Raw genomic sequence first — 56,901 nt, 5'->3', positions numbered from 1 at the left:
AAAGCGGGCAATCACATTACGTGGACGCTCTTTGCCTTCCAATTGAACGTAACGTGCAGCACGCGCGATAAATGCGCCGCCGTGTTTGGCGATCGCAGGTCCGGCCAATTCAGCGTATTTCGCGTATGCGTCGGCATCTGTCACCGTAACATGTGCAATCCAGAGTGCTGCCATTTTATCCTCCCAATACCTGTTCAGCGGCCTTGATCGCCGCATCCGCGTTCGAGGCGTCCTTGCCGCCACCTTGCGCCATATCCGGGCGTCCGCCGCCGCCCTTGCCGCCAAGTTCGGCGACGGCTGCGCGAACCAGATCAACCGCAGAAACCTTATCCGTCAGGTCGGCCGTCACACCAGCCGCGACCGCCGCCTTGCCGCCCGCATCCGCGATCAGTAGAACAGCGCCCGAACCCAACCGGCTTTTGTGCTCATCAATCAGCGCCGGCAGGTCCTTGCCCGAAACACCATTGAGCGCTTGTGCCAGGAAAGAGACTCCGTTTACATCCCGCGCTTCGCCACCACCCTGCCCGGCGCCTCCGGCCATCGCCAGATCACGGCGCAGTTGTGCAACTTCGTTTTGCAGCGATTTACGTTCGTCCAACAGCGCCTTCACACGGCTGACCACATCATCCGGCTGCGCCTTCAGTTCCGACGCGATTTGACCCAGTCGTTGATCCTGCTCGGACAGATGGCGCAGGGCTTCGTCACCCGTCAGGGCTTCGATCCGGCGCACACCAGCACTGCTGGCGCTGTCGCCCAGAACCACAAAGGTGCCGATGTCGCCTGTTTGCCGAACATGCGTGCCGCCGCACAGCTCGATGGACCAGGTTTCACCATCCTGCCCTTTTCCTGTAGGCGCTTTCCCCATGGACACGACGCGAACTTCGTCGCCGTACTTCTCGCCGAACAATGCCTGTGCGCCCAGCTCTCGCGCATCATCAGGGGTCATGATCCGCGTCTCAACGGTCGAGTTCTGGCGGATGAATTCGTTTACATCGCGTTCGACCTTCTGGATCTCATCACGGTTCAGCGCCTTGGAGTGGCTAAAGTCGAACCGCAACCGATCAGCGGCATTCAGCGATCCACGCTGCGCGACATGATCGCCCAGAGTTTCGCGCAGCGCCTCATGCAGCAGGTGCGTGGCCGAGTGGTTGGCGCGAATACCGGTGCGTCGGGCATGATCAACCTCCAGCTCTACCGCGTCACCCTTTGACAGAGCGCCATGATCGACGGTGACCTTATGGGCATAGACCTTGCCATCCGCGAACTTCTTGGTGTCCTCGACGCGCGCCACATCATCACGTTCTTCCAGACGTCGGATTTCGCCGGTGTCGCCGACCTGACCACCCGCCTCGCCATAGAATGGGGTCTGGTTCACAACGACCCAGCCGGAACCGCCTTTTTCGATCTTGTCGACCAATGCGCCATCGACGACCAGAGCCGCGATCTGCCCTTCCGCCATTTCCGTGTCATAGCCAAGAAAATCTGTGGCACCGGCGCTATCCAGGACATCAAACCAAACGGCCTGATCCGCAGCCTCGCCCGATCCGGCCCAAGCTGCACGTGCTTTGGCTTTTTGCTCGGCCATAGCCGCGTCAAACCCATCGGTGTCTACGGTGCGGCCCCTTTCGCGCAGGGCGTCCTGCGTCAGGTCCAGCGGGAAACCATAAGTGTCATATAGTTTGAACGCAGCATCGCCGGGCAGCGCAGCACCCTCGGCCAAACCAGCGACTTCATCATCCAGCAGCTTCAGACCACGGTCCAAAGTCTGCTTGAACCGCGTCTCTTCCAGCAGCAGCGTCTCTTCAATCAACGGCTGGGCCTGCCCCAGTTCGGTGTATTGCGCACCCATCAGTTGCACCAGGCTGGGCACCAGGCGGTGCATCACCGGATCTTTCGCACCCAAAAGATGCGCGTGGCGCATGGCGCGGCGCATGATCCGACGCAACACATAACCGCGCCCATCATTCGACGGCATCACACCGTCAGCAATCAGGAATGAAGTCGAGCGCAGGTGATCCGCGATCACCCGGTGGTGCACGTTCTGATCACCGTAAGGATCGACTCCTGTTGCATCCGCCGATGCCTCGATCAGGGTTTTGAACAGATCGGTGTCATAGTTGTCATGGCTGCCCTGCAGCAGAGCGCCAATGCGTTCCAGCCCCATACCGGTATCGATCGACTGCATGTCCAGCTCGACCATCGAGCCATCTTCGAACTGCTCGTTCTGCATGAAAACGATGTTCCATATCTCGATGAACCGGTCACCATCTTCCTCGGCCGAACCCGGAGGGCCGCCCCAGATGTGATCGCCGTGGTCATAGAAAATCTCGGTGCAAGGACCGCACGGACCGGTCGGGCCCATCTGCCAGAAGTTGTCGCTGGTGGCGATGCGGATGATCCGGTCTTCGGGCACACCGACCTTTTTCCAGATTTCAAACGCCTCGTCATCGGTGTGATACACCGTGGTCAGAAGACGGTTCTTGTCGATACCGAACTCTTTGGTGATCAATTCCCAGGCAAACGGAATCGCCTCGTGCTTGAAGTAGTCACCGAACGAAAAGTTACCCAGCATTTCAAAGAACGTATGGTGGCGCGCGGTGTAGCCCACGTTGTCCAGATCATTGTGCTTACCACCTGCCCTTACACATTTCTGCGATGTCGTCGCCCGCTGATAGTCGCGGGTTTCAACGCCGGTAAACAGGTTCTTGAACTGAACCATACCCGAGTTGACGAACATCAGGGTCGGGTCATTGCGCGGGACCAGCGGGCTGGACGCGACCACTTCATGCCCCTGTTTGGCAAAATAATTCAGAAAAGTTGAGCGGATATCATTCAGCGTGGGCATAAGGCTCTCTCGGCGCGCAATCATTTTGTTCCGAATTGGGTTTATCCCCGTGCCTCGGTGGTGTCCACAGCGTTGGCGAGCCGAGATGAAACAAGGCGGCCCTGATGGACCGCCTTGTTTTGACTAGTTTCGCTTCTCAGGGCGTACTCAGCCCCCTCGGCGTCAATTATGCTTCAAGGATGTCATCTTCCTCAGCCGCGCCGGGCGGCATGTCAAATTCCAGACCGTGGGCGGCGCGAATCTTGTCTTCGATCTCCAGCGCGGCGCGGCTGTTGTCGCGCAGGTATTGCTTGGCATTCTCACGCCCCTGCCCGATCCGCTCGTCGCCATAGCTGAACCAAGAACCCGACTTCTCGACCACACCAGCCTTGACGCCGAGGTCCAGAAGCTCGCCCATTTTCGAGATACCTTCGCCATACATGATGTCGAATTCCACCTGCTTGAAGGGCGGCGCCACCTTGTTCTTGACCACTTTGACACGGGTTTGGTTGCCCACGACCTCATCCCGGTCCTTGATCGCACCAATCCGGCGGATATCCAGACGGACAGAACTGTAGAACTTCAGAGCGTTACCACCGGTCGTGGTTTCCGGGCTGCCAAACATGACGCCGATCTTCATCCGAATCTGGTTGATGAAGATCACCATGCAGTTCGAGCGGCTGATCGAGCCGGTCAGCTTGCGCATCGCCTGGCTCATCAGGCGGGCTTGGACGCCAACATTGCTGTCACCCATGTCGCCTTCGAGTTCCGATTTCGGCGTCAGCGCCGCCACCGAGTCCACGACAACCATGTTGACCGCGCCCGACCGCACCAGCGTATCGGTAATCTCAAGCGCCTGCTCACCGGTATCCGGCTGCGAGATCAGCAACTCGTCCAGATCAACACCCAGTTTGCGAGCGTATTGCGGGTCCAGTGCGTGTTCCGCGTCCACAAAGGCACAGACACCGCCGCGTTTCTGCTGTTCTGCAATACAGTGCAGCGTCAGCGTCGTCTTACCCGAGCTTTCCGGGCCATAAATCTCAACGATCCGGCCCATTGGCAGGCCACCAATTCCCAGCGCGATATCCAAGCCCAAAGACCCGGTCGAGCTTGCATCGATATCCTGCTTGGCATCTTCACCCAGCTTCATGATCGAGCCCTTGCCGAACTGCCGTTCGATCTGTGCCAGCGCGCTGTCGAGCGCCTTTTGCTTGTCTGCGTTTTTCTTGTCGCTCATTGTCAGAAGATCCGCCATTGTCCTGTCGCCTTCTCTTTTGTCACACCCTTGATCGGGCGGCAATCGCTGCTTTGTTCGCCTCTTGTTCCTTATGGGACCAAAAAGAGAACATTTCAACTAAAACTTACAATACTTACTGTTGGGCAATTGTGTTAAAGAGTCGTTTACGCCAATCTGCGCTTGTAAGATTCCTTGGCAAAGGGCGATTAAATGCTTGTTTTTTATAAGGAACGCCTTGCGTTTCTGGCTGTTCCCAAAACAGGCAGCACAGCTTACCACTCCGCCCTGAGCGATCGCGCGGACTTTGTCGTCACCGGTCCGCCTGAGCTGAAACATGCCCCGGTGCGCCGTTATGACAGGTTTTTCCAGAACATTTTTCAAAAAATGTACGACACCGAAATGGAAATCATGGCCGTAGTGCGCGAACCAATCGACTGGCTAGGCAGTTGGTATAAATATCGCAGCCGCGACGACCGCATCGATCATCCGCACTCAACCCGCGATCTTAGCTTTGACGACTTCGTGCAGGCCTATATGCGAAATCCCCGACCTGAATTTGCGGATGTCGGTAGTCAGAGCCAGTTTTTTCGCACACGAAACAACGGATTCGGCGCGACACATGTCTTCAAATACGAAAACCAGGACAAGATTCTGAGCTTCCTGCAGGATCGGTTGAACATGGAAATAAAGCTTGAACGAGAAAATGTTTCGCCCGTTCGCGAGCTTTCTTTGCAGCCGGAAACGGAAAGGAAGTTCCGCAAACACCACGCGGCCGAGTTCTCCTGCCACGACGCGGCGCTTTAACACGTTAGTTCAATTGCTGGAAAACCGCTTCGGTCAGCTGTGTCAGCGAAAACGGTTTGGGCAAGAAGGTCGAATTCGCAATCTCAGGGCCAGAATCTCCGAATGCGCCCTCTGTATAGCCCGACATGAAGATCACGCGAACATCCGGACGTGTCTCCATCGCTTTGCGCACCCAGGTCGGTCCGTCCATTCCCGGCATGACAACGTCCGTGACGAAGGCGTCCACGTTCAGGGAGCCGTCTTCCAGCAGATGCAGCGCCTCTTCAGCTGAGCCTGCTTCCAGTACGGTGTATCCCTTCAAACGCAATGCCCGCGTGGCGAACGCGCGGACCGGTGCTTCGTCTTCGACCAGCAAGACCACACCCTCTCCCTGCCGCGCGCTCGGGTTTTCCGGAACACTTGAGTGGTCCTGATCCTCCTTTTGCGGTGCCGCCGAAACCGGCAGATACACCGTAAATTCAGTTCCCCGCCCCTGAACGCTGTCGACGAAGATAAACCCTCCGGTCTGCTTCACGATTCCATAGACTGTCGACAGACCAAGACCTGTGCCTTCGCCGGTTCGTTTGGTCGTATAGAATGGTTCGAACACCTTTTGCAGCTTATCCACCGGGATACCCGTGCCACTGTCGATCACTTTCACGGTGACGTATTCGCCGGGCTGAACTGTTGCGCGATCGCGCCTGAGCGGTTCGGTCAGCGACACAACCTCGGTCTCGATACGCACTTCGCCACCTTCGGGCATCGCATCCCGAGCGTTCACGACCAGGTTCATAAAGACCTGCTCAAGCTGCCTTTTGTCGGCCCGCACGGGTTTGAGTACCGGATCATGGCTCAAGGTCAGGCGGACTTTCTCGCCTACCAGACGGTTCAACAGATGTATCAGGTCCGAGATCGTGTCGCGCAGATCCAAAACTTCGGGCTGCAAAGTCTGCTTGCGCGAGAAGGCCAGCAACTGACTGACCAGCGCTGCGGCCCGGTTGGCGTTTTGATTGATCTGAACCAGATCACCGTAGTTTGGATCGTTTTGATCATGCCGCAACAGCAACAGGTCGCAATGTCCTGAAATTGCCGTCAGAAGATTGTTGAAGTCATGCGCCACGCCGCCCGCCAGTTGCCCGACAGCCTGCATCTTTTGCCCCTGCACAAACTGGGCCTCAAGCGTCTTGAGTTCGGTCGCGTCATTCAGCACGGCCATCAGACAGACCCGCCCGTTGTTCGTCACCCGGTTCAGCGTGACCTGGACAAAAACCTCTTTATCCTGCCGCGTCAGCCGCAGAAATTCTGAGCGTGGGACTGCCCCTTCCTCGGCAGCCGTACTCTCCAACCAATCCAAAATAGAATAACCAAGCCCGTGCATGATTTGCACCACGTTCGATTTGCCCGGCTGAATCTCTCCAATCAGCTTGGTTGCCATACGATTGGCTTCAAGAATCTCTCCGTTGGGCGACAGGCACACTACCGGCACGGGCAATTCGGCGACGGGTGCATCCCCTTGGTGCGATCCCGCGGAATTCAGCGGAAGGATAAGCAGATCGCGCACGGTTCCGGAATTCGACAGTTCTGAAACGGTCACAGGAACCTGCCCGTCAGAAGTTTCGGCCAGCACAATCTCTCCGGCCATGGGCGCGTCACCGGGAAACACCTGAGTCACATTGTCCGGCCTGAACCCCAACAGGTGCTCAGCCACGCCATTCACGCGCAAAACAGTACCGTTTCGACCGTGTGTCAGAACGGGAATTGCGACGTCATCCCATTGCCCTTCCTCGTCGAGATGAAACCGCCAACAGAACAGTTCATTTCCGACGCTGAACACTGATATCGGAACTGTCGAACCGACGGTTACGATGTCCTCGCGGGCTCTTTCATGAATCTCGGCGGTGGATTGCAGACGCAACAAAATTGCAGCGGGATTCGCGAACATCGATTTCAGGCATTGCTCCAGACGCACGCCGGGAGACGCGTGAAACTGTGCCCTTGCCCGAGAGTTTGCGGTCAGAATGTCCCCGTTTGCAGTTGCGATCACGGTGGGAGACAAATCCTGTTCGGCAAAAACCGCCATCACCCTGGCAGATCTGCGTGCCGACCAATCCGAGATCTGGCCCCGAAGTACAACCAGTAAACCGGCGCACAACAAAGATACCCCAGCGACAACAAATCCTGTGGTCCAGACTGACGGCAACATCCCTGTCAGCGGCGTCAAGCTCAGCAGCGCACCCAGGACAACCAATGGTAAAAGTCGGCCGAGCGCCGGTGTCTTGCGGAATGTCGGTTCGGGAAAAATCTCTGCGGTCTCAGACATTAACAACTCGGTGCGGAAGGCTTTGTCACACTCAGCCCAAATATGGTTAACGCCCCCTTAAAGTCAGTGACGCTTTCTACCTAAAGTTGTTATCGGTTGACGCGTTATCGCGTCAAGTGTGCCGAGAAAAAGCCGTCTGCGCCGTGTGTCACAAGCCACGATTTCCGAAATGCCCCAGTCCATTCCGGATTTTTCTTAAGAAAATCATCCACGATTTCGCCGTTTTCCCCATCCAGCATTGAACAGGTGGCATAGGCTAGCACTCCATCCGGGGTTATCAGCCTGGACGCGGATTTCAGAATGTCTGACTGAACGGTATTCAGCGCGCCCAGCTTTTCTTCGGTCAGCGCCCACTTTCCCGCCGGAGCACGCCGCCATGATCCGCTGCCGGAACAGGGCGCGTCGACCAGAACCACGTCAAAGGGTGCTTGTTTCGCGACCTCCTCAGGCTGCAGGCATCGGATTGCAACACCGGCGCGCTTGGCCCTGGCAGGGAGATCGCGCATGCGCCCCGTATTCACATCATGAGCATAGACCTCAATGCCTGGATGGGCCGCAAGCGCCAGGGACTTTCCGCCGCCGCCTGCGCAATAGTCCAGCACACGCAGGCCCGGCCTTAAATCTAACGCCTCGACGACAGCCTGACTTGCCGCGTCCTGCAGTTCGACCAAACCCGCATTGTACGCGCGTCCCTGAGAGATTTTTCGAGCGCCTTCAGTGACTTCCAACGCAGTTTCACAAACCGGATGCGCCCGGGCACTTATTCCTTCCTCGGCCAACGCGGCAATCGCGCCAGCACGGTCGGTTTTAACGAGGTTGGCTCGCAAATGTACGGGTGCCCGACCTTGCAGAGCCTTGGCCGCCGCAACCGCCTGATCACCAAGCGCGGCCTGAAAGCGCGGCCAGAGCCAGTCAGGGATATCGTACCGCTCGGCCTCGGACGTGAAATCGCGCCCAGTTTCCAGGTCGCTGACTGGGGCCGGTGCGTGTCGATCTCCGGAAAACAAAACGTCAGGGTCGCCGCCGCTTGCGCGGATTGAGCCAATCATGATCCCGCGCCCGGTCGAAGACCCGCCCAATGCTGCAAAGGATCGCTTGCAACGCAGCGCTTCGAACACATGATCGCGAACGGCCGCGCGATCCTTGGACCCCGCAAATCGGCTTCGACGCGCCCATCCGGTCAGGGCTTTCTCAACCGGTGCGCCAGCGAGAATATCGTCGATGATTTCAATCGAAGCCTGAACACGCGCTGCTGGGGTCATGGAGTTTTCCGATTTCACTGGATGGCCCGCGAGGGCTTAAACGCAAAACGGCGCCCGGGCTGGGGCGCCGCGCCGCAAACTTAGTTGCGTCACATCACCCGGTAGTTCGGGCTTTCGCGGGTGATCTGAACGTCATGAACGTGGCTTTCTTTCAGCCCTGCGCCGGTGATTTTCACGAAATTGCAGTTCTTCCGCATCTCTTCGACCGTGGCGCAGCCGGTATAGCCCATCGCCGCGCGCAGACCGCCAACCAACTGGTGAACCACTGCGCTGGCCGAGCCTTTATAAGGCACCTGCCCCTCGATCCCTTCAGGCACCAGCTTGTCGTTTGCTGCGTCCTTTTGGAAATAGCGATCCGCCGAACCGCGCGCCATGGCACCGAGGCTGCCCATTCCGCGATAGGATTTGAACGACCGGCCCTGGTACAGGATTACCTCACCCGGGCTTTCATCGGTGCCAGCGATCATTGAACCGACCATCGCGCAGGACGCACCCGCCGCAATGGCTTTGGCGAAATCGCCCGAGAATTTGATGCCACCATCCGCGATGACCGGAACATCTCCGGCGGCCGACGCGCAGTCCATGATCGCTGTTAGCTGAGGCACACCGACGCCGGCAACCATCCGCGTGGTACAGATCGAGCCAGGCCCGATACCGACCTTGATTGCATCCGCGCCAGCATCGATCAGAGCCTTGGTCGCTTCACCGGTTGCTACGTTGCCCGCGATGATCTGAACCTCGTTCGATAGTGTCTTGACCCGCTTCACTGCGTCCAGAACGCCTTGCGAATGGCCATGAGCGGTGTCCACCACGATGATATCCGCACCGGAATCCACCAACTGCTCGGACCGCTCGAACCCTGCATCGCCAACGGACGTTGCCGCAGCCACACGCAGGCGACCCAATCGGTCTTTGCAAGCGGTTGGGTTCAGCACAGCTTGCTCGGTGTCTTTCAAGGTCAGAAGGCCGGTTAGCTTACCGTTTCCATCAACGACCAACAGCTTCTCGATCCGGCGGGCACGCATAAGGCTCTTGGCCTCTTCCAGATCCGCAGGCTCTTGCAGCATGGCCAGATTGTCTGCCGTCATCATCGCCTTGATCGGGGTATCGTCCGAAGTGGCAAAGCGCATATCGCGGTTCGTCACGATGCCAACCACGCGGCCTTCATCATCGACAACAGGGAAGCCGGTAAAGTTATACCGCTGAACCAGCGCCTGAGCATCCGCCAGCGTCTGATCCGCGCGCAGGGTCACGGGGTTGTAAACAATCCCGGATTCGAACCGTTTGACCCGACGCACTTCGCGGGCTTGCTCTTCGACTGTCAGGTTCTTGTGGATGACCCCGATACCACCCGCCTGTGCCATCGCAATGGCCATACGCGCTTCGGTCACCGTGTCCATGGCCGAGCTGAGTAGTGGGATGTTCATGGTGATCTCACGCGTCACGCGCGTCGTCGTATCTGCCGTCGCAGGCAGCACCGTCGATGCCCCCGGAACCAAGAGTACGTCGTCAAAGGTAAGTGCCTCACGAATCTGCATCTACTAACCCCATGCAAAAGCCCGTTTGGCGGTGACCCTATTACATGGATTTGAGCCAAGGAAAAGCCCCTGACCTAAACTAGTTTGCCTCTGCGGGCCTATACCTCGATAAAAAACGACGCAAGACGAGCAAAACGTGCCGCTGAATGGCCTTTCCCTTTGCGCGTAAACCCATATCTTGCCCGGCATACGCGCGAATACAAAAGGCAGGCCAAAAATGACCACCGACCCCCTTGTCGTCTTTACCCCGTCGGGCAAACGCGGGCACTTCCCCGTGGGTACTCCGGTTTTGACCGCTGCACGGCAGCTGGGCGTCGATCTGGATTCCGTCTGTGGCGGCCGCGGGATCTGCTCGAAATGCCAGATCACGCCCAGCTATGGCGAGTTCCCCAAGCACGGCGTGACTGTTTCCGAGGATGCGCTGAGCGAATGGAACGCGGTCGAGCAGCGTTACGACGACAAGCGCGGTCTGAAGCCTGGCCGTCGCCTGGGCTGTCAGGCCACCGTTCAGGGTGACATCGTGATTGACGTGCCGCCCGAAAGCCAGGTGCACCGCCAAGTCGTCCGCAAGGCCGCCGCTGCGCGCGCTATCACCATGGATCCGGCGACTCGCCTGTATTTTGTGGTGGTCGAAGAACCCGACATGCACTCGCCCACCGGTGATCTGGAGCGGCTGGAGCGCGCTCTGCGCGAGCAGTGGAAGATCGAGGCCGTGACCGCCGATCTGTCGCTGATGTCAAAACTGCAGCCTGTTCTGCGCAAAGGGAAATGGGAGGTCACAGTCGCAGTTCACAAAGGCCACAAAGACACGGTTGCACGGATTGTCGAAATCTGGCCCGGCCTGCATGAGCATGGACTTTATGGTCTAGCCATCGACCTCGGATCGACCACGATCGCGGCCCACCTGACCGATCTGGAGACTGGTGAGGTCAAAGCCTCATCCGGTCTGATGAACCCGCAGATCCGCTTTGGCGAAGACCTCATGAGTCGCGTATCCTATTCTATGATGAACCCCGGTGGCGATCAGGAAATGACCAAGGCCGTCCGTGAGGCGATCAACGACCTGACGACCTCGATCGCTGATGAGGCCGGGATCGACGTGGAACTGATCGTGGAAACAGTATTCGTCTGTAACCCGGTCATGCACCACCTGCTGCTGGGTCTTGATCCGGTCGAACTGGGCCAGGCACCCTTTGCCTTGGCAACATCAGAAAGCATGTCCCTGCCCGCGCGTGAAATGAACCTGACCAAAATGAACGCCCGCGCGCAGGTTTACATCCTGCCCTGTATCGCAGGCCATGTGGGCGCGGACTGCGCAGCGGTGGCTTTGTCCGAAGAACCGGGCAAATCCGAGGACCTCGTGCTGATTGTGGATGTTGGAACGAACGCAGAAATCCTGCTGGGCGACACCAGCCGGGTGTTGGCTTGTTCTTCGCCCACCGGTCCGGCCTTTGAAGGCGCGCAGATCAGTTCAGGGCAGCGCGCCGCGCCCGGAGCCATTGAACGGATCGAAATCGATCCTGTCACCAAGGAGCCCAGGTTCCGCATCATCGGCTCGGACAAATGGTCCGACGAAGAAGGCTTCGATCAGGACGTCGCCACCACCGGCATCACAGGCATTTGCGGCTCGGGCATTATCGAAGCGGTGGCCGAAATGCGGATCGCGGGCTTGTTGGACGAAGGCGGCCTGATCGGGTCGGCCGAACAAACCGGCACGATCCGCTGTGTACCCGAGGGGCGCACGCACGCCTATCTGATCCACGATGCCAGCGCCGAGGGTGGCCCGCGCATCACAGTTACTCAAGGCGATATCCGCGCGATCCAGTTGGCCAAATCGGCGCTCTATGCCGGTGCGCGCTTGCTGATGGACGAAATGAAAGTCGACACAGTGGACCGCGTTGTTCTGGCCGGGGCCTTTGGTGCGCATATCTCAACCAAACACGCGATGGTTTTGGGCATGATCCCAGACGCGCCCTTGGACAAGGTCTCAAGCGCTGGCAACGCCGCCGGCACCGGCGCTCGGATCGCGCTGTGCAATATCGGTGCACGGTCCGAAATAGAACGCGTTGTGCGTGAAATCACCAAGATCGAAACGGCAATCGAGCCAAAGTTCCAGGACCATTTCGTCGCAGCGAACGCCATACCCCACAAAACGGACCCCTTCCCGGAGCTGGCTCAGGTGGTCACCCTTCCCTCCCCATCCTTCAACTCTGGTGGCGGCGAAGAAAAATCTGGCCGTCGGCGACGCAGGAGGTCATAGTCGCCCCTGAAAACAGGGGGCGACATGCAGACTGCAAACGAAGAACAGGCCGAATACTGGGGCAAATCTCCGTCCGGGGCCAAGTGGCTGACCTATGAAGATCAGCTGGACGAATTGATGGCCCCGGTTCTGGATCTCGTGCTGGAACGCGCACAAATTCAGCCGGGAATGCGCGTATTGGACATCGGTTGTGGTACTGGCGCTAGTTCAATCGCAGCGTCCCGGGCTGTCGGTGCGGAAGGGCACATTCTGGCCGCAGATTTGTCTCAGCAGTTTCTGGACCGCGCGGCACTCCGTGCATCCGATGCCTGTGCAGAGAACATTGCTTTTCAGTACGCCGACGCCCAAACGCATACCTTCGCCGAAGGCGAACGGGATGCCATGATCTCGCGGTTCGGCGTCATGTTTTTTGAAGACACCGTATCGGCCTTCGCAAACATGGCCCGTGCTTTGAAACCCGGTGGCCAGATGACCTTTGCCGCCTGGGGTCCTTTGCAGGGGAACCCGTGGTTCAAACTGCCTCACGTTGCGGCCACCGAACGCCTTGGCACTCCACCAAAGGTGGACCGCAATGTCCCTGGCCCTCTGGCGTTTCATGATCGGGAACGCGTCTGCGGGTTGCTGGCGCAGGCAGGGCTGACGGACATTCACGTCGACGCTGCGCCGCTTTCACTCCACTTTCAAGGAACACTGCAGGGTTGTGCAGAGCTGTGCACCAGCGTTGGTCCTGCAGCCCGCGTCATCGCCCATTTCGACGGCCAGCCTGAGGATGTAGCCGCGATTCAGCATTCTGTTGCCAACGCGTTCCGCCCGTATGCCACCGAGAAAGCCGTGCATATCCCAGCCGAAATCAATCTGTTTCAGGCCCGTCGATCCGAGTGATTGGAGCGGGTAGCGGGAATCGAACCCGCGCGTTCAGCTTGGGAAGCTGACAGGCTACCATTACATCATACCCGCCGCGCCGGGGACGAATAACATCCCACGGTTGCTGACTTCAAGCGTCGATCCAAGGAAAAGCGCCCTGAACTATCGGGTTATTCGGTCCGTGCACGCAGGCTATCGATCAGGTCCTGGTCAACTTCCAGCACCTGGCGCGCGGCCTCCAACGTTCGATTGTCCAAATGCTGAGGGTTCAGATCAATGTCCTTTGAGAATGCATCGACAATTGCCCGCATTGCTTTGATTCGAGCGTATTTCTTGTTGTTAGCTGGAACCACGTGCCAGGGCGCAATTTCCGTCGATGTGCGCGCCAGCATTTCATCGACGGCCACCTCTGTCTCATCCCATTTTTTGCGGTTCCGAAAATCTTCGTAGGTCAGTTTCCACCGTTTCAGTGGGTTGTGCAGGCGCTCGGTGAACCGAGCCATTTGCTCGTCTGGTGAGATGTGAAAGAACAGCTTAACGATACGGGTTCCGTCATCCACCACCATGCGCTCGAAATCATTGATTTCCTGATAGGCGGCACGCCAGCGTTTTTCCGGGATCAGATTCTCGAGGCGCTCAACAAGGACCCGCCCATACCAACTGCGGTCAAACGCCGATATCGCGCCATCCGGCGGCAGTCGTTCCCAAAAGCGCAGCAGGTAGTGGCGGTTCAGATAGTAATTGCGCGGCGCACCAATCGGCCAAACCTTAAAGCTGCGGGGGTCCAGAGCCTGACTGATCCTGCGGATCGTCCCGCCTTTTCCAGCCGCGTCCCAGCCTTCGAACACGATGACACCTTTTACACCATGGAACAGGAACGCCTGCTGGATCAGCGCAAGTTGGGCCTGCAATTCGACCAGATTCTCGAAATACTCGTTTTTACCTAAACGTTTATCCAGATCAGCATCTGCCAGCTTTGGTGGATGATGTTTGCTCATCTTCGCTCCTGACCGTTATTGCGACATGCAATCAGGGTCGCAAACATATCAGGCTCTGGCGTTGATCAGCATCAATATGAAAAAGGCCGGGCAAAATGCCCGACCTTTGTCGTTAGGATCAGCTAATGGATCAGGCGCGACGGCGACGGCCACCTCCGCGACGACCACCGGCAGCACCTGCAGCACCCGCTTCGTCTGGGGCTTTGTTGAACTTGATCCACTCACCGCCATGCGGGTCGTTGTTGGTCAGCAGGTTGGCGGCGCGGATGGCTTCCATTTCCTTACCAGCGCGCGGCTTGGTCGAGCCCAGACCGAACATCTGCACGAACGCTTCGTCATCCATGCCTTCGGGCAGGATGATGCCGGCGGCTGCAACGGCCTCTTTCTTCTCGGCAATCTTCTTCTGCGTGATCGGCAGAGCCACCGGGTTCATGATCGCTGAGGTCATACCAGCGCCCATTGCCATCGGCAGGAAGGCATTGTTGATGCCGTGGCGGTTCGGCAGGCCAAAGGACACATTCGAAGCGCCACAGGTGGTGTTCACGCCCAGTTCCTCGCGCAGACGACGGACCAGCGCAAACACTTGCTGGCCAGCGGTCGCCATCGCACCGATCGGCATAACCAACGGGTCAACCACGATGTCATGCGCGGGGATGCCGAAATCGGCGGCACGCTCAACGATTTTCTTGGCCACATCGAAACGGACATCGGGGTCTTCCGAAATACCGGTATCGTCGTTCGAGATCGCCACAACCGGTACGTTGTATTTCTTGACCAGCGGCAGAACCATCTCCAGACGCTCTTCTTCGCCTGTGACCGAGTTCAGCAACGGACGACCTTCTGCAGCTTCAAGACCAGCTTCCAGCGCACCCGGAACCGACGAGTCGACGCACAACGGCACATCAACCAGACCCTGCACCAGCTCGACGATCTTGCGCATCAGCGGCGGTTCGGTCTCGTTCGGGTTGGGGTTCGAGTTGTAGACAACGCCCGCGTTGATATCCAGAACGGTTGCGCCGGCCAGAACCTGTGCCAGCGCGTCTTTCTCGACGGTCGAGAAATCGCCTGCTTCCAGTTCGGCGGCCAGTTTCTTGCGCCCTGTTGGGTTGATCCGCTCACCGATCACGCAAAACGGTTCGTCAAAGCCCAGGACGGCGGTTTTTGTTTTTGATTCTACGACTGTACGGGTCATGTCCGATCCTTAGGAGTTTACAGGCTTTGCAGCAGCGCCGCCGTTGTTAATAGCCCAGTTGGCGTTGGTCTTTATGCCACCAAGCGGGAAGAAATGCACGTTGGTGATGTTGAAATCCGGGTTGGCCGCTTTGTGGTTGGCCAGCTCAGTGATTACATCGGTCGGCTCATACGGCAGCAGCAGTTTGGAGACATCCATTGCTCGCTTTTGCAGAACCTTCAGCGACGGGCCAACACCGCAGGCAATGGCGAATTTGATCAGCGTCTGCAGTTTGGCCGGACCTGCGATGCCGATGTGGACCGGAATGTCGATCCCAGCTTCTTTCAGGCTGTCGGCCCATGCGATGATCGGCTTGGCATCAAACGCGAACTGAGTGGCCAATGCCATTTCGGCATCCGTGGTTTCCGAAAACTTCTGTTTCCAGCGCAGCGCGTCATCAACGTTTTTGGTCGAACCGTCGGGGTCAATGTCCTTGTTGCCCTCAGGATGACCCGCCACGTGCAAGCGCTTGAAACCCGCCTTGTCAAACAGACCGGATTCCAGCAGCTGCATCGAGCTGTCAAAATCGCCGTGCGGGTTGGCAACACCTCCGGCCAGCAGCAGCGCCTGATCAACGCCGGCTTCGCCCTGATACATGGAGATCCAGTTTTCCAGCGTCGCCGCATCCTTGATGATCCGCGCCGGGAAGTGCGGCATGACCGGATAACCTTCGTCGGCAATCCGTTTGGCGGTCTTGACCATGTCCTCGATGGGCGTGCCTTCGATGTGGGCGATGTAGACGCGCGTGCCCTCGGGCAGCAGCGCGCGGAAATCCTCGACCTTTTCAGCGGTGCGCGGCATCACCTCGATCGAATAGCCTTGCAAAAAGGCTTCGACGGTCGGGTTTACAGGGCCGCTTTCGACCGCATCACGTTTTTTGAAGTTCAGCAAAGCCATTTACGGCCTCCCATAGCTATCTCGGGCTTATGCCCAACCGTCATTGGCGATCAGGGTCTTGATGCGTTCCTGATCGTATTCAGCTTCCAGACGTGTGGCTTCGGCCTCGGCAATTTCAGACGGGTCGCCTTCGACTGCAAAGGGTTCGGCCTTGCGCCATTCGGCCAGATAGGCATCGCTGTCCTTGGCGTTCACCTTCATGGCCGCACGGTCGATGGCTTGCTCAAACCGCTCCTCCAACTGCCGTTTTGCGCCACGACGGCCTTTGCCGACGATGACTTGGGCGGGAATGTCGCGCCAGTATACGATGGTGACGTCAGGCATTGACTTTGATTCCTCCTAACCAGATGGACCGGTTCTAAACGTCTATGTGGGGGCAAGTCGGTCGAATTTCGACACACGGCGCATTTCCAGCGACGTTTTTGCCCACGATGGGATACAGGGCTTGTAACGAACTCTTCATCAAACGCGCACATCAAAATTCTCATCACTTTAATGAGCGTCTTGCACGACGCATTTCCGCGACCTATGGTCGGGGTAACTCGAAAATCGGAGGGCGTTGAAGATGGCGCCCAAGCGTCCCAGAGGTGCGGGCGCGTTCCCGAAGGCGGTCGAAAGCCCCGCGCCGGCAAGACCCGATCCAGATGCGTTGTATGCGGCGCTGGATTTGGGGACAAATAGCTGCCGCATGTTGATAGCCCAGCCCAAGGGCAGCGGGTTCCATGTGGTAGACAGCTTCTCCAAGTCCGTGCAATTGGGCGCGGGACTGGAACGGACCGGGCGGTTGTCTCGGTCCTCGATGGCGCGCACCATTCAGGCGCTGCGCATCTGCCAGCAAAAGCTGAAACGCAACAAGGTCAGGCGGATGCGTCTGGTTGCGACTGAGGCATGCCGACGTGCGAAAAACGCGCGCGAGTTCATCCGGCAGGTCAAACGCGAGACTGGCCTGACGCTGGAAATCATCCAACCCGAGGAAGAGGCACGCCTGGCCGTGATCTCCTGCGCGCCGCTCGTCTCGACCAAAACCGAACAGTTGCTGGTCGTCGACATCGGCGGTGGGTCGACCGAACTGGTCTGGATCGACATTTCTTCGGTACCGCGCCGGGATCGCCCTGCTGCCATCATGCGGTTGCACAATGGGTTCCATCCCGCTGAAAGCCCCTTTCCCGCCGCAAAGGTCGTGGATTGGATCAGCGTACCGCTGGGTGTGGCCACGCTGCGGGACCAATTTCACGACGTCGAAAACGACTCGGCGCGCTTTGCTCTGATGAGTTGGTTCTTTGAAGAAAACCTGGCCGACTTTGCCCCCTACAAGGACGAACAGGCCCGTGCCGGGTTTCAGATCGTTGGCACCAGCGGCACGGTTACGACAGTGGCTGCCTCTCATCTGGGTCTCAAGCGCTATGATCGGACCAAGGTGGACGGTCTGCGAATGACCAGCGATCAGATTGACAAAGTCATACGAGGGTATCTAGAACTCGGCCCTCAGGGTCGCCGACGTGATCCCCGGATTGGGGATGACCGGCAGGCGCTGATCATGTCCGGCTCGGCCATTTTGCAGGCGCTGTTAAGATGCTGGCCCACTGACCGCCTCTCTGTGGCGGACCGGGGGCTGCGCGAAGGCCTGCTTTATGCGCAGATGAGCGCGGACGGCGTATTGGAAGACGGACCGTTCTGATGGCGAAGACACCAAGTGGCAAAAACTCCTCGGGTCGCGGACAGCGCGACCTGAAGGTCAAGGTTAAGACTGCACGCGGGCGCAAGCTCAGCTCGACCCGATGGCTCGAGCGGCAACTGAACGACCCCTATGTGAAACGCGCGCAGGCCGAAGGATACCGGGGGCGCGCGGCTTATAAGATTTTGGAACTGGACGACAAATTCCGCTTCCTTGTTCCCGGCGCGCGCGTGGTTGATCTGGGTTGTGCACCGGGTGGCTGGCTGCAGGTGGCCGTGAAGCGCGTCAATGCTCTGGGTGAGAAGTCGGGCAAACGCATAGGCACCGTTCTTGGAGTGGACCTGCAAGAGGTCGAACCCGTGGCGGGCGCCGAAGCCCATGTACTGGATTTCATGGAAGACGACGCCGACGTGAAGGTCAAAGATTGGCTGGGCGGCAAGGCCGACGTGGTGATGTCGGATATGGCGGCGGCCTCATCCGGCCATAAGCAAACAGACCACCTGCGCATCATGGCCTTGTGTGAAACAGCCGCCTACTTCGCCTTTGATGTTCTGGATGAAGGTGGAACGTTTGTCGCCAAGGTTCTTGCGGGCGGTGCCGAGGGCGATCTGCAGAAGCTGTTGAAACAGAAATTCGACAAGGTTGCGAATGTGAAACCCCCCGCATCACGCTCGGACAGTTCCGAGAAGTTTGTGGTAGCAACGGGATTTCGCGGCTAGTTTTAATCGTCCAGCCAGCTTCGATCGCCGGCCAGCACCTGCTCGCGCAGCGAAGCCGCAGCGATGCCTTGCAGCAACAACGCCTCGCCATGGTTGATGTATTCGGGCGGCTTTGCCCGCAACTCCTCGACCCTCTGTGAAAGGGCCAGCGGCCGTTTCAACTGAGACGTATGGACCGGTTTAAGAAACATGAGTCACCTGTAAGCTGGCGCAAATCTTGCCTCAGCTCTATCTGTAACCCTGAAATTTGCCGGTATCGTGGCGGAAACCGGGCCAAGCCATGCCGTATCAGCGGCCCATCTGTTCCTTGAGTTGCCGCAGGTTCGGATCGTCAGGAACAATCTCCAACCCTTGTTCCAAAACGTCCAGCGCCGCCTGAGGTCCGCGATTGATCTGCGCCAGTTGTACCAGCATCGGCCACGCCTCGGCGCGTTGCGGGTCAAGTGCGACGACCTCCTGAAACGCCTGTTCTGCCGCCTGAGAGTTGCGGAACGTCAGGGCCATCCCGCCCAGCACAAGATGCGTTTCGGGGAAATCCAATCGGTTGGAAATTGCGCCCTGCCATTCCGACATGCCCTGCCCTGACAATTGCCGCTGTTCCGCAGTCAAGGCTTGTGTCGGAATGGTCAGGAACTCTTTCGCGGCAGAGATACGCACGTTCTTCAGAGGATCGGAAAGCAGCGGCTCAAGGCGTTGAATCTGATCTGGCAAGCTGGCCTGACGCTGCAGAGGTGCCGCGTTGGCGCGAACCACCGGGTCTTCATCGAACAGCAACGAGGCCGTTCTGGCCGCCACATCCACCGACCCATATGGTTGAAGAAGGAACGCTGCTGTTGCGCGTACAATCCCCGGCTGCTCCGGGTCGGTCGCAATCTCCAGCAAATCCTCGGGACCATCCGCGCGCCCGAGCGTAGCCGCCTCGAAGGCCGAACCGAAATGCGGCCCTCGGCGCACGCTGGCCGGGAACCATTTTTCGATCTGCTGCGCAGCCCATGTCTGATCCTGATCCTGATGGCAATCGGTGCAGGCATCCTGTCCCAGCCCCAGATCAGGACGCGGAATACGGAAGCTGTGATCGCGCCTGCCGTCCACGCCCATATAAACACGCTCGATCATATGGCAGGACTTGCACTGCGCGCCATCGCTGCCCTCTGGGTGGTTATGATGTTCGGTCGTGTCGTACTCTTTGGCCGTCAATGTTGGAAACTCTGGGTTTCCCGCCGGTGAATGACACTGAGTACAGATCCCGTTTCCGTCCGCTTTCAGCGTTACGCTGTGTGGTTCGTGGCAGTCCATGCAACCGACACCGCGATCATACATCTTGGACTGCAGGAACGAGCCATAGACATAAACCTCATCCAGAATCTGGCCGTCGGGGTGGTACAGCCCCGGTCTGAGCACGGCGAGGTTATACGCATCATGGTAAGGTGTTCCAGGAACAGGATTGCCGTCTCCGTGCGCCTCACGGCGGGAATGACAACTCGCACATTGCTGGATCTCTGCTTCGGTCTGGCCCCTGCCCCAATCCATGCTGAAACCCGTTTCACCGAGACCTGCGGCGAGGCTTTGGCCCCCGACCCAGTCAATATGTGCCGAACCGGGACCATGACAGGCTTCGCATCCGACGCCAATCTCAACCTGAACCGAGCTGTATGTACGTTTCTCGGGCTCATAGTTCTTTTCGAAACCCGTCGCGTGGCATTCCGCGCATCGCGCGTTCCAGTTTTTGTAAGGTCCGCTCCAGTGCAACCCATCGTCTGGCGGTAAGTCCTGATCGGGATAAAGGTGGAACCACCGCTTGTTCTCGGTATCCCAGACGGCATCAAAGCTCTGCAATCGACCGGGTTCGGTTTCGAACAGGTATTGCTGCAAAGGTTCAATGCCCACAACGGAGTGAACTCCGTATGTGGTGGCCACCCCGTCCTTTTCAGTGACCTTCGCTTGCAAAGCTCCGTTTTCATCGGTGAACTCGACCGACATGCCATCATGATCGAAGCGCGTTCCATCAAAATCCGCGACGACGGCGCCCTCCCCGACCTCGGTCCAGGCCAGCGCATGGTGGGACGCGGACCATGCCGCAGCTTCGTCTTCGTGGCATTCGACGCATTGGTCCGACCCGACATAAACGGGCGATTGACCAAAGGCGGCAACCGGGAAGAACAAACAGACGCCAAACGCCAGAAATTTCACTGAGAACCCCGATCTTGTTCTTTTTCCAGATCCATCAAAGCACCGTTGTATTCGGCGCCAAGGATCAAAATCGCAGCGCACAGGTAGAGAAAGATCAAGGCAGCCATGACACCGGCCAAACCGGCGTATGTGGCGCTGTAGGTGGCGAACTGGGCGATGTAGATTGAAAATCCCCAACCGCCTGCAGCCCAGAGACCCAGAGTCAAAACCACCCCCGGCAGGATCTGCATCAACCTGTGTCGGCGGGTTGGCAGGATCATATGTGCCAGCACCACGATGCCTGCCGGAACGGCAACGGTAAACGTCCAGCGCAAACGGTCCACAGACAACCAGTCGGAAACGTTCAAATCTGTCTTCTCCGTAACCAACTGAGTGTAAAACGGTAAAACGACCTCGACCGCTGCGATGGCCAGAATAACCACGCCGCCAACAATCACGAGACCAAGGCACAACAGCCGCGTTTTCCAGAACGGCCAGACATCCTTGTCATGATAGGCCTGGTTCATTGCCGCCCGTACCGCCATAACTCCGTTCGACGCAAAGAAGATCGCCAAAAGAGCGCCCAGGGTGATGACGCCGGAACCGGATTCTTGAAGCACGGCGCGCAGCTCGGCCACGATGGGGCCTGCGACATCTTTCGGCCAAGCGCCAAAGATCAACTCGATCAATTCATCGGTGACATACCCTTGGGACAAAGACCCGGCCAAGGCCACAGTGAACAACACGAACGGAAACAGGGCCAGCATCAACGACATGGCGACGTGACTGCTCATCACGAACCCGTTTTTGTTGTTGAACCGAACGATGGCCAGCCAAAGCGCCTGAACAGGCCGGCCAAGAGAGGGAATCACACGTGCGCTCATTCCCAGACCCTAACCCGCCTCGCCATTCCTCTGAAACGGCAAATCCCGCGTAAGTGTAAATTATCTAGCTCAAATATTTGGGCACATTGCAGAATCCTGCCCGCGCGTGCAGGATCACCTTCCAGAGCGATCACCAATCGGTGTAATGTGCCAAACGGCACGACAGGCGGGCTAATCAATGACCTTGGAACCAGACCAGAACACTGAGGCACCGCGACTGAAGCTGTCGGTTGTTCGGGACACCACGATTGTCGCCACGCTGATCGTGCTGGGTTTGTATGCGGGCTCTGCCTTTTTGATCCCGCTGACGATGGCGCTGCTGATCAACGTTCTGATCATCGCGCTCAGCGACCGGGTTATCGCGCTGACGCGGGTGCCGGTCTGGCTGGCCAATTTGGCGGGTGTCACAGTCGTGTTGGCTGGTTTGTTCGTGATCATGTACATTCTCGGCAGTCAGGCGACCCAGTTCGCGCGGTCGATCAGCACCTATGAAAACCAATTCGACGGCGCCGTTCACCGCATCACCGGGCTGGTGGGTAATGACGTCACCAAGTTCATCCGCGACAACCTCGTCAGCATCGACATGTCCTATGTCGCACGGGTTCTGCTCAGCAGTGCGACATCGCTGTTGAACCAGTTCTTTCTGATCAGCCTTTACGTTGCATTCCTGATGGCCGAGCGTCTGGCCTTTCGCAAAAAGATCCAACTGGCAGCGGGCAATCCTGAAACCGGGGCCGAATTTACATCAATTCTGGATGCGATCACCTTTAGCCTGCAGCGATATGTCGGCGTAAAAACATTCATCAGCCTGGTCACCGCAGGCATCAGTTATACCGTCTTCAAGGTGCTTGGGCTTGAATACGCGGAAACCTGGGCGGTTCTGACCTTTGCGCTGAATTTCATCCCGTCGATCGGTTCGATTATCGCCGTGATCTTTCCGGCCATGATCGCTCTGGTTCAGTTTGAAACGATCGGGCCGTTCCTGATCATCGTATTCGGCTGCGGCACCATTCAGTTTCTGATTGGCAACTTTCTGGACCCTGCCATGCTGGGCCGGTCGCTGAACATGTCCACGTTTCTGGTGATCCTGGCGCTGACCTTCTGGACAACCGTCTGGGGGCTGATCGGCGCGTTCCTCAGCGTTCCGCTGACGGTCTGCATCCTGATCATCTTCAGCCATATTCCCGCGCTCAGACCCGTTGCGATTTTGATGTCTCTGGATGGCCGGCTTGGCGACGACAACACGCCCGCACGCCAGCGGTAACCGATGCAGGCCCCTGTTTTCATAGGGTCCGAAATCTATCGACATTCGACTTACGGCTCCAAACATCCGCTGGCCATTCCGCGTGTTTCAACCGTCATCGACCTATGCCGCGCGCTGGGTTGGCTGACGATAGAAAACTACCGGGTCAGCCCCTGCGCGAAACCAAGTGCCTTACAAAGGTTTCACACACCGGACTATATAGCTGCCTTGAAAGCGGCTGAGCACGCTCAGAGCGTTTCGGATGAAGTCCGCGTCAAACACGCGCTGGGCACGCTGTCAAACCCGGTGTTTCCGGAAATGTACCGACGCCCGGCCACAGCGGCCGGAGGGTCCATGCTGGGCGCCGAACTGATCCGGGATGGCGGCATCGTCTTCAACCCGGCCGGTGGCACGCACCATGGCCTGCCTGACCGCGCCAACGGGTTTTGCTACTTGAACGATCCGGTTCTGGCGATCCTTGCGCTTTTGCAAATGGGTCTGGATCGCGTCGTCTATATCGATATCGACGCGCATCATTGTGACGGGGTCGAGGTCGCCTTTCACGGTTCAGACAAGGTCCGAATGATTTCGGTTCACGAAACCCGGCGTTGGCCCTTTTCCGGCACGCTCATGGATGATGCAGGTGGCGCGGCGCTGAACTTGCCGGTGCCCAGAAACCTGAATGACGACGAGTTTTCGGCCATTCTGGACCAGCTGATCCTGCCCGCAACCGAAGCCTTTCAGCCCCAGGCAATCGTTCTGCAATGCGGGGCGGACGCCGTCGCCGAAGACCCGCTGTCGCGCCTGGCGCTGTCCAACAACTCGCATTGGCAGACGGTCGCCGCGTTGAAATACCTCGCCCCACGGATTCTTGTTCTCGGCGGCGGAGGCTACAACCCATGGTCCGTCGGGCGGCTTTGGAGCGGCGTTTGGGCCACCCTGAACGGGTTCGATATTCCCGACGCTCTGGATGCCGAGGCTCGGGAAATCCTTGAGGCCCTGACATGGAGCCGAGCGGCAGGTCGGCAACCTTCGCCCCATTTGGTGCAGACCTTGCGCGACGCACCAAATCACGGTCCAATCCGCCCTGAATTGAAGGAGGATCTGCGTCAACTGACCGCTCGAATTTCCCGGTAGAATGCCCACCAAAATCCTGCTAACATACCGTCGTTGCAAAACTTTTTTAACCACCCAGCATCCTGAATAGTCTCAACGTCAAAACCGAAAATTGGCGCCGATTGGATCCACGAAATGAATGCACTTAATCAGATAAATGATCTTAAAGCCCGCATGGGACAGACCATCATCGGGCAAACCGAAGTGATCGACCGCCTTCTGATCGGGATACTGGCGAACGGAAATTTGCTGATCGAGGGGCTGCCCGGTCTGGCAAAAACCCGCGCGGTCAAGGCCATGGCCAAAAACTTGGACGCAAGTTTCAGCCGGATTCAGTTTACACCCGATTTGCTGCCCTCAGACGTCACCGGAACCGAGGTTTTTCAGCAAACAGACGACGGCGGCACCTTTCGCTTTGAGCCGGGTCCCATCTTCGCCAACATCGTTCTGGCGGATGAGATCAACCGCGCCCCAGCCAAAGTCCAGGCTGCTTTGCTTGAGGCGATGGAGGAACGGCAGGTAACTGTTTCGGGCACAACGCATAAGATGGACCCCCTGTTCATCGTGATGGCGACGCAAAACCCGATCGAACAGGAAGGCACGTACCCTTTGCCCGAAGCGCAGATGGACCGGTTCCTGATGCATGTGCAGATCACCTACCCGCCGGTCGAGGACGAGGTTGAGGTAATCCGTCTGGTGCGTAACGAAGAGATCGCGGCCGGAAAAAGCGCCTCCAACGATGTCCCTCCGACCATCCCACAGGACGCCGTTTTCGCCGCGCGTGCTGAGATCGGCCAGATTCACGTTTCTGACGCGATGGACCGGTACATGGCCGACCTCGTGCAGGCGACGCGGACCCCAGGCGCGCTAAGTGAAGAACTGGCCAGTTGGATCGACATCGGGGCCAGCCCCCGCGCCTCGCTGGCTCTGGACAAGTGCGGCCGCGCACATGCCTGGATGAACCAGCGCGACTATGTCGACCCGGCCGATATTCGCGCGATCGCGCACGACGTTTTCCGCCACCGCATAACGCTCAGCTTTGAGGCGCAAGGTAGTGCCAAATCGGCGGATGACGTGATTTCGGAAATCCTGCAGCTTGTCGCGCTGCCCTGATCCCTGAGGAACGCCGCGTGTCCCAGACCGCCGCATATCCCGACGACCCGCGCATTCACGTTAATGCGGACCACCTGTTGCGGTTGGGACCCAAGTCGCGTGCGCTCAGCCTTTTGCCGCGTCAGCCAGCCCGTTCGATCCTAAACGGTCGGCACGCATCCCGCCTGCGTGGGCGTGGATTAAATTTCGAGGAACTGCGCAACTATCAGCCCGGCGATGACATCCGCACAATCGACTGGAAAGTGACCGCTCGTACCGGAGAGCCCCATGTTAGGGTCTATACCGAGGAGCGCGATCGCCCGGCCCTGTTGCTGGTCGATCAACGGGTTTCGATGTTCTTCGGAACGCAAGTTTACATGAAATCGGTTATCGCGGCCGAGGCAGCGGCCATCGCGGCGCATCGTGTTCTTGGGCAGGGCGACCGGGTCGGCGGGATCGTCTTCGGCGACACCGATCTGGCCGAACACCGCCCGCAACGGCGACCAGCCGCCTTGACGCGCTTTCTGACCTCCGTGGGGTCATTGAATTCAAACCTTCACGCGTCACTGCGTCCTGAACCGACGGTAACTCTCAATGACGTGCTGAAACAGGCAACACGGATCGCGCATACCAATTCGCTAGTATGTGTGTTTTCGGATTTTGACGGGCTGAACGAGACTTCGGAAATACTGCTACGTAGACTTTCGGCGCCCAACGATCTGATTTTGTTCAATACTTCCGACCCGAGCTCGCGCGAATTAGCTCCAAATCTCAAAATGACCGTGTCCGACGGCGACCGCCAGATCGAAATCGACAGTTCGGACCACGAATTGTCGCCTCGCATACGCGCGGCGTTGGAGGGCCGTTTGGCACAGCTGCAAATTTGGTCGCGCCGCTATGGCTTTCCAATCGTGCCTTTGACCACCGCGGAACCAACACTCGACCAACTCCTCAGGCTGTTCGGCCATCGTGGAGGCCGATAATGAGCGTCGATGTCGAAGGCAAATCGCTGGTTGGACTGCTGGACATGCTTGAACCCGCTCCGGCGCCGGACCCGATTTCGATGATGCCGCAGACATGGGGTTGGGTTGCTCTGGCGCTGATCGTCGTGGGTTTGATCGCGCTTTGTCTATACGCTGTTCTGCGCCACCGCCGGACAAATGCCTACAGGCGCGAGGCGCTGGTTGAACTGGCGGCCTCGGGCGACAGCGCAGCAAAAACGGCCGAGATTCTACGCCGCACCGCGTTGGTCGCGTTTCCCCGCAAGCAGGTTGCGTCATTGCACGGTGACAAATGGGTGAACTTCCTGAAGCAAACGTCTGAAAAAGCATCATTTCAGGAAAACGCGTGCCGCGCCCTTATTGAGGCACCATACAGAACGGACTCGACTGATCCAAACCTGACTAAACTTGCACGGGACTGGATCAAGACCCACAAGCGGGAAAGGGCAACGTGATGTTTTCCTTCGCTGCGCCTTGGGCCTTTCTCCTGATGCCGTTGCCCTTGCTGGTGTACTGGTTCGCCCCTCCGCACCGAGAGAAAAGCAGCTCAATCCGCATCCCGTTCTTTCGCCACGTCGCGCAGGCTGCAGGCGTTGAGCCGAAGTCCGGCTCCGTCATCCTGAACCGCGCAAAGCTGCAGACCGGAATCGTTGTATTGATTTGGCTTCTCTTGGTGACAGCAATGGCTCGCCCAGAAAAACTGGGAGAGCCCGTGGTCATCGAGAAATCGGCCCGCGACGTCGTGCTTGCGCTGGATATATCCGGCTCGATGGATCAACGCGATTTCACCTCGTCAGACGGAACACCCAAACAGAGGTTGGCCGCCGTCAAAGACGTGCTGCGGAGTTTCATCGCCGAGCGTCAGGGGGATCGCATGGCTCTGATCATCTTTGGTACCCGTGCGTTTGTGCAGGCTCCGTTCACGGAAGATCTGAACAGTTTGAATGGGTTCCTGGATCAAACTGCAGTAGGAATGGCTGGGCCGAACACCGCCCTGGGAGACGCCATCGGGCTGGGAATTCGTACATTCGATTCGAGCGAGCTCGACCAGCGCCTGATGATCGTGCTCAGCGATGGTGCGGATACGTCCAGCCGAATGACGCCGATAAACGCCTCCGCTATTGCAGCGGATAAAGGCGTCGTCATCTACACGGTGGGTGTCGGGGACCCGAATGCCTCGGGCGAAGATCGGGTCGATCTGGGCGCTTTGAAAGAAATCGCGGACCGGACTGGGGGCGAGTACTTCTTTGCAGACGACGAAGACGCGTTGGCGGCAACGTATGAACGCATCGATCAGCTCAATCCCCGGGTCGTGGAAACCCAAAGCTACCGCCCGCGCGAAAGTCTTGCGCATTACCCCCTTGTTCTGGCTTTGATGCTTATGCTTGGCAGCATTGCCGGATTACACCTGACGCGGCGCAGAGGTGTGGCATGATGGGGGTATTGGCAGAATTTCATTTTATTCGAGTATATTGGCTGCTTTTCTTCATTCCAATCGCTGGCTTGTGGTGGCTGGCGCGCCCTAAACCTCAATCGCAATACCAACAACCCGAAGGTATCGCCCCGCATCTCGCGGCCGCACTTAGGTTGGGGTCCGAAGATAGGCGGCGTGTCTACCCGATCGATGTCGCGATGATTGCGGCTATTCTAACCACGTTAGCCGCGGCAGGACCGACATGGTCCCGTGCACCCAATCCGCTGGTCGCAGATACCGCACCTTTGGTGATCGCGCTGAAGGTTACGGACAGTATGGAAGAACCCGACCTTCCTCCGTCACGCCTCGAGCGGGCCAAGTTCAAGGTAACTGACCTGATAAATGCCCGCGCGGGCGCACGCACCGCTTTGATTGCTTATGCTGGAACCCCTCACCGCGTTGCGCCCTTGACCGAGGACGCCAATATCCTCCGCCCTCTTCTGGAAGGTCTTTCGCCAGCCGTCATGCCAAAACAGGGTGACGCCGCTGCGGACGCGTTGGCGCTGGCTGAATCTATTTTGGCCGACAGCGAAACGCCCGGGGCGGTCTTGTTCGTCTTGGACGACCTCGACCCATCGCAGCTGGCCGGTTTCGAGGAAGCGACCACGCCCGTGTTCTTCCTCACAATGCTACCCGGTGATCAGCGTATCGCCCAACTGGACGGCCTGAGGAATGCGACCGTCGTGCCATTTTCGGGTGATGATAGGGATATCAATCGGTTACAACGTCAAATTCAGTCTGCTTATACAGCGGCACTGGATGATGGCGACCGCCTGGATTGGCAGGATCGAGGCTGGATTCTGGCGTGGCCAGCCGCACTGTTGTCGCTGCTTTGGTTCCGACGGGGTTGGGTCATCCGATGGGCATTTCTTGCGCTGTTCTTCACGACCCCTTCGGGCCCCGCGTTTGCCGATGGATGGCGGGATTGGTTCCTGACCCCCGATCAGCAGGGACAAATCGCGATGAACCAGAAACGCTATGCTGAGGCGGCTGACCTGTTCCAGGACCCATATCACGAGGGGTATGCAAGGCTGAAGGCGGGACAGTATCCGGAAGCAGCAGCCATTTTTGCAGAGCTTGATACGCCAGAGGCCGCCTTTTCAGAGGGAATGGCCAGAATTCGAAATCGGGAGTACCGCCCCGCCGTAGCGGCCTTTGAAACAGCGCTGGAACGCAGACCGGACTGGCCCGAAGCGCAGCACAATCTGGAAGTGTCCAAGGCAATCCTCGAATACGTTGAAACGACCCGCGAGCAGTCGGACACAGGCGAAGAAGCAGGGATCGGAGCGGACGATACGGTCTTTGACAATGAGGCCGGTCGAGGAGAGAACACAACCGTTCAGGCACCGACCGAAGGCGCGCAAGCCATGTCGGCGGATCAGTGGATCAGTACAATTGACACCGACATGCAGGACTTTCTTCGCAACCGGTTCCTTTTGGAAAATCAGGAGCAACAGCAATGAGATACCTCCTTTTTCTCATGCTGATACTGCCGGTGCCACTAATGGCACAAACAGAGCTTCAACCTCAGGTCTCCGCCGAAGTACCGACCGAGCCGGTTACCGTCGGGCAGCCTGCAATTGTTCGGATAAAGGTTCTTGTCCCGACCTTCATGCCGTCTCCTCCAGTATTTCCTTCACTTGAGCAAGAGAACCTGCTTGTGCGCCTGCCCGAACGCGCCTCGGGCCCCGTTAGTGAAACGGTGAACGGCGAGACCTGGTCAGGGGTTCAGCGCAGCTATCGCCTGTATCCGCTTCAAGCCGGACAAGTTGTGTTCGGCGCTCAGGATGTCATCGTTACCTTCGCAGATCCCGACACGAATGCGCCGACGCAGGTGTCCGTCTCCCTGCCCGAATTGACATTGAACGCTGTCGTTCCTAAGGGCGCGCGCGACCTGGACCCGCTGATCATCGCAACGGGTTTCGAGGTGGATCAGCAGATCGAAGGTTCGACCGAGATGGAAAACGGCGGGGCCATCACGCGCCGTTTGACGTCCAAAATCACCGGGACGACGCCTTTCCTGGTCCCTGAGTTGATCCCAGAAATCCAAAACCCTCTGCTGCGCGCCTATCCAAAAGAACCGCGTTTCACGGAAAGCGAAGACCGCGGAATATTGTCCGGGCAACGCGTGGACGAAATCACCTATCTCGCGCAGGACGGCGGCCAAACCGAACTGCCGCCAATTTCGGTTCGCTGGTACAATCTGGAAACCGATCAGGTCGAAACCATCGACATCGAGTCAGTCGAGCTGACCCTAGCGCCACCCAAATGGCAGCCGCCAGGCGCGGAATCCATTCTGACCGCACTCATTTGGTTCGCAGTGCTGGGGTTGGCATTTTGGGGTGTGTTGCGCTTCTTTGGTCCACGCATCAAAACGTGGAACCAAATGCGACAGAAAAAGTACCAGGAATCCCCCGAGTTCGCGCTGAATGTGTTAACGACCGCGCTACAGGAGCGCGATTTTTCAAAGACATACTCGGCATTGGAAATGTGGAAAGCACGAAGTGACTTCCCCGAAATGGCTATCGGTCTCGAAAGACGGCTGGCTAAGATCGGGGCTGCAAAATACTCAACCCACAAAGAGGATTCAGGTGCGGACTGGGCAGCAGCGATTTCGGAACTCAAGGCTCTGGGGCAAACACAGCGCCACCTGTCGGACCCGCTTCCGCCGCTTAACCCGTAACCTTAGCACTGACAGCTGGAGATCAATTTCCGTCTGTCTATCAGGCGAACGCGGCCGTAACCAAGTTCGATCAATCCCAGGTCCGCAAGGCGGTGTAGATTCCGGTGTAGCGTCGGCTGAGAAACGGCGACCATAGCTGCCAGTTCGTCCTGAGAAACAACGATCCACCCATCGGATTTTGTTGCCCCCTCATCGAGATGCAATAAGCGCAACACCAAACGCTTTTCTGTGCCAGTAACGGCCAAGTTGGCCATGATACGCAATGCGGTCTGCATGTTCTCATGCGACAACGCGTAAAAGTCGCGGACGTAATCCGGATTGTCGCGCACCAATCTGTCCAAGCGCGAAGACGGAAAGAACAAAGCGCGCGTGTGCTGCGTCGCGAAGACGCTCACCAGCCTTAGCGCCTCAGCAAACAGCGCCAGATCGCCGATCCAGAACCCGCCGCCCTGACGGTGAACCACGAATTCCTGACCATCATCCGCTGGCGCCATAATCTGAACAGCGCCCTCCAAAACCGCATAGACCCCGTTGGCCGGGTCACCGATGTGATAGAGGGGCTCGCCAGCTTCAAACGTTTTTGCAATCCCGCAGGCGAGCAGATCCGATTGAAAACGAGAGCCGCGCGTTCCGAACCACCCCGAGCCCAGCAGCTGTTTCCGGTCATTGGGATTATCAAACATTAGTATTCATCAATCTCATCATATGATAGGTTTCCGCACATTATCATAGCTTAAGGTATGGCTATTCGATTCTCGACCTAATCCTAGATTTTCTGGTCGAGAATCAAGACCTTGTTGGCGGATCATTTATGAACTTGGGCGCCTTCAATTACTTTTCAATCAACGGGTCATTAAGACTCGGTCAGTTCAGGAGCATACTATGTCACCACCTCGATCGATTGCAGATAATTGGCGCAGTAAGCTGCGCAAGTTCGCTGTAGCTTCCGTTGCTGTTGTGCTGGCCATGCCCGCATGGGCACAGGATCAAAAGCCAAACATCCTGGTAATTTGGGGCGACGATATCGGGCAATCCAACATCTCGGCCTACACGATGGGCCTGATGGGGTATCAAACTCCGAACATCGACCGGGTTGCGAAAGAAGGCATGATCTTCACCGACTATTACGGCGAACAGTCCTGCACCGCCGGTCGGTCCTCTTATATCATGGGCCAGTCAGTATTCCGCACGGGCCTGTCCAAGGTCGGCCTTCCGGGCGCGGATCTGGGTATGCAGGTTGAAGACCCGACAATTGCCGGCCTGTTGAAAGACCACGGCTATGTCACCGGCCAGTTCGGCAAGAACCACCTTGGCGACAAGGATGAGCATCTTCCGACAAACCACGGTTTTGATGAGTTTTTCGGCAACCTCTACCACCTGAACGCGGAAGAAGAACCCGAGAACGAGGACTACCCCGGCGATACGGTGCTGGCCGATGGCCGCACGTTCCGCGAAGCTTATGGTCCGCGTGGCGTAATCAAGTCCAAGGCGGACGGCACAATCGAAGATACCGGCCCGCTGACGAAAAAGCGTATGGAAACGGTCGACGAAGAAACCGTCGCAGCCGCGATCGACTTCATCAAGCGCGCGCATGAGCAAGGCCAGCCCTTCTATGTCTGGTGGAATGGCACGCGCATGCATTTCCGCACCCACGTCAAAGACGAGATGCGGACGCAGGCGAATGAAATCGTCGGTGGCGTAGCGGACGAATACACCGCTGGTATGATTGAGCATGACATGCATGTCGGGCAGCTGTTGGACCTGCTGGATGAGCTTGGCATCGCTGACAACACGATCGTGCATTATTCGACCGACAACGGCCCGCATTACAACACCTGGCCGGATGCCGCTGCAACGCCGTTCTGGGGTGAGAAGAACACCAACTGGGAAGGCGGCTGGCGCGTCCCGTCAATGGTTCGCTGGCCCGGTCAGATCGAAGCCGGCTCGGTCACAAATGAGATCGTGCACCATATGGACTGGCTGCCGACATATCTGGCGGTTGCAGGCGATCCTGAGATCAAGGAAAAGCTGAAGCAAGGGTACTCATCCTCTGGCATGGGCCGCGACTACAAGGTCCATCTGGATGGCTATAACATCCTGCCGCTGCTGACCGGTGAGGCAACCGAAAGCCCGCGGAGGGAGATCTTCTATTTCTCGGATGATGGTGACCTGACTGCCCTGCGCTTTGACGATTGGAAACTGATTTTCCTGGAGCAGAAGGCATGGGCAACGCTGCGCGCCTGGATGGAGCCGTGGACCGAGCTGCGTATCCCGCTGATCATCAACCTGCGTCGTGACCCGTATGAGCGCGCTTACCGCACGTCCAACACTTACTACGACTGGTTGCTTGATCGGGCTTATTTCCTGGTACCAGCCCAGCAATATGTGGGCAACTTCCTGGCGACTTTCCAGGAATTCCCGCCGCGCCAGAAAGCTGCAAGCTTCAATCTGGATCAGGTGATGGACAAACTGGCAACGCCGACCAACAACTAAGTCGAGTAAAACAAAACCCGGGGCCGCCACATAAATGGCGGCCCTTTTCATCTTGAAATTAAATGAGAAATTCATGCGTCACTTCATTCTAAGCGCCGTACTCTCCTGCGCCCCGATGATCGCGCTGGCAGACCCGCTGCCCAGCTGGAATGCAACCGAAAGCAAGGATCGGATCATCGATTTTGTCGCCGCAGTTACCGACCCGGAAAGGCCGGAATACGTGACACCTGCTGAGCGGATTGCCGTGTTCGACAATGACGGAACCCTTTGGGCCGAGCAGCCAGTCTATTTCCAGCTGTTCTTTGCCATGGACCGTCTTGCCCAGTTGGCTGAAGCGGACCCGTCAATCCTATCCACGCCCACGTTGCAAGCCGCTGCAAAGGGCGATCTGAAAACCGTTCTGGAAGATGGCCATGATGGCTTGATCGAGGTCATAAACGCCTCGCACGCCGGCGTCTCAGTGGACGAGTTTCAGAACGCGGTTGCCGAATGGTTGGATACCGCACGGCACTCAGACACCGACCTGCCCTATGATCAGATGACCTATCAACCGATGGTCGAGCTGCTGCGGTATCTGCGCGACGAAGGGTTTAAGACCTACATCGTTTCCGGCGGCGGCTTGCATTTCATGCGCGTTTTTGCCGAAGAAGCCTATGGCATCCCGCCCGAACAAGTATTGGGCACCTATACCGACACAACCTACGACAGCGCCGAAGGTGATCCGGTCATCACCAAGGCCCCCAGCATCGCATTTGTCGATGACAAGGAAGGCAAGCCAATCAACATTGAGCGTACAATCGGCAGACGTCCGATATTGGCCGGCGGAAACTCGGACGGCGATTTTGCCATGTTGGAGTGGACAACAGCGGGCGATGGGCCACGATTGGGAATTCTTGTTCACCATACAGACGGGGAGCGTGAATGGGCTTATGACCGCGAAAGCCCGATTGGCAAACTGGTCGATGGGTTGGACAAAGGACCGGAATTGGGCTGGGTCATCGTAGATATGGCGCAGGACTGGTCGCGCATCTACACTGGGGCGAACTGAACCGTCACGGAGCCCGATAACCCTATGTGGACACTGCTTGTTTCTGTCTTTTTGTTTGCGCTTTATGCCACGGCAGTTGTCTTCGCGGTGCGTGCGGCCCAGACCGCGCGCACGCCTCAGGGTGCGGTCGGTTGGGTGGTCTTTCTGGTGTCTGCCCCGATGTTGGGCGTACCGCTCTACCTGTTTCTGGGGCACCATCGGTTTAGCGGTTACCGTATCGCGCGCAAAGAAAGCCAGCGCGTTGTCGAGGGGATCAAAACCTTTGCCGATTACTCCAGACCGGACCCCGAGAAGATGCTCATCAACCCCCGGCCCTTTGAGGCTCTGGCGCATTTGCCCGCGTCGCGTGGCAATGGTGCGGAACTGCTGATTGACGGGCAGGCGACCTTTGACTCGATATTCGAAGCCATCGATGGGGCGAAATCTTATGTTTTGATCCAGTTCTACATCGTGCGCGCTGACGAGCTCGGTCAGAAACTCAAAAGAAAGCTGATCGCAGCAGCAAAACGCGGTGTCAGCGTCCGGTTCATGATGGACGGGGTCGGAAGCTATTCTCTGCCCTCGGACTACATCGAAGAAATGCGCCAGGCCGGCGTTACAATTGCCGACCCACGCGAACAACGCGGGCCAAAGTTTCGTTTTCAATTGAATTATCGCAACCATCGCAAGTCGGTCATTATCGATGGCGAAAATGGGTTTATTGGCGGGCATAACGTCGGTGTCGAATATCTTGGGCAGGATCCGCATTTTGGCCACTGGCGCGACACGCATATCAAGATGACCGGCCATATCGTCCGACAATTGCAGCTGATCTTCATCGAAGACTGGCATTGGGCCCATGAAGAAGATCTGATCGATCAACTGGACTGGGCCGGGTCCGAGGCAGATCAGGACATGAACGCCCTGCTGGTTGCGACCGGGCCAGGAGATGAAAACGAAACCGGGGCGCTGATGTTCTTCGCCGCAATCACCGAGGCGCAAAACCGGATCTGGATTGCGTCGCCGTATTTCGTTCCAGACATCGACATCATGACCGCCCTGAAGCACGCGGCTTTGCGGGGTGTCGATGTACGCATCCTTATACCGGATTCCATTGATCATCGCCTGCCCTGGCTGGCGGCCTTTGCCTATTTCGATGAAATCCGCGAATGCGGTGCCAAAGTATTTCGGTACAAAGATGGTTTCATGCACCAAAAGGTGTTTGTGGTCGATGACGCCTTGGCAGCCGTGGGAACGACCAACCTGGACAATCGATCATTTAGACTGAACTTTGAGGCAATGGCCCTGTTCTTCGATCCCCGCGCAGCCGAGGCCGTAGAGGCAATGCTGCAAAAGGATTTCGAAAAATGTTATCAGCTGACGCGCACTTTGGGTCAGCAACCTGCCCCAATTCGCCTTGGCGCTCCGATTGCCCGATTGTTCGCGCCGATCCTTTAGGCCATGAATCTTTCCTGAAACACGCGCGTCATCAGGGCGACCATGTAGGCGGTCGACAGGCCAAACGCCAGCAGACCCGTGACCGCGGCAAACGTCCCGAAAATACGCAGGTCTTCACCCAAAACGATATCGCCGTAACCAAGTGTGGTGAACGACACGAGTGAGAAATACAGCGCCGTGTTCCAATCGGGCAGGACACCGCCGAACACCCAGACAATCGCCCAGATCCAAACCTGAATGGTATGGGTCGCAACAATAAAGGCCAGCGCCATGGCGATCGGACCGGCCGTCGCCAGAATATCGCCTTTGTTTTCCCATCGTTCGATCAACTTGTTGATAGCCACAGTGCACATTGTCAGCAGGATGATTTCGACCAGAAAGCAAAGCCCGAGAAACGTGCTTCCCCATAAAATCTGCTGCGACAAGGTCATGTTTTTACATCCTGATTTGTGCCGACGGCCAACCGGTCCACAATGACCTGCGAGGACGAGCGAAACAACCCGCTCTGCTCCAATCCGAAGTGCGGCGAAAGGAACCGATGGTGCGTCACCTCTGGACAGTTGGTGAAACTGTTGCAAATCCTTGTGAAAATGGGGACGCATATGCTTCTGAAATTCGATCAGGTTCAGAAATCCTATCCCGGCGGACGCCCGGTCCTGCGGGATGTGTCGCTGTCTCTGGATCGCGGTCAGACGCTTGCACTGACCGGCGAAAGCGGCAGCGGCAAGAGCACGCTGTTGAACCTTGCAGCTGCGCTCGACACAGCAGATGGCGGAGAGATCACGCTGGATTGGACGAATCTGTCAAATCTGGATGACTCAGGCCGGGCGGCTCTGCGCCGTACTTCTTTGTCGTTGGTGTTTCAGCAGTTTAACCTGATCCCTTCACTCACGACCGGCCAGAACCTGTCGTTTCACGCGCGGCTGGCGGGGTGTCACGATCCCGACTGGTGCGCACATTTAGCCGATCGGTTGGGTTTAACGGATCTTCTGGATCGATATCCGGAGAACCTGTCGGGCGGGCAGCAGCAGCGCGTTGCCATTGGTCGCGCCATGGCCGCGAAGCCCAAACTGCTACTGGCGGATGAGCCGACGGGAAACCTCGACGAAACCGCAAGTGCGACCGTGCTTGATCTGATGCTGTCTTTGGTTGCCGATACGGGCGCTGCGTTGCTTTTGGTCACCCATTCGCAAGAGATCGCGGCGCGGCTGGATCGGCGGGCGCACCTGACGGGCGGACACATCGAATGACGCTGACCGTCATACAGGCGCTGGCCTCGCATTGGCGCGCGCACCGCCTGCAATTGGCGACGTTGCTCATTGGTCTAGCTTTGGCAACTGGCTTATGGTCCGCCGTTCAGGCCATCAACGCTGAGGCGCGCGCGAGCTATGACCGCGCGGCCGATCAGCTTGCCTTGGGGCAGTATGATGAGTTGCATGACCCGACCGGCCCGATCCCTCTCTCGCGTTACGTCGACCTGAGGCGCGCCGGATGGCAGGTCGCAGCCGTACTGGACGGACATCTTCGCATTGACGGCCGAGCTCTGCGCGTACTTGGGGTGGACATGGTCGCCTACCCCGCCCTGCCCGCTGTCACGCAGTTGGAGCAAAGCGGAACGCCCCCCGACCCTGCCGACATTCTGACTGCGCCCGGTCGCTTGTTAGCACGGCCAGAGTTGGAAATGTTGCTTGCCGGTCGGGCATCGTTACCGCCGGTGATGACAAGCGACGCTCTGCCGCCGGACCTGATTCTGACAGATATCGGCGTGGCGGAAACTCTGCTGGACAGGCGCGGTGAAATCTCCCGGCTTATCGTTCTGCATGACCAGCCGAGCGCTGTCGCGTCGCTCACCGAAATTGCTCCCGAGCTGGAGCGGACAGCGGCCGCGTCGCAACTGGAAACTGCGCAGTTGACGGACAGCTTTCACCTGAACTTGTCAGCCTTTGGCCTTCTGTCTTTTGCAGTTGGATTGTTCATTGTGCATGGCACCGTGGGACTGGCCTTTGCCCAGCGGCGCGCAATGATCCGGACGTTGCGGGCCTTGGGCGTTTCGATGCGACGCCTTGTCTGGCTCATCATGGTCGAGTTGTCGGTGTTGGCGATCATCGGCGGCATACTTGGTCTGTTACTGGGATTTTTCCTTGCTGGCGCATTGCTGCCTGACGTCGCAGCGACCCTGCGGGGTCTGTACGGCGCGCCGGTCAGCGGGCAGATAACCTTGCAACCGCAATGGGTTCTGACCGGTCTCGCGATGGCTTTAGGGGGCACTTTTCTTGCCAGCGGACACGCATTGTTTCGACTGTCACGTATGCCGATTCTCAGCGGAGCGGGTTTGCAGGCCTGGCGCAGCGCTGCCTCTGGCAATTGGGTGACAGCCCTCGCGGGATTGGCTGCGATTGCTGGCGGAGTGGCCGCCCTGCTTGTCTTTGGAGGATTGATTGCAGGCTTCGCAATGGTGGCCGGGCTGTTGATCGGATCGGCGCTTGTGTTGCCCTACCTTCTTGCGCGCGTTCTCATTGTGCTCCAGCGCGCTGCTAGGGGGCCGGTTGCCCAATGGGTATGGTCGGACATGCGCACGCAACTGCCGGGTCTGTCTCTGGCGCTGATGGCGCTTTTGCTCGCGTTGGCCGCGAATATCGGCGTGGGAACAATGGTGTCCAGCTTTCGGCTTACCTTTGTCGGTTGGCTGGATCAGCGTCTGACATCCGAGCTGTATGTGACCGCCGCCGACGATCAGCAGGGTCAACAAATCTCGGAGTGGCTGACCCCTCAGGTCGACGCTGTGCTGCCGATCCGTAGCGTTGAACTCGCGCACCCCACTGGGCCACTGTTCTTGTATGGCGTTATAGACGATCAGACCTACCGGCAGAAATGGCCGCTGATTTCTTCATCACCCGGTGTTTGGGATCGCGTTATGGACGGGGCCGCCGTGTTGATCAATGAACAGCTTGCCCGCCGCGAAAACCTTTGGCCCGAAGACGTTCTTGCGATTACTCCAACCACCTCTATGACCATTGCAGGTGTCTATTCCGACTATGGCAACCCGACCGGTCAGGCCATCGTTTCAATGGCGCAATTCGACCAGATCGCGCCGAGGGCCGAAGCGCGCCGGTTCGGGGTTCGCCTCGCGCCCGAGCGGGCCACGGATCTGGCGCAAGCTTTGCGAGACCAGTTCGACCTGCCGCGCCGCGCGGTCGTGCAACAGGCCGCGATGAAGGCGCAATCCATGGACGTTTTCGAAAAGACATTTGTGGTGACGTCAGCGCTGAACATCCTCACGCTGGGGGTTGCGGGGTTCGCTATTCTGACCAGCTTGCTAACTCTGTGGACGCAGCGCCTACCGCAGATTGCTCCGGTCTGGGCGCTGGGGCTGACACGGGCAAAACTAGCCCGGCTGGAGCTGTTGCGCAGTGTGTTGCTTGCCGCACTGACGGCCATTTTCGCTCTGCCTTTGGGGTTGGCGCTGGCCTGGGCTTTGTTGGCCGTCATCAACGTCGAGGCGTTTGGCTGGCGATTGCCAATGTACCTTTTCCCGGCCGACTGGGTGTACCTTCTGCTGCTGACGCTGTGCGCGGCCGTTATCGCAGCCGCCTTGCCGGCAATCCGGTTGTTACGTCTGCCTCCTGCGGACCTACTGAGGGTGTTTGCCAATGAGCGTTAGGATATGCCTTATTCTGCTAATGTTGGCTCTGCCCGGCTTTGGCCGCGCGCAAGGTTACGCAGGGCTTGGCGGTTCCGCTGAAGGGTTCTCGGTGCCTAAGCCCGGTTATCAGTTTCATTTCCCGCAGGATCATGGCCCCCATCCGTCCTATCGGATTGAATGGTGGTATCTGACCGCGAACCTGCTGGGCGAGGACGGGCGCGACTATGGAATTCAGTGGACGTTATTCCGGTCGGCGCTGAAGCCAACTGAGAAAGAGGGTTGGCAAAGCCCGCAACTCTGGCTGGGTCATGCCGCGGTGACTACACCCGAAACGCACTACTTCGCCGAACGCCTTTCACGTGGCGGAATTGGTCAGGCGGGTGTCACGGCCGACCCGTTTGAAGCTTGGATCGACGAATGGCATATGCGCGGCCCGGACCTCGAAGCCCTACACCTGTTGGCAAATGGGGCGGACTTTGGGTACGATCTGACGCTCGAAGCCAAGGGACCGCTCGTTTTCCACGGCGAGAACGGATACTCGGTCAAATCTGCCGATGGACAGGCCAGCTATTATTATTCTCAGCCGTTTTACGACGTAGAAGGAACCTTGCACCTGCCGGGTGGAGAAGTCGCAGTCACTGGAAAAGGTTGGCTGGACCGGGAATGGTCGTCACAACCTTTGGCCGAGGATCAAAGCGGATGGGATTGGTTCTCTCTCAGTCTCGACGATGGCGACAAGATGATGGCCTTTCGCTTGCGTGGGGACCGTGGCGACTTCACCGCTGCCACATGGATCGCCGAAGACGGCAAGGCGACGGCAATACCTGATGGCTCTGTCGCGTTTGAGCCGCTGGCAACCGCCCGGGTCGCCGGACGCGATGTTCCCATTCGATGGCGGGTCACGCTGCCGGATCGTGATCTGGATGTCGAAGTTTCGGCTCTGACGCCCGACGCATGGATGGCCACACGGTTCGAATACTGGGAGGGTCCCGTTCAAATCATCGGCAGCCATTCCGGGCACGGGTATCTAGAGATGACCGGGTACTAGGCCCCGCTTTGTAAGCCGTCACATGACAAAGCCGACCCTTCGCCAACATATCCTGTGTGCAAAGATGGGCATACCAGCGAAGCCTGCCTTGCACCCAATGAAACCATGGCCTTTCACCAGACAAGGCCATAGATTGCTCATAGTTTTGCAATCGTAGAAGAATTTGAATGACCAAAAACAGACTCTTGTCCCAGTTACCCGGTGGCAATTCTGTAATTGAGTGGTTTGGTCGCACCCCGAACTTTCATGATGCAGAAATTGTTAACCTTGACCTCAGGCAGTTTAAGACCAGTTCAATCGGTCTACACTTGTAGAACACAACAGATGCCATAGACGACAACGGTTGTTTTCTAACTGACAAGCACGCACTTGTGAAAATAGCTTTCGAAAAAGTCGACAAAATCGAACTGTCAGATTTTGACTTTGAACACATCGGCATCGTGTATTCTCTCGAGATTTTCGGGTCACCTTCGTCAACGGAGATCAGATGGACAAGTTCTGTCGGGGTTGAAGGCAGAATCACGGGAAGCGGAGTGTCCATCTCCATTTCTTCGTACCGAAACAAGAACACTTAGTCGCAACGTTGTCCCCGGCACCTGTCCTTGGATCAGAACTGCCCGTGGCTGTGACCTGTGGTCAAATCGATGCCGCCACAGAGGCGACAACCCAATGCGCCTGCCTTGGTGGAACGCCGCTATCGAACGACGTAAACCGAAACGTTCGAATGCCGTACGACACGCGCAGCGTTCGGACCCAGAAGATAGTCTTTGAAATCAGGTTTATGCGCGCCGATCACGATCAGATCGCTGCCTGCGCTTTCCGCTGTTTTTAGAATTTCCTGATATGCAGTACCGGTAGCGACCACGTGACGGATCTTTTCGTTCCGCTCTGCCCCCACCGCAGTCACACACATCTCGGCCAGCTTGGAATGGGCCTCTTCCATCGCCTTGTCGTGGAAGTCACTTTCGAAAAAACCGGAGACCCAGCTTTCTCCGAAGTCCGGCAGGACGGTCACAACATCCAGTTGCGCGTTTTCCTGATCGGCCAGCTTCGCGGCTTTCTTCAGGACATGCGTATCAAGATCGCCGTTACTGATATCGACGGCACAAAGAACTGCGTTTGTCATGCGGGCACCTCTTGTCTGGCGGCACGGCCGCGCTGAAGGAAAGCGATCAGGCCCAGCAGAAGCAGCGCCGGAATATAGATCAGTTGTTTCGGCGGCTGGCTGGACGGCAAGCTGACCGAGGTCAGGCGCACGGCCTCATCCCCATAATAGTCGAAGTTATCCAAATCATCCGCGACCGGTGACCCGAACATCGGCTCTTCCAGTTTCATCAGACCGTCTTCTTCGATCAGCAAAAGGCCCATCGCGTCGACACGTGCCTGACCACCCTCTTCGCTTCCAACGGCCACAACCACGGTCGTATCCGTCATCTTGAGCGTGTCAAAGTCCGGTCCGCTGATGACCATGCGGACTTCGGTACCCGGAGGCGTGTTTCCAATGGTTTCCACGAACGCCGACGGTTCAACCGACGTGAACGGAGGCGCGATACGGTCCATGAAGAAATCCGGCCTGAACAGCGCAAAGGCAACAAAGATCAGCGCGATGCTTTCGTAGATCCGGCTATGGGTCAGGAAGTAGCCCATGGTGCCGGCCGTGAAGACGAGGATCGCGATTGTGGCGAAAATCGCCACTATGATCCCCTCGACCCATGTCACGTCAATCAGCAGCAGATCCGTATTGAAGATGAACACGAACGGCAAAGCCACGGTCCGCAGGCTGTAGAAGAACGCCGTGAACCCGGTTTTGATCGCGTCGCCACCCGACACGGCAGCAGCCGCAAAGCTGGCCAGACCAACCGGTGGCGTCACATCCGCCATAATGCCGAAGTAGAACACGAACAGGTGCACCGCAATCAGCGGCACGATCAGTCCGCTTTGGGCACCCAGTTCAACGACCACGCCTGCCATCAGCGAGCTGACAACGATATAGTTCGCCGTGGTCGGCAGACCCATACCAAGGATCAGGCTGAGCAGTCCGACCATAACAAGCATCAGGATCAGGTTACCGCCTGAAAGGAATTCAACCAGATCAGCCATCACCTGCCCGACACCGGTCAGGGTCACGGTACCCACGATCACGCCCGCGGTGGCAGTCGCCAGAGCGATACCGATCATGTTGCGCGCACCGTCGATCAGGCCTTGCCACAGGTCTGCGACACCATCAATGAACGTGTTGTACACGTTGCTTTGGCCCCGGAAGATCGCTTTGAGCGGCTTCTGCGTCAGCAGGATCACGAACAGCAACGACGTGGCCCAGAAGGCGGAAAGACCAGGCGATTTCTGTTCGATCATCAGGAAGTACACCAACACGATGATCGGCAGCAGGTAGTGCAGACCGGCTTTGTAGATGTCCGCGATGACCGGCAGTGTCACTTCTTTGGCGTTGGGGTCATCCGGCTCCAGATCCGGCACAGTGGCCGCCAGTTTAAGCAGCACCACATAAACCGCGCAGACGATCAGGCTAAGAACCAGACCTGCCATGGACGGCACCCAGTTGGTCACTGCCTCGACCGGAAATTGCGAGCCATAGCAGAGGCCAGCAAAGACCAGGAAGAAGGCCAGCATGCCAACAACGGTCCGCGCCAGATGCACGTCGCGATCACCCAAGGTGGGCATGTTTCGTTTCACGGCCTCAAGGTGCACAATATATACCAGTGCGATGTACGAAATCGCGGCTGGCAGGAAGGCGTGCGTGATCACCTCGACATAGGAAATGCCGACGTATTCTACCATCAGGAAGGCCGCGGCACCCATCACAGGCGGCATGATCTGGCCGTTTACGGATGAGGCAACCTCGACCGAGCCCGCCTGTTCGCTGCTGAACCCAACACGCTTCATCAGTGGAATGGTGAAAGTACCGGTGGTGACAACGTTGGCGATGGATGAGCCTGAGATCAGACCGGTCGCCGCCGAACCCACGACGGCCGCTTTGGCGGGACCACCACGCAGGTGCCCAAGAGCGCCAAAGGCCATCTTGATAAAGTAGTTCCCTGCCCCGGCCTTATCGAGCAACGCCCCGAACAGCACGAACAGGAACACGAATTTGGTGGAAACACCCAAGGCGATGCCAAACACGCCTTCGGAGGTGATCCACATGTGGCTCATCGCCTTTTTCAGGCTGGCACCTTTCCAGCGGATAACCTCGGGTACCCATTCTGAGGACCCAAAGAAGACGTAAGCAAGGAAGATCGTCGCGATAATCGCCATTGCCGGGCCAAGCGCGCGTCGCGCGGCCTCAAACAGCAACAGCAGACCGACCAGAGCGACCCATTTATCAGTGTCATCAGCAAGACCACCTGCGTCGACGATCTTGTTGTAGAAGAAATACCCGTACAGCGCGACAAACGTGCCCAGCAGGCCCATAATCCAGTCCTGAACCGGGATATAGTCACGCGGGCTGGATTTCAGCGCCGGATAGGCCGCAAAAGCCAGGAACATCGCAAAGGCCAAGTGAAACTGCCGCGCATTGTTCACAACGCTACCCGGCAGGACGTAATTCGCCAGCGGCGAGGCCAGAACGACCTGAAAGATCGACCAGATGGCCGCCACGATGGCCAGAAAAACCCCGACATTGCCGACCGGATTGCGCCCTCCCGCATCGGATGAGGCTACAAGGTCCTGCAGTTCCTCTTCGGATAACGGTTGGTTGGATTGTGTGTCGGAACTCATGAAATGTCTCCCCGTCGCGGCCTTTTGGCCTTCTGAACCACCCGATTTGTTCGGGTTTGGGTGGCAGGGCGCCGTTAGGCACCCTGCGTCAGGTCTGGATTACTGAATCCAGCCTTTTTCTTTGTAGTATTTCTCAGCACCCGGATGCAGCGGAGCCGACAGGCCGTCTGCGATCATTTCTTCGGGCTTGAGGTTGGCGAATGCCGGGTGCAGCTTTTTGAAGTCATCGAAGTTCTCGAAGACCGAGCTGACAACCGCGTAAACCGCATCTTCCGACACGTCTGCCGAGGTCACGAATGTCGCGCCAACACCAAAGGTCGCGGTGTCGCCGTCCGAACCACGGTACATGCCACCGGGGATGGTTGCGGTACGGTAGAACGAATTGTCGTTGACCAGCTTGTCAACCGCATCGCCGCTCACGTTCACCAGAACCGAGTCGCATGCGGTAGTGGCTTCCTGGATCGAACCCGACGGGTGACCAACGGTGTAGACCATCGCGTCGATCTGGTTGTCGCACAGGGCTGCGGACTGTTCAGCCGCCTTCAGCTCGGTCGCCAGTTCGAAATCACCGGTGGTCCAGCCCATTTCACCCAGCAGGACTTCCATGGTGCCGCGCTGACCGGAACCGGGGTTACCGATGTTGACGCGCTTGCCTTTCAGGTCCTCGAAGTTGGTGATACCGGAATCGGCACGGGCCACAACAGTGAACGGTTCGGGGTGGACCGAGAATACGGCGCGCAGGTTTTCAAAGGGGCCAGCCTCTTCAAATTTCGAGCTGCCGTTATACGCGTGGTACTGCCAGTCAGACTGCGCAACACCGAACTCCAGCTCGCCTTCGCGAATGGTGTTGATGTTGTAAACCGAACCACCAGTCGATTCGACCGAGCAACGAACGCCGTGCTCTTTACGGCCCTTGTTCACCAGACGGCAGATCGCACCACCGGTCGGATAGTAAACGCCGGTCACGCCACCGGTTCCGATGGTGATGAATTCTTCTGCATAAGCGGCCGGAGCCATAAGAGCAGCGGTAACGACCGCACCCAGGCTAAGCTTGCTGCTGTTTTTCATTTTTGAGAACTCCCAACTCTTATTGTGGATGGGAAACCGATCAGCGATCCCATCCAGGGACCTTGCCGGTATGGCAAGCGAACCCGTCTTGCAACGGGTCAAGCATCTGAAATTTCAAAGTCTCCCAACATCTTCGACGTTTCATTCAGACACTCCGCTTGTCAACCCCTGCACCAGGACAGATCGACCAGATCAGCAGATGTGAGGGAAATTCCGCAAGTTTCCCCCTTTAATTCGGTATTTTCGGACAGATCGACGCTGCCGCCGTTAGCATACGTGTAGCGGCTTGCTAAATGCGTATAAACACTTTGAAAGTAGGAATGTCGCAATCTACGCTCGGACAAACGACCAAGTGTTTCAACGAACTGGTAGAAAGGGCTCCGGACAGTGGACCGAAAATCTCCTAGCCCGATGCTTATGATCGCTCTTGCCCTGAGCGCGGCAATTGCTGCCTGGGGCATAGCCGACCCTCAGGGCCTTGGTCGCATTGCTGCGTCCGCTGTGGCAACGCAGTTCGACAGCCGTGGCTGGTTCATCATGCTTGAGGTCAGCGGTCTTTTGTTTGTGGCATTGTATCTGGCCCTGTCGCGGTTCGGAGATATCCGCTTGGGCCCCGACTCGGCAGAACCGGAGTTTTCGACCTCCGCATGGATCGCAATGCTGTTCGCGGCGGGCATGGGCGTGGGGCTTTTGTTCTATGGGGCGGCCGAACCCCTGACGCACTACGAAGTGCTGCGACAGTTCAATAGCGATCCCGAAGCCGCCAGCTATGCGATGTTCGTGACCTATCTGAACTGGGGCTTTCACGCTTGGGCAATCTACGGAATCGTCGGATTGGTCATCGCCTATTTCGCGTATCGCCGCCATCGCAGCCTGCTGTTGAGCGCGCCGGTCACGGATGCTCTGGGAGAGGCAGGATGGACAAAAGCACTGGCCTGGGTTTTCGACCTGCTCTCGATCGTTGCCATTGCCGTGGGACTGGCAGGTTCAATGGCAATGGGGGTTTTTCAGATTCAGACCGGCTTGGCCGGATTGCTCGGCGTCGAGTCTCCGGGCGTGCTGACCCTGCCCGTTTTTGCAGCCCTGTGCGTCGCGTTCATCATCCCCCTGCGGCGTGATTTGGGCGACGGGATGGCGCGACTTTCAAACGCGGCAATGCTGATTGCTGTCGGGATGATGGTCTATCTTTTGGTCCTGGGCCCTACGTCCTTTTTGATGGATGGCATCGTTTCAGGTTTCGGACGGTATCTTTTCGGCGTCCTACCGGCAGGGTTTTCAACGGCAGAGTTTTTCGACGACCTCGTAACCGACTGGTTTCAGGGGTGGACACTGAACTACATGATCTGGTGGCTGGCCTGGTCGCCATTTGTAGGGATTTTCATCGCCAGAATCTCACGCGGGCGAACGATCCGCGAGTTTCTGATCGGAGTCGTCGTCACCCCCACCCTGTTCTCAATCCTGTGGTTCGGGGTATTCGGCGGCCTGGGCTTTTTTGACGCTCTGCGTCAGGACGGAGCCTTGTCGGCCGTGAATGCCGAAAACCTCGACGCAACCACATTCGCCTTACTCGAACGGTTCCCACTGGACGGGATTACCAGAACGGCAACCATACTGGCGGCGTTCCTGTTCGTGGTCACCAGCGTCGTCAGCGCTGGCTTTACCCTCGCGATGATCGGGACCGGAGGGGATGACAACCCCTCCCCCAGGATTCGCACGATCTGGGGCATAATCCTGGGGGCTTTGGGGTTGGCGATGATTCTGGTCGGCGACATCTCTTTGGTCAGATCCATCATCGCACTGTCGGCCATTGCCTTCGTGTTTATCGTGCCGGTTCTGGTTATCTGTCTGTTCAAGTGTCTCGCGCGGGAGGACCAATCATGAGCGGCCAATTGATCGACACGGCACTGAACCTGAGCGTGTTTACCTATATAGGATTCCTGGCCTGGCTGATCTTGCGAAGCGGCCGGCACTAAACACGTAAACCCGCGGTGCACTTATACGTTCAGCGGCAGTATTTTTGGGTTTTCAAATGCGGTGTGGTGCCCAAGGAAAGACTCGAACTCTCACGATGTTACCATCGGGGGGTCTAAAAATACGTCGACTTTCAACTATTTCAGCACGTTCGCTGTTTCTATTCACAGAATCATGGCGAAATCTATGGCGAACATGTGAGTAAGGGTACTACGCAGATAGCACGCAGGAAAAACCTAACCTCATAATTCTTGCCGACGCTTTATCAACTAAGTTAGGAAAGATCATGACGGACACCGTTGCCAGTGCCCGTCTGCTGGATAGATTCCTGTACCGTTACATGGCACGGTTCGGGTCATCGTACTGTTGCTTGTTAGCAGCTTTTCGCAGTGTGATGACCAGTCCTGCAATCGAAGCCAACGAACCAATTAAGGTTACTACTTCGAAGAGGTTAGGCGAATAATTCACCATGCATTTGTTATCCACCGTTCTCGGGTACGAGCCAAATTGTATGTTTTCTGGGGATAACGAGGGTATCTTCAAGTGGATGCGGCGGCGGGAAATGGTTGCGTACTATCGCCGCAAGGCGGATCGCCGGCGTCTGTCAAAGGCCGCGCAGACGCGTCGAATCTGACACGAGAACAGAACAAGACCTGAACAAGAATGTGTGAGTAAGGTGTGTGAGTAAACGAAAAACCCGGAAAGAAAAAACAGAGAGCAGGTTCCCCTAACCCTCTGTTTTTACTTTGGTACCCAAGGCCGGACTCGAACCGGCACGGTATCACTACCGGGGGATTTTGAATCCCCTGCGTCTACCATTCCGCCACTTGGGCCACGAACACTGGATTAGCGTTCATGACCGGGAAGGTCCAGAGGCAAAAAACAACCGATATTCAGTTTGTTTTCCCCGGGCACGGTTGACGCCCCCTCAGACGCGTGGTTTGGCTTGCCCGACACGAGAACGGGATTTTGGCACCTTATGTTGCGATCGCTCTATGACTGGACCATCCGTCTGGCCGAACATCCGCATGCCCTGTGGGCGCTGGCTATCGTGGCATTCATCGAAAGCTCGTTCTTTCCGATTCCGCCGGATGTCCTGATGATTCCCATGATCCTTGCGCGCCCCTCGCGCGCCTGGCTGATCGCCACCGTGGCGCTGGTTGCCTCGGTATTGGGGGGGATGCTGGGTTATGCGATCGGTGCATTCTTCTATGAGAGTATCGGCCAGCCCATCCTTGAATCCATGGGCAAAGCGCACGCCATGGAAGAGTTCAACACCAAGTTCAATGACTTCGGCTTCTGGGCCGTGTTGGGCGCGGGCGTAACCCCCTTCCCGTACAAGGTGATCACCATCATGTCCGGCTGGACCGGAATGCCCTTGGGAACGTTCATTGCCACGTCGATTCTGGCGCGCGCACTCAGGTTCTTTGTCGTTGCCGGACTGCTCTGGGGCTTTGGCGAGCCCATTCGTAACTTCATCGAGAAACGTCTGGGCCTTATGTTCACTCTGTTCATCATCCTGCTGTTCGGCGGTTTCCTTGTTGTGAGATACCTATGACGCGTAGAAACTTTCTGATCCTGATTGCCGCTGGCGGGTCTGCGGCACTGTTACTTGGCGCATGGGGATTCCAATATCTGGGCGGAATGGCCCCGTGCAAAATGTGCATCTGGCAACGCTATCCGCATGGCGCGGCTGTCGTGATCGGCGTGTTGGCGTTTGCCTTCCCCGGCGTTCGGCTGTTGCCCCTGCTGGGTGCTGCTGCGGCAATGACAACAGCGGGCATCGGTGTGTTTCACGCAGGCGTCGAGCAGAAATGGTGGGAAGGCCCAACCAGCTGCAGCTCTGGCGATATTGGCGGATTGTCGACACAAGAGTTGATGGATCAGATCATGTCCGCGCCACTGGTGCGCTGCGATGACATACCGTGGGAAATGTTCGGCCTGTCTATGGCCGGGTGGAACGCTCTGCTTTCAGCTGGTCTGGTCCTGATCTGGCTGGCTGCGTTCCGCGCAAAGTAAACGTTACATCTCGTCCAGTTCTGCATCCCAATACAGAAAGTCGATCCAACTGTCGTGCAGGTGGTTCGGCGGGAATTTGCGGCCGATATTCCGCAGAGCCTCGGCATCGGGCTGGCGCGGAGGCTTGCGCAGCGTCATACCCGCCTGGCGCAGCGATTTCGAACCCTTCTTCAGGTTGCAGGGGCTGCAGGCCGCCACTACGTTTTGCCAGCTTGTGACACCGCCCGCAGCACGGGGTACGACATGGTCAAAGGTCAGGTCACCGCGACTGCCGCAGTATTGGCAGCAAAATTCATCCCTCAAAAATAAATTAAAGCGCGTGAAGGCCACGCGCTTTCTGGGTTTTACATAGTCTTTGAGTACAACGACCGACGGTATTCGTATCTCGGTACTCGGGCTTCGGACGACTTCGTCGTATTCGGCCACGATGTCCACCCTGTCCAGCCAGGCCGCCTTTATCGCTTCTTGCCAGGGCCACAGGGACAGTGGGTAATAAGACAAGGGGCGATAATCGGCGTTCAAAACCAATGCCGGATGGTGCTTTAGGGCACCCGGTTCCCTGACAAATTCGGTTCTGAAGTCTCCATCCATATCGGAATCGCTCCTCGCTCTGCTCTGCCCGTTTTTGACATCAGAGCGGGGAACACCCGCCCCGGCCTTAACTTAACTATATATCGTGTTAAAACTCTGACAAGCCCTGAGTTTCCACAATATCTCGGGGATTGGTTAAGCCGAATCCGTAACAACATCGTGACAGTTATCCACAGGTTGCGTTCGCTGTGCCCGGCAGGCTATGGCGAGATCATGAGCTGGTTCATCCGATTCAACAAACCTTTCGACGTGTTGCCGCAGTTCACGGACCGCGCAAACCCGGAGTCTCCGCGCAGTACGCTGTCGGATTTCATCAACCTGCCCGGTGTTTACCCGGCCGGGCGGCTGGATCGTGATAGCGAGGGCCTGATGCTGCTGACCGACAATGGCAAGCTGCAAGCGCAGATATCGGACCCCAAGCACAAGATGTCCAAAACGTATTGGGTTCAGGTCGAAGGTGTGCCGGATGCGGCCGCCTTGAAAGCGTTGCGTGATGGGGTCGACCTGAAGGACGGGCCGACTCGCCCCGCCAAAGCCCGCATGATGGATGAGCCCGAAGGGCTGTGGCCGCGCAATCCTCCGATCCGTGTCCGCCAGACCATTCCGGATTGCTGGATCGAATTGACGCTGCGCGAAGGTCGAAACCGGCAGGTTCGGCGCATGACAGCCGCTGTCGGCCATCCGACCCTGCGCCTGATCCGGGCGCGCATCGGAGACTGGACGCTGGAGGGGTTGGAACCCGGCCAATGGGACAGTCTGCCGGCACCTGCACTGACCGCGCCGCCTCAGCGCAAACGGGACCGCCGGCCGCGCAGGTGACGAAAACGCCCTTTCGTGATAGGCTTAGGGCATGAAAGTCACCCGAAACACACCGCCCCCTGAGGGCATCCTTGAAGCCGCGCTCTATGTCGACGATCTGGACGCAGCCGAACGATTCTATGGGGAAATCCTGGCGTTGGAGCAAATTCAACGCGTCGCCAACCGGCATGTGTTTTTTCGGGTTGGCGGTTCGGTACTGTTGTTGTTCAACGCGGATGAGACGGAAAAACTTCCGGGCAACCCCGATCTGCCTGTACCGCCGCATGGCGCGCGCGGGCCCGGACATGTCTGCATGACGCTGTCGCGCGAACAGATCGACGAAATGCGCAAGCATCTGCTGGAATGGAACATCCCCGTGGATGCCGAGTTTGATTGGCCGAACGGAGCGCGATCGCTATATATCCGAGACCCGGCGGGCAACTCAGTCGAATTTGCAGAAGGTCACCTGTGGACCTGATCCCTTAGCGCAACGGCTGTTTCTCTCCACCAACGACGCGGTAGATGTCGCTGGAAACAACTCCGACCTCGCCCAGCATAGCCTGAAACTCTGCCATGTGAGGGGCCGAAAAATGCGATTCGAGCGCGGCCTGATCCTGCCACTCTTCATAGACGCGAAACCGGTTGGCATATCCAAGAATCTGACTGAATTCGTAGACGATGCAGCCGGGTTCTTTGACGGTTGCCGCCACCATACGCTGCGCCGCTGCCGCGGCTTTTTCCACACCATCCGGTGAAACCTCGACTGTTCCTGTAACAATCAGCATGCCACCCCTCTCGTCAGCTCAAATCGCTTCGAGATTCTGTCAACCGGCGTACCGTCCTGCAGGGCAACACCATACGCGACCGAATAATCCCGAAACCCCATCTTGTCATAGTAGCTGAGCCCCAGCCGATTGTCGGCCCGGACGGTTGCGTTGATCGCGTTGAACCCAAGCGCCGCAGCATGGGTCGAAGTTTCAGCAAACAAGGCGCGCCCTGCCCCTTTCAGCACAGGCTCGCGCCGGGTGAAGGTCGCGATATCCACGCAATCAACCGGAAGTTCGTCATTGACGCCCAGCCATTGGAAACCGGCCACTTCACCCTGTTCATCCAGCGCGACGTGGCAACAGATCTTGTCGTCTCCGGTCAGATAAACCGCAGCAAACTGCGTTTCAGAGAACGGAGATTCAAACGCGGTCGTGCCACCAATCGCAATGATCTCGTTGAGAATGCGACACGCAGATGCCACATCCTCTTGCATCATGGGGCGGACCGCGATCATCGCTACAGGCTCAGCTTGTCGCGCATGAAAGCCAGCGCCACGCTAAGCCCGTCCGGAGCAATCCCATGACCAGTGCCCTTCATCACATGCGCATAAACTTCTTTGAAACCCGCCGCCTGCAGCGCTTCGGCCGCTTCAGGCAGCGACTGCGGCGGAACCACGTCATCGGCGTCACCATGCACCAGCAAAACAGGCATCCGGCTTACGGTTTCATCCGGCAACAGATCCGGCTCCAGCAACCGGCCTGAGAATGCGACGATCCCGGCCACCGGATCTTCACGGCGCGGGGCGACGTGCAGGCTCATCATTGTGCCCTGGCTAAAGCCGAACAGAACCACCTGCTCGGGCAGCACATCTTCGTCCACCATCAGGGCATCGAGAAAAGCGTTGAAATCCTCGACCGCCATTTCCATGCCACGACGCGCTTCTTCCTCGGAAGAGCCATCGATCCACGGGATCGGAAACCACTGGAACCCATTGGGCATACCGGGGATTTGTTCCGGGGCATCCGGCGCCACGAACAATGTATCGGGCAGATGCTCGCCCAACGGATCAGCCAGACCCAGCAAGTCAGCCCCGTTAGCGCCATATCCATGCACGAACACCACGACCGAGCGCGTGTCGCCCGAAACCGGCTCTTTTCGGAGCGCATTCAAAACCCGTGTCATCTGATCCCTTCTCGTTCTTTTGCAACCCGGTAATAGGCCCACAAAACCCGCGCTGCAACTGAACGCCAAGGCGACCATGCCACGGCCATTTGGCGCAACTGTTTGTCGGTCGGCCTTTCGGGCAAATCGTAGAGGATGCGTGCGGCCTCTTGCAGAGCCAGATCGCCGGGTGCGATCACGTCGGCGCGGCCGAGCGAAAACATGGCGTAGATCTCGGCAGTCCAGACACCGATACCGGGTACTTCGGTCAGGATAGACACAACTTCTTCATTAGAAGCGTCTCGTAAGGCTTTGTAATCAATACGTGCCTCGGCCAGCGCGCGCGCGTATCTGATCTTCTGACGGCTAAGCCCAACCGCGCGCAGGTCATCATCCGTGGCCCACATGATCTTGCGCGGGCCGGTCAGTTTCGCATCTTGCAGCCGTTTCCAGATTGCGTTGGCCGAGGCGACGCTGACCTGTTGGCTGACGATTGCGCTAAGCAACTGAGCGAACCCGTCGGGACGACGGCGCAAGGGTAACGGTCCGGTCTGCTCCATCGCATAGGCCATACGCGGACAGCTGTCGGCCAGCCATTCCGCCCCTTCCTCGACACAGTCGGATGTTTCGATGATCCGTCCTACGGACATGTGCCCTCCGGCCTCGGGTTTCGGATGCACGTTAGGCTGCTTTGCCGCAGATGCAACCCGCTTGTGCGCAATCGTTTTCGCCGATACGCATGTGCCCATGACGATGACATCCATCACCCCGGACAACAGCCAGGCCAAGCGCAACGTCGCAGTTCTGGTCGCCGCACAGGCGTTGCTTGGCGCGCAGATGCCGATGATTTTCATCGTCGGAGGGCTGGCCGGTCAGTCGCTGGCAACAAATGCATGCCTTGCGACGTTGCCAATTTCTCTGATTGTTCTTGGGTCCATGCTCGCCGCAACACCCATCTCTGCAATCATGCAACGCTGGGGACGCCGAGCCGGGTTTCTGGTCGGCGCAACAGCGGGAGCCTGCGGTGGTCTGGTCGGAGCATACGGCCTCTTTCTGGGATCGTTCCCCGTGTTTCTATTGGGCAGCCTGTTAACTGGCATCTACATGAGCGCGCACGGTTTCTACCGATTTGCAGCCGCCGACACGGCATCGGACGAATTCCGCCCAAAGGCAATTTCCTATGTCATGGCCGGAGGTCTGGCGGCGGCCATTATTGGCCCGCAAATCGTCAAGCTGACTTCGACCGCCTATGTCATTCCGTTCCTCGGCACCTATATCGCCGTCATCGCAGTGAACGTCATTGGCTCGGCCCTGTTCTTTTTCCTCGATATCCCGACTCCGCCCAAACCTGCGGCTGACGCGCCTAAAGGTCGGTCGCGGATCGAGTTGCTCAAGACGCCCCGCATCGCAGTCGCAATCATTTGTGCGATGGTATCTTACGCGCTGATGAACCTTGTTATGACCTCAACGCCGCTGGCGGTTGTGGGTTGCGGGTTCAGCGCCAATGATGCGGCAGATGTCGTCACCAGCCACGTTCTGGCCATGTACATCCCCAGCTTTTTCACCGGCCAACTGATCGCGCGGTTTGGCGTCGATCGGATCGTGGCTGTGGGCCTGTTCATTCTCGCCGCCGCCGGAGCCGTTGCCTTGCAAGGGGTTGAACTGGGCAACTTCTTTGTCGCGCTGATCCTGCTCGGGATCGGTTGGAACTTTGGCTTTATCGGCGCCACCACGATGCTGGCTGAATCGCATGACGTGAGCGAGCGCGGACGGATGCAGGGCCTGAACGACTTGTTGGTGTTTGGCGGCGTGACCTTTGCCTCGCTGGCCTCGGGCGGATTGATGAACTGTTCGGGTGGCTCGGCGATTGAAGGTTGGACCGCGGTGAATGTCGCAATGGTACCGCTGCTCACCTTGGCTGGTGGCGCGCTGCTGTGGCTGACGATGCGTCCCCGGACCGCTTAATCGTCAAGCCGTTTCAACGCGGCGAATGCACCGGTTTTCTGCGCCTCGGCGATGCCCTCATCAATGTGCACGCGGTAAATGTCCCACATCTGCAGCCTCAGAGCGCGGCCCTTGTCGGTGATACGCAGGATCTTCCCCCGCGCATCGCCTGTTGCCGCGTGACGCGTCAGCAAACCGTCCTCTGCCATTCTCGCGACCTGACGCGAAAAGCTGGATTGGTCGAACAGCAATTGCTGCTCTAACTGCTTGGGTCTTAGGCCGTCTGGCGCTCTCTCAAGCTCCCACAGCACATCGTACCAATGCAGTCTTGGAAATCCGGCTGCGACCAACGCACGCTCGGCCCGGGAAAAGATCCGGGTGCGCGTTTGGTTCAGCGCAATCCAGGCCGCTTCTCTTTCGTCAAATCCGCTCATCACGCCTCCGCGAGGATAGTGTTTTTTCTTTGCCGATCTATTTAGATGCATTTACATGTTTTTTTTATCAACCCAGCAAATCAGAGAAACACTATGAAACCACTCCACGCAACCGCACTTGCAATTGCACTGGCGACACCTGCCGTTGCCGAAACGTATCATTTCGATCAGGGACACACGGAAATCAGGTTCTACTACAACCACGCCGGACTGACCGAGCAATCCGGGGAATGGACCGCTGTCGCCGGTACGGTCGAGTTTGATCCCGAAAATGTCACCGCAACCAGCGCTGACATTACAATTGACGCCTCCAGCGTAGAAACCGGTTGGGGGCCTCTCAACGATCACCTCAAAAGCAGTGATTTCTTCGATATCGAAACATTCCCCGAGATCCGTTTCGTCTCGACCTCGGCAGTGCAAACCGGTTCAAGCACCCTGCGGATGATCGGCGATCTGACGATCAAAGATCAGACAAAACCCGCAGCGCTTGAGATCGATCTGACCTTTATGGGGGCGCACCCTCTGGCCAGCTTTTTTGACTACTACAAAGGCGAATGGGTCGGTGTCGAAGCCTCCAGCCAACTCTTGCGTAGCGATTACGGCGTTGGGATGTTCGCGCCGGGCACATCGGACATGGTCGACCTGAAAATCTCGGCTGAAATGCGTGCCGGCGGCTGGGAGTAACTACCAGCGCCCCGTCGCCGCCTGGGTCATCAAGGACAGGCGGCGGCGAATTTCGCCCGGACCAAGCGAGCCTGCGGCCACCCGTTCCGGGCGCTTTATGACCTGCTTCAAAACCAATTCGGTCTGCCACCCAGCGTGAAGCGCAGCCGAGGCTTTCCCTGAAACCGACCGTCGATTTGACCGCGCCCGGTTCAATCGTTCGACCGCCTTCTCGGCCAGACGCTGAACTCCTTCAGGCGTCCCATCCAGCAGCGGTATTCGGCCACGGGCCTCAAGGTCAGGAATAGCGCGAAACCAATTAGCGACTCCCATGGCATAACCGAAATCCCGCACGACATCCTCATCCGCCGGACCCAATGCCTGTGCAGATACAACCATGAGTGTGCCAGCACTGTGGTTGATATAGGCGTCGAAATGCGCGTCATCCTCAAACGGATCGCGGTAGATATCCCAACGCCTTACAGCGACATATTCATCCAACATCGCCGCCAGATGCGGGGACAAAACGCGCGACAACGGCGTGACGACTTCGTGCCGGCGCACACTCGGACCCTCGGAAATCTCCTGCAAGGCGTCGCGCCACCATTGCAGGCGCATCTCTGCGATCATCGGCTCTTGCGTGACCCATGGCGCGCGGGCCACCTCGACATTCAGAGCATAGATCGGGAACAAAACCGCCCGCGCCGCAACCGGCGCGGCCATGGCCGCCATAAATCGGTCAGGATCAGCCCGATGCAGCAAAGCAGCGCATGCTTTGACGTCATCGTCAAACTGCACGCTCACTCGGCCACCGCTGTCTGTGGACCGCAATCCCGCACCAGTTTCCACTGGATCGCATCCAGCAGCGCTTCGAACGAGGCATCGACTATGTTTGCACTGACGCCCACGGTGGACCACCGCCGCCCTTGCCCGTCTTCGCTGTCGATTATGACGCGGGTCACAGCCTCGGTGCCGCCTTGTGTGATACGCACCTTGAAATCTACCAGATGCATGTCGTCCAGAATGGGCGAATATTGCCCCAGATCCTTGGCCAACGCCTTGGACAGCGCGTTAACCGGGCCACGGTCGCTGCCATCGCCATCCAGAGACTCGCTGACCGACAGTTTCTTTTCCCCATCGACCTTAACAACAACAACCGCCTCGGACAGGCTGACCATCTTGTTGTACTTGTTCTTGCGCCGCTCAACAGTGACCTTATAGCGCTTTACCTCAAAGAACTCAGGCAATTGCCCCAATTCGTCCCGCGCCAGCAATTCGAAGCTGGCCTGCGCGGTATCGTATGAATAACCATCCGCTTCGCGCAGCTTGATCCGTTCAAGAATGCGTCCAAGGGCTGGATCGCCGGTCTCAACCGACAACCCGGCCTCGGTCAGGCGCTTACGCAGGTTCGACTGCCCCGCCTGGTTGGACATCGGGATGACCCGTGTGTTCCCGACGGACGCCGGATCGACATGTTCATAAGTCGAGGGATCTTTCAGGATCGCACTCGCATGCAGCCCCGCCTTATGCGCAAAGGCCGAAGCACCGACATAGGCCGACTGCTTGCTGGGCACGCGGTTCAGTATTTCATCCAGCATCCGGCTGACGCGGGTCAGACCCGCCAAAGCATCGACGCTGACGCCGACGTCGAACGCTGACGCATAGGGTTCTTTCAGCAGCAATGTGGGGATCAAAGCGGTCAGATTCGCATTTCCGCAGCGTTCTCCTAACCCGTTCAAAGTGCCCTGAACCTGCCGCGCGCCCGCATCAACAGCAGCCAACGAACAAGCCACCGCGTTTTCGGTGTCGTTAT

General features: G+C 57.8%; 52 protein-coding genes and 2 tRNA genes (2 of these 54 running past the window's edge). 26 read left to right on the top strand and 28 right to left on the bottom strand.

What is annotated here, in order from left to right; genetic code table 11:
• From MHN28_RS01090 to recA, 3 genes are all read right to left on the bottom strand, one after another.
• A protein-coding gene (locus MHN28_RS01090; protein ID WP_239335121.1) for a DUF1330 domain-containing protein crosses the window boundary here: on the bottom strand, nt 1–174 show its 5' portion. The gene continues 114 nt to the left of window position 1, outside the view; only the first 174 of its 288 coding nucleotides appear in the window; it begins with the start codon at nt 172–174; the stop codon falls past the left edge of the window.
• Between the two features lies 1 nt (nt 175).
• Nucleotides 176–2,845, bottom strand: a complete 2,670-nt coding sequence (gene alaS / locus MHN28_RS01085; RefSeq protein WP_239335119.1) for an alanine--tRNA ligase — start codon at nt 2,843–2,845, stop codon at nt 176–178.
• A gap of 166 nt (nt 2,846–3,011) precedes the next feature.
• Nucleotides 3,012–4,079 carry a recombinase RecA gene (gene recA / locus MHN28_RS01080; protein WP_239335117.1) on the bottom strand — a complete coding sequence of 356 codons (1,068 nt, stop codon included), beginning with the start codon at nt 4,077–4,079 and terminating at the stop codon, nt 3,012–3,014.
• 192 nt (nt 4,080–4,271) lie between these two features.
• Here recA and MHN28_RS01075 point away from each other — a divergent pair, with 192 nt between their 5' ends.
• Nucleotides 4,272–4,865: a sulfotransferase family 2 domain-containing protein gene (locus tag MHN28_RS01075; RefSeq protein WP_239335115.1), complete on the top strand. Its 594-nt coding sequence runs from the start codon at nt 4,272–4,274 to the stop codon at nt 4,863–4,865.
• A 4-nt stretch (nt 4,866–4,869) separates the two neighbouring features.
• On the opposite strand, the gene MHN28_RS01070 is transcribed toward MHN28_RS01075, so the two are convergent.
• From MHN28_RS01070 to guaB, 3 genes are all read right to left on the bottom strand, one after another.
• Complete coding sequence (locus MHN28_RS01070; RefSeq protein ID WP_239335113.1) at nt 4,870–7,164, bottom strand: ATP-binding protein; 2,295 nt, start codon at nt 7,162–7,164, stop codon at nt 4,870–4,872.
• A gap of 104 nt (nt 7,165–7,268) precedes the next feature.
• A complete protein-coding gene (locus tag MHN28_RS01065; RefSeq protein WP_239335111.1) occupies nt 7,269–8,426 on the bottom strand; it encodes an RsmB/NOP family class I SAM-dependent RNA methyltransferase in 1,158 nt (385 codons plus the stop codon).
• 89 nt (nt 8,427–8,515) lie between these two features.
• Nucleotides 8,516–9,964, bottom strand: coding sequence for an IMP dehydrogenase (guaB, locus tag MHN28_RS01060; protein ID WP_239335108.1), 1,449 nt, complete (start codon nt 9,962–9,964; stop codon nt 8,516–8,518).
• A gap of 217 nt (nt 9,965–10,181) precedes the next feature.
• On the opposite strand from guaB, the gene MHN28_RS01055 reads away from it, so the two are divergent.
• Nucleotides 10,182–12,224 (top strand): ASKHA domain-containing protein, encoded by a 2,043-nt coding sequence (locus MHN28_RS01055; RefSeq protein ID WP_239335106.1) that lies wholly within the window; start codon nt 10,182–10,184, stop codon nt 12,222–12,224.
• A 24-nt stretch (nt 12,225–12,248) separates the two neighbouring features.
• The gene (locus MHN28_RS01050) at nt 12,249–13,106 is read left to right on the top strand and encodes a class I SAM-dependent methyltransferase (protein ID WP_239335104.1); all 858 of its coding nucleotides are present in this window, start codon (nt 12,249–12,251) and stop codon (nt 13,104–13,106) included.
• Between the two features lies 1 nt (nt 13,107).
• Here MHN28_RS01050 and MHN28_RS01045 read toward each other — a convergent pair.
• The 5 genes from MHN28_RS01045 to MHN28_RS01025 form a co-directional block, all read right to left on the bottom strand.
• Nucleotides 13,108–13,181 (bottom strand) — tRNA-Gly (locus MHN28_RS01045).
• A gap of 77 nt (nt 13,182–13,258) precedes the next feature.
• Nucleotides 13,259–14,086: a polyphosphate kinase 2 family protein gene (locus MHN28_RS01040; protein ID WP_239335102.1), complete on the bottom strand. Its 828-nt coding sequence runs from the start codon at nt 14,084–14,086 to the stop codon at nt 13,259–13,261.
• 130 nt (nt 14,087–14,216) lie between these two features.
• Nucleotides 14,217–15,278 (bottom strand): methyltetrahydrofolate cobalamin methyltransferase, encoded by a 1,062-nt coding sequence (locus MHN28_RS01035; RefSeq protein WP_239335100.1) that lies wholly within the window; start codon nt 15,276–15,278, stop codon nt 14,217–14,219.
• 9 nt (nt 15,279–15,287) lie between these two features.
• Nucleotides 15,288–16,214, bottom strand: coding sequence for a methylenetetrahydrofolate reductase (locus MHN28_RS01030; protein ID WP_239335098.1), 927 nt, complete (start codon nt 16,212–16,214; stop codon nt 15,288–15,290).
• A gap of 27 nt (nt 16,215–16,241) precedes the next feature.
• On the bottom strand, nt 16,242–16,538 hold the full coding sequence (locus MHN28_RS01025) for a virulence factor (RefSeq protein ID WP_239335096.1): 297 nt from the start codon (nt 16,536–16,538) through the stop codon (nt 16,242–16,244).
• Nucleotides 16,539–16,779: 241 nt separating this feature from the next.
• Here MHN28_RS01025 and MHN28_RS01020 point away from each other — a divergent pair, with 241 nt between their 5' ends.
• Nucleotides 16,780–17,892 (top strand): Ppx/GppA phosphatase family protein, encoded by a 1,113-nt coding sequence (locus MHN28_RS01020; RefSeq protein WP_239335094.1) that lies wholly within the window; start codon nt 16,780–16,782, stop codon nt 17,890–17,892.
• Nucleotides 17,892–18,608, top strand: coding sequence for an RlmE family RNA methyltransferase (locus MHN28_RS01015; protein WP_239335092.1), 717 nt, complete (start codon nt 17,892–17,894; stop codon nt 18,606–18,608). The genes MHN28_RS01020 and MHN28_RS01015 overlap by 1 nt, the downstream gene beginning before the upstream one ends.
• A 2-nt stretch (nt 18,609–18,610) precedes the next feature.
• On the opposite strand, the gene MHN28_RS01010 is transcribed toward MHN28_RS01015, so the two are convergent.
• From MHN28_RS01010 to MHN28_RS01000, 3 genes are all read right to left on the bottom strand, one after another.
• On the bottom strand, nt 18,611–18,799 hold the full coding sequence (locus MHN28_RS01010) for a hypothetical protein (RefSeq protein ID WP_239335090.1): 189 nt from the start codon (nt 18,797–18,799) through the stop codon (nt 18,611–18,613).
• A gap of 97 nt (nt 18,800–18,896) precedes the next feature.
• Complete coding sequence (locus MHN28_RS01005; RefSeq protein WP_239335089.1) at nt 18,897–20,798, bottom strand: multiheme c-type cytochrome; 1,902 nt, start codon at nt 20,796–20,798, stop codon at nt 18,897–18,899.
• Nucleotides 20,795–21,661, bottom strand: coding sequence for a YihY/virulence factor BrkB family protein (locus tag MHN28_RS01000; protein WP_239335088.1), 867 nt, complete (start codon nt 21,659–21,661; stop codon nt 20,795–20,797). Before MHN28_RS01000 ends, MHN28_RS01005 begins: the two co-directional genes overlap by 4 nt.
• A gap of 178 nt (nt 21,662–21,839) precedes the next feature.
• On the opposite strand from MHN28_RS01000, the gene MHN28_RS00995 reads away from it, so the two are divergent.
• The 8 genes from MHN28_RS00995 to MHN28_RS00960 all read left to right on the top strand — a co-directional run bounded on the left by MHN28_RS00995 (nt 21,840) and on the right by MHN28_RS00960 (nt 30,270).
• Nucleotides 21,840–22,925 carry an AI-2E family transporter gene (locus tag MHN28_RS00995; RefSeq protein ID WP_239335086.1) on the top strand — a complete coding sequence of 362 codons (1,086 nt, stop codon included), beginning with the start codon at nt 21,840–21,842 and terminating at the stop codon, nt 22,923–22,925.
• A 3-nt stretch (nt 22,926–22,928) separates the two neighbouring features.
• Complete coding sequence (locus MHN28_RS00990) at nt 22,929–24,041, top strand: acetoin utilization protein AcuC (protein ID WP_239335084.1); 1,113 nt, start codon at nt 22,929–22,931, stop codon at nt 24,039–24,041.
• 114 nt (nt 24,042–24,155) lie between these two features.
• On the top strand, nt 24,156–25,133 hold the full coding sequence (locus tag MHN28_RS00985) for a MoxR family ATPase (protein ID WP_239335082.1): 978 nt from the start codon (nt 24,156–24,158) through the stop codon (nt 25,131–25,133).
• Between the two features lie 17 nt (nt 25,134–25,150).
• Nucleotides 25,151–26,095 (top strand): DUF58 domain-containing protein, encoded by a 945-nt coding sequence (locus tag MHN28_RS00980; RefSeq protein ID WP_239335080.1) that lies wholly within the window; start codon nt 25,151–25,153, stop codon nt 26,093–26,095.
• Complete coding sequence (locus MHN28_RS00975) at nt 26,095–26,568, top strand: DUF4381 domain-containing protein (protein WP_239335078.1); 474 nt, start codon at nt 26,095–26,097, stop codon at nt 26,566–26,568. The genes MHN28_RS00980 and MHN28_RS00975 overlap by 1 nt, the downstream gene beginning before the upstream one ends.
• Nucleotides 26,568–27,548, top strand: a complete 981-nt coding sequence (locus tag MHN28_RS00970) for a VWA domain-containing protein (protein WP_239335068.1) — start codon at nt 26,568–26,570, stop codon at nt 27,546–27,548. The genes MHN28_RS00975 and MHN28_RS00970 overlap by 1 nt, the downstream gene beginning before the upstream one ends.
• Nucleotides 27,545–29,050, top strand: a complete 1,506-nt coding sequence (locus tag MHN28_RS00965) for a VWA domain-containing protein (RefSeq protein WP_239335066.1) — start codon at nt 27,545–27,547, stop codon at nt 29,048–29,050. Before MHN28_RS00970 ends, MHN28_RS00965 begins: the two co-directional genes overlap by 4 nt.
• Nucleotides 29,047–30,270: a hypothetical protein gene (locus tag MHN28_RS00960; protein ID WP_239335064.1), complete on the top strand. Its 1,224-nt coding sequence runs from the start codon at nt 29,047–29,049 to the stop codon at nt 30,268–30,270. The genes MHN28_RS00965 and MHN28_RS00960 overlap by 4 nt, the downstream gene beginning before the upstream one ends.
• A gap of 2 nt (nt 30,271–30,272) precedes the next feature.
• Here MHN28_RS00960 and MHN28_RS00955 read toward each other — a convergent pair whose 3' ends face one another.
• Complete coding sequence (locus MHN28_RS00955) at nt 30,273–30,953, bottom strand: Crp/Fnr family transcriptional regulator (protein ID WP_239335062.1); 681 nt, start codon at nt 30,951–30,953, stop codon at nt 30,273–30,275.
• A 283-nt stretch (nt 30,954–31,236) separates the two neighbouring features.
• On the opposite strand from MHN28_RS00955, the gene MHN28_RS00950 reads away from it, so the two are divergent.
• The 3 genes from MHN28_RS00950 to cls all read left to right on the top strand — a co-directional run bounded on the left by MHN28_RS00950 (nt 31,237) and on the right by cls (nt 35,248).
• Entirely contained in the window at nt 31,237–32,763 is a 1,527-nt protein-coding gene (locus MHN28_RS00950) for an arylsulfatase (protein ID WP_239335693.1), read from the top strand.
• A gap of 73 nt (nt 32,764–32,836) precedes the next feature.
• Entirely contained in the window at nt 32,837–33,811 is a 975-nt protein-coding gene (locus tag MHN28_RS00945; RefSeq protein WP_239335060.1) for an HAD family phosphatase, read from the top strand.
• A gap of 24 nt (nt 33,812–33,835) precedes the next feature.
• Nucleotides 33,836–35,248: a cardiolipin synthase gene (gene cls / locus MHN28_RS00940; RefSeq protein ID WP_239335058.1), complete on the top strand. Its 1,413-nt coding sequence runs from the start codon at nt 33,836–33,838 to the stop codon at nt 35,246–35,248.
• Here the strand turns inward: cls and MHN28_RS00935 are convergent.
• Nucleotides 35,245–35,679: an ion channel gene (locus MHN28_RS00935; RefSeq protein WP_239335057.1), complete on the bottom strand. Its 435-nt coding sequence runs from the start codon at nt 35,677–35,679 to the stop codon at nt 35,245–35,247. The genes cls and MHN28_RS00935 overlap by 4 nt on opposite strands.
• Nucleotides 35,680–35,850: 171 nt before the next feature.
• On the opposite strand from MHN28_RS00935, the gene MHN28_RS00930 reads away from it, so the two are divergent.
• The 3 genes from MHN28_RS00930 to MHN28_RS00920 are packed head-to-tail and all read left to right on the top strand — an operon-like array spanning nt 35,851 to nt 39,939.
• Nucleotides 35,851–36,498 carry an ABC transporter ATP-binding protein gene (locus MHN28_RS00930; RefSeq protein ID WP_239335056.1) on the top strand — a complete coding sequence of 216 codons (648 nt, stop codon included), beginning with the start codon at nt 35,851–35,853 and terminating at the stop codon, nt 36,496–36,498.
• Entirely contained in the window at nt 36,495–38,909 is a 2,415-nt protein-coding gene (locus MHN28_RS00925) for an FtsX-like permease family protein (RefSeq protein ID WP_239335055.1), read from the top strand. Before MHN28_RS00930 ends, MHN28_RS00925 begins: the two co-directional genes overlap by 4 nt.
• Nucleotides 38,899–39,939, top strand: a complete 1,041-nt coding sequence (locus MHN28_RS00920; RefSeq protein WP_239335054.1) for a lipocalin-like domain-containing protein — start codon at nt 38,899–38,901, stop codon at nt 39,937–39,939. The genes MHN28_RS00925 and MHN28_RS00920 overlap by 11 nt, the downstream gene beginning before the upstream one ends.
• A gap of 694 nt (nt 39,940–40,633) precedes the next feature.
• On the opposite strand, the gene MHN28_RS00915 is transcribed toward MHN28_RS00920, so the two are convergent.
• The 3 genes from MHN28_RS00915 to MHN28_RS00905 all read right to left on the bottom strand — a co-directional run bounded on the left by MHN28_RS00915 (nt 40,634) and on the right by MHN28_RS00905 (nt 44,739).
• Nucleotides 40,634–41,065: a universal stress protein gene (locus MHN28_RS00915; protein ID WP_239335053.1), complete on the bottom strand. Its 432-nt coding sequence runs from the start codon at nt 41,063–41,065 to the stop codon at nt 40,634–40,636.
• The gene (locus tag MHN28_RS00910) at nt 41,062–43,671 is read right to left on the bottom strand and encodes a TRAP transporter permease (protein WP_239335052.1); all 2,610 of its coding nucleotides are present in this window, start codon (nt 43,669–43,671) and stop codon (nt 41,062–41,064) included. The genes MHN28_RS00915 and MHN28_RS00910 overlap by 4 nt, the downstream gene beginning before the upstream one ends.
• A gap of 99 nt (nt 43,672–43,770) precedes the next feature.
• Complete coding sequence (locus MHN28_RS00905; RefSeq protein ID WP_239335051.1) at nt 43,771–44,739, bottom strand: TAXI family TRAP transporter solute-binding subunit; 969 nt, start codon at nt 44,737–44,739, stop codon at nt 43,771–43,773.
• Between the two features lie 417 nt (nt 44,740–45,156).
• On the opposite strand from MHN28_RS00905, the gene MHN28_RS00900 reads away from it, so the two are divergent.
• Nucleotides 45,157–46,620, top strand: a complete 1,464-nt coding sequence (locus MHN28_RS00900) for a BCCT family transporter (RefSeq protein ID WP_239335050.1) — start codon at nt 45,157–45,159, stop codon at nt 46,618–46,620.
• An 837-nt stretch (nt 46,621–47,457) separates the two neighbouring features.
• Here the strand turns inward: MHN28_RS00900 and MHN28_RS00895 are convergent.
• A tRNA-Leu gene (locus MHN28_RS00895) sits at nt 47,458–47,543 on the bottom strand.
• A 146-nt stretch (nt 47,544–47,689) separates the two neighbouring features.
• On the opposite strand from MHN28_RS00895, the gene MHN28_RS00890 reads away from it, so the two are divergent.
• Nucleotides 47,690–48,268, top strand: a complete 579-nt coding sequence (locus MHN28_RS00890; protein WP_239335049.1) for a YqaA family protein — start codon at nt 47,690–47,692, stop codon at nt 48,266–48,268.
• Complete coding sequence (locus MHN28_RS00885) at nt 48,265–48,729, top strand: disulfide bond formation protein B (RefSeq protein WP_239335048.1); 465 nt, start codon at nt 48,265–48,267, stop codon at nt 48,727–48,729. Before MHN28_RS00890 ends, MHN28_RS00885 begins: the two co-directional genes overlap by 4 nt.
• A gap of 3 nt (nt 48,730–48,732) precedes the next feature.
• On the opposite strand, the gene MHN28_RS00880 is transcribed toward MHN28_RS00885, so the two are convergent.
• Nucleotides 48,733–49,320 carry an HNH endonuclease gene (locus MHN28_RS00880; protein ID WP_239335047.1) on the bottom strand — a complete coding sequence of 196 codons (588 nt, stop codon included), beginning with the start codon at nt 49,318–49,320 and terminating at the stop codon, nt 48,733–48,735.
• 213 nt (nt 49,321–49,533) lie between these two features.
• Here MHN28_RS00880 and MHN28_RS00875 point away from each other — a divergent pair, with 213 nt between their 5' ends.
• Together MHN28_RS00875 and MHN28_RS00870 are read left to right on the top strand one after the other, a co-directional pair.
• Nucleotides 49,534–50,139: a pseudouridine synthase gene (locus MHN28_RS00875; RefSeq protein WP_239335037.1), complete on the top strand. Its 606-nt coding sequence runs from the start codon at nt 49,534–49,536 to the stop codon at nt 50,137–50,139.
• A 31-nt stretch (nt 50,140–50,170) separates the two neighbouring features.
• On the top strand, nt 50,171–50,596 hold the full coding sequence (locus MHN28_RS00870) for a VOC family protein (RefSeq protein ID WP_239335035.1): 426 nt from the start codon (nt 50,171–50,173) through the stop codon (nt 50,594–50,596).
• Between the two features lie 4 nt (nt 50,597–50,600).
• Here the strand turns inward: MHN28_RS00870 and MHN28_RS00865 are convergent, their stop codons facing one another.
• Genes MHN28_RS00865 through MHN28_RS00850 form a run of 4 tightly spaced genes read right to left on the bottom strand, consistent with a single transcriptional unit; the run spans nt 50,601 to nt 52,697 of the window.
• Nucleotides 50,601–50,903 carry a putative quinol monooxygenase gene (locus MHN28_RS00865; RefSeq protein ID WP_239335033.1) on the bottom strand — a complete coding sequence of 101 codons (303 nt, stop codon included), beginning with the start codon at nt 50,901–50,903 and terminating at the stop codon, nt 50,601–50,603.
• Entirely contained in the window at nt 50,897–51,400 is a 504-nt protein-coding gene (locus tag MHN28_RS00860; RefSeq protein WP_239335031.1) for a GNAT family N-acetyltransferase, read from the bottom strand. The genes MHN28_RS00865 and MHN28_RS00860 overlap by 7 nt, the downstream gene beginning before the upstream one ends.
• Nucleotides 51,401–51,402: 2 nt before the next feature.
• Complete coding sequence (locus tag MHN28_RS00855; protein ID WP_239335029.1) at nt 51,403–52,068, bottom strand: alpha/beta hydrolase; 666 nt, start codon at nt 52,066–52,068, stop codon at nt 51,403–51,405.
• Nucleotides 52,065–52,697 carry a DNA-3-methyladenine glycosylase gene (locus tag MHN28_RS00850; RefSeq protein WP_239335027.1) on the bottom strand — a complete coding sequence of 211 codons (633 nt, stop codon included), beginning with the start codon at nt 52,695–52,697 and terminating at the stop codon, nt 52,065–52,067. The genes MHN28_RS00855 and MHN28_RS00850 overlap by 4 nt, the downstream gene beginning before the upstream one ends.
• Nucleotides 52,698–52,794: 97 nt before the next feature.
• Between MHN28_RS00850 and MHN28_RS00845 the strand changes: the two genes are divergently transcribed.
• A complete protein-coding gene (locus MHN28_RS00845) occupies nt 52,795–54,012 on the top strand; it encodes an MFS transporter (RefSeq protein ID WP_239335692.1) in 1,218 nt (405 codons plus the stop codon).
• Here MHN28_RS00845 and MHN28_RS00840 read toward each other — a convergent pair.
• Nucleotides 54,009–54,425 (bottom strand): MarR family winged helix-turn-helix transcriptional regulator, encoded by a 417-nt coding sequence (locus tag MHN28_RS00840; protein WP_239335025.1) that lies wholly within the window; start codon nt 54,423–54,425, stop codon nt 54,009–54,011. The two genes, MHN28_RS00845 and MHN28_RS00840, sit on opposite strands and share 4 nt — an antisense overlap.
• 93 nt (nt 54,426–54,518) lie before the next feature.
• On the opposite strand from MHN28_RS00840, the gene MHN28_RS00835 reads away from it, so the two are divergent.
• A complete protein-coding gene (locus MHN28_RS00835) occupies nt 54,519–55,109 on the top strand; it encodes a YceI family protein (RefSeq protein ID WP_239335023.1) in 591 nt (196 codons plus the stop codon).
• On the opposite strand, the gene MHN28_RS00830 is transcribed toward MHN28_RS00835, so the two are convergent.
• Complete coding sequence (locus tag MHN28_RS00830) at nt 55,110–55,886, bottom strand: squalene/phytoene synthase family protein (protein WP_239335684.1); 777 nt, start codon at nt 55,884–55,886, stop codon at nt 55,110–55,112.
• Between the two features lie 2 nt (nt 55,887–55,888).
• A protein-coding gene (cimA, locus tag MHN28_RS00825) for a citramalate synthase (protein WP_239335021.1) crosses the window boundary here: on the bottom strand, nt 55,889–56,901 show its 3' portion. The gene runs 622 nt beyond the window's last position; only the last 1,013 of its 1,635 coding nucleotides appear in the window; its start codon lies beyond the right edge, outside the window; the stop codon is at nt 55,889–55,891.

Source organism: Ruegeria sp. Ofav3-42 (assembly GCF_022347725.1).
Lineage (GTDB): Bacteria > Pseudomonadota > Alphaproteobacteria > Rhodobacterales > Rhodobacteraceae > Ruegeria.
Note: the sequence above shows the minus strand (reverse complement) of the source record. Positions and strands in the feature narration are given on the sequence as shown.

What these genes read in the sequence shown, in the direction of transcription:
- MHN28_RS00970 (WP_239335068.1), top strand. Translation starts at nt 26,568, where the DNA reads ATGTTTTCCTTCGCTGCGCCTTGGGCCTTTCTCCTGATGCCGTTGCCC.
- MHN28_RS01040 (WP_239335102.1), bottom strand. Translation starts at nt 14,086, where the DNA reads ATGAGCAAACATCATCCACCAAAGCTGGCAGATGCTGATCTGGATAAA.
- MHN28_RS01020 (WP_239335094.1), top strand. Translation starts at nt 16,780, where the DNA reads ATGGCGCCCAAGCGTCCCAGAGGTGCGGGCGCGTTCCCGAAGGCGGTC.
- MHN28_RS00965 (WP_239335066.1), top strand. Translation starts at nt 27,545, where the DNA reads ATGATGGGGGTATTGGCAGAATTTCATTTTATTCGAGTATATTGGCTG.
- MHN28_RS00835 (WP_239335023.1), top strand. Translation starts at nt 54,519, where the DNA reads ATGAAACCACTCCACGCAACCGCACTTGCAATTGCACTGGCGACACCT.
- MHN28_RS01035 (WP_239335100.1), bottom strand. Translation starts at nt 15,278, where the DNA reads ATGACCCGTACAGTCGTAGAATCAAAAACAAAAACCGCCGTCCTGGGC.
- MHN28_RS00990 (WP_239335084.1), top strand. Translation starts at nt 22,929, where the DNA reads ATGCAGGCCCCTGTTTTCATAGGGTCCGAAATCTATCGACATTCGACT.
- MHN28_RS00855 (WP_239335029.1), bottom strand. Translation starts at nt 52,068, where the DNA reads ATGACACGGGTTTTGAATGCGCTCCGAAAAGAGCCGGTTTCGGGCGAC.
- MHN28_RS00935 (WP_239335057.1), bottom strand. Translation starts at nt 35,679, where the DNA reads ATGACCTTGTCGCAGCAGATTTTATGGGGAAGCACGTTTCTCGGGCTT.
- MHN28_RS01010 (WP_239335090.1), bottom strand. Translation starts at nt 18,799, where the DNA reads ATGTTTCTTAAACCGGTCCATACGTCTCAGTTGAAACGGCCGCTGGCC.
- MHN28_RS00975 (WP_239335078.1), top strand. Translation starts at nt 26,095, where the DNA reads ATGAGCGTCGATGTCGAAGGCAAATCGCTGGTTGGACTGCTGGACATG.
- MHN28_RS00885 (WP_239335048.1), top strand. Translation starts at nt 48,265, where the DNA reads ATGACGCGTAGAAACTTTCTGATCCTGATTGCCGCTGGCGGGTCTGCG.
- MHN28_RS00960 (WP_239335064.1), top strand. Translation starts at nt 29,047, where the DNA reads ATGAGATACCTCCTTTTTCTCATGCTGATACTGCCGGTGCCACTAATG.
- MHN28_RS00880 (WP_239335047.1), bottom strand. Translation starts at nt 49,320, where the DNA reads ATGGATGGAGACTTCAGAACCGAATTTGTCAGGGAACCGGGTGCCCTA.
- MHN28_RS00860 (WP_239335031.1), bottom strand. Translation starts at nt 51,400, where the DNA reads ATGATCGCGGTCCGCCCCATGATGCAAGAGGATGTGGCATCTGCGTGT.
- MHN28_RS00865 (WP_239335033.1), bottom strand. Translation starts at nt 50,903, where the DNA reads ATGCTGATTGTTACAGGAACAGTCGAGGTTTCACCGGATGGTGTGGAA.
- MHN28_RS00930 (WP_239335056.1), top strand. Translation starts at nt 35,851, where the DNA reads ATGCTTCTGAAATTCGATCAGGTTCAGAAATCCTATCCCGGCGGACGC.
- MHN28_RS01055 (WP_239335106.1), top strand. Translation starts at nt 10,182, where the DNA reads ATGACCACCGACCCCCTTGTCGTCTTTACCCCGTCGGGCAAACGCGGG.
- alaS (WP_239335119.1), bottom strand. Translation starts at nt 2,845, where the DNA reads ATGCCCACGCTGAATGATATCCGCTCAACTTTTCTGAATTATTTTGCC.
- MHN28_RS01000 (WP_239335088.1), bottom strand. Translation starts at nt 21,661, where the DNA reads ATGAGCGCACGTGTGATTCCCTCTCTTGGCCGGCCTGTTCAGGCGCTT.
- MHN28_RS00955 (WP_239335062.1), bottom strand. Translation starts at nt 30,953, where the DNA reads ATGTTTGATAATCCCAATGACCGGAAACAGCTGCTGGGCTCGGGGTGG.
- MHN28_RS00845 (WP_239335692.1), top strand. Translation starts at nt 52,795, where the DNA reads ATGACGATGACATCCATCACCCCGGACAACAGCCAGGCCAAGCGCAAC.
- MHN28_RS01025 (WP_239335096.1), bottom strand. Translation starts at nt 16,538, where the DNA reads ATGCCTGACGTCACCATCGTATACTGGCGCGACATTCCCGCCCAAGTC.
- MHN28_RS00875 (WP_239335037.1), top strand. Translation starts at nt 49,534, where the DNA reads ATGAGCTGGTTCATCCGATTCAACAAACCTTTCGACGTGTTGCCGCAG.
- MHN28_RS01030 (WP_239335098.1), bottom strand. Translation starts at nt 16,214, where the DNA reads ATGGCTTTGCTGAACTTCAAAAAACGTGATGCGGTCGAAAGCGGCCCT.
- MHN28_RS00900 (WP_239335050.1), top strand. Translation starts at nt 45,157, where the DNA reads ATGATCGCTCTTGCCCTGAGCGCGGCAATTGCTGCCTGGGGCATAGCC.
- MHN28_RS00950 (WP_239335693.1), top strand. Translation starts at nt 31,237, where the DNA reads ATGCCCGCATGGGCACAGGATCAAAAGCCAAACATCCTGGTAATTTGG.
- MHN28_RS01075 (WP_239335115.1), top strand. Translation starts at nt 4,272, where the DNA reads ATGCTTGTTTTTTATAAGGAACGCCTTGCGTTTCTGGCTGTTCCCAAA.
- MHN28_RS00985 (WP_239335082.1), top strand. Translation starts at nt 24,156, where the DNA reads ATGAATGCACTTAATCAGATAAATGATCTTAAAGCCCGCATGGGACAG.
- MHN28_RS00850 (WP_239335027.1), bottom strand. Translation starts at nt 52,697, where the DNA reads ATGTCCGTAGGACGGATCATCGAAACATCCGACTGTGTCGAGGAAGGG.
- MHN28_RS00890 (WP_239335049.1), top strand. Translation starts at nt 47,690, where the DNA reads ATGTTGCGATCGCTCTATGACTGGACCATCCGTCTGGCCGAACATCCG.
- MHN28_RS00910 (WP_239335052.1), bottom strand. Translation starts at nt 43,671, where the DNA reads ATGAGTTCCGACACACAATCCAACCAACCGTTATCCGAAGAGGAACTG.
- MHN28_RS01050 (WP_239335104.1), top strand. Translation starts at nt 12,249, where the DNA reads ATGCAGACTGCAAACGAAGAACAGGCCGAATACTGGGGCAAATCTCCG.
- MHN28_RS01065 (WP_239335111.1), bottom strand. Translation starts at nt 8,426, where the DNA reads ATGACCCCAGCAGCGCGTGTTCAGGCTTCGATTGAAATCATCGACGAT.
- MHN28_RS00905 (WP_239335051.1), bottom strand. Translation starts at nt 44,739, where the DNA reads ATGAAAAACAGCAGCAAGCTTAGCCTGGGTGCGGTCGTTACCGCTGCT.
- recA (WP_239335117.1), bottom strand. Translation starts at nt 4,079, where the DNA reads ATGGCGGATCTTCTGACAATGAGCGACAAGAAAAACGCAGACAAGCAA.
- MHN28_RS00840 (WP_239335025.1), bottom strand. Translation starts at nt 54,425, where the DNA reads ATGAGCGGATTTGACGAAAGAGAAGCGGCCTGGATTGCGCTGAACCAA.
- MHN28_RS00915 (WP_239335053.1), bottom strand. Translation starts at nt 41,065, where the DNA reads ATGACAAACGCAGTTCTTTGTGCCGTCGATATCAGTAACGGCGATCTT.
- MHN28_RS00920 (WP_239335054.1), top strand. Translation starts at nt 38,899, where the DNA reads ATGAGCGTTAGGATATGCCTTATTCTGCTAATGTTGGCTCTGCCCGGC.
- MHN28_RS01070 (WP_239335113.1), bottom strand. Translation starts at nt 7,164, where the DNA reads ATGTCTGAGACCGCAGAGATTTTTCCCGAACCGACATTCCGCAAGACA.
- MHN28_RS00945 (WP_239335060.1), top strand. Translation starts at nt 32,837, where the DNA reads ATGCGTCACTTCATTCTAAGCGCCGTACTCTCCTGCGCCCCGATGATC.
- MHN28_RS01015 (WP_239335092.1), top strand. Translation starts at nt 17,892, where the DNA reads ATGGCGAAGACACCAAGTGGCAAAAACTCCTCGGGTCGCGGACAGCGC.
- guaB (WP_239335108.1), bottom strand. Translation starts at nt 9,964, where the DNA reads ATGCAGATTCGTGAGGCACTTACCTTTGACGACGTACTCTTGGTTCCG.
- MHN28_RS00870 (WP_239335035.1), top strand. Translation starts at nt 50,171, where the DNA reads ATGAAAGTCACCCGAAACACACCGCCCCCTGAGGGCATCCTTGAAGCC.
- MHN28_RS00995 (WP_239335086.1), top strand. Translation starts at nt 21,840, where the DNA reads ATGACCTTGGAACCAGACCAGAACACTGAGGCACCGCGACTGAAGCTG.
- MHN28_RS00925 (WP_239335055.1), top strand. Translation starts at nt 36,495, where the DNA reads ATGACGCTGACCGTCATACAGGCGCTGGCCTCGCATTGGCGCGCGCAC.
- cls (WP_239335058.1), top strand. Translation starts at nt 33,836, where the DNA reads ATGTGGACACTGCTTGTTTCTGTCTTTTTGTTTGCGCTTTATGCCACG.